The following is a 57,671-nucleotide window of genomic DNA, read 5'->3' on the forward strand; positions in this document are numbered from 1 at the left end:
CAATCCCGCACCATTCGTTTACCCATTCACATGGCTGATAAGCTGAACAAAATTAAGCGTGTTCAACGAGAGTTATCTCAAAAGCTTGGTTACACTGCCGACGTGACTGAAATCGCCCAAGCACTCAATCTGGAACCCAGTCAGATTCGAGAATGTTTGCAGTTTGCTCGTCAACCTGTTTCCTTAGATATGCGAATTGGGCCTGAGCAGGATACTCAATTGCAAGATATGCTGGAGGATGATGGAATATCTCCCGAACGCTACGCGGAGCGGGAATTACTCTATCAAGACATTCACAACCTATTAGCAAAGCTGACTCCCCAGCAAAAGGAAGTATTAATCTTGCGCTTTGGTTTAGCAGGTGAACACGAACTTACTCTGGTACAGATTAGTCAACGTATGGGCATTTGTCGGGAACGAGTGCGACAAGTGCAACAACAAGCTCTCACACTTCTACGAAGATATGGGGTTAACTCACACAGCTATCTGGCTGATGCTCCTTAATTTTGAACGCTTGTAGCAGTTATTTGACTTTCACCCTTTGCTTCATCCACCAAAAGGTTCCCAAACCTGCAATAATGACACTGATCGCCATAGCTCCAGTAAACCATTGATTCCCAGACTTGGCTGACTGAGTTGATGGTAATTCTTGCTCAGTTTTTTGAGAACTTGTAACTGGTGCTGGTGTCGATGCTGCTACACCACTAGCTACTATTACCTCATACTGCATCTGGAAGGGTTTAAAATTACTTTCGACTTTGGGAGTGCAAGCTAACTCTAACTGATAAGCTCCTGTTTTAGGAAAAACAACATCTGCACCAGGAATACCCTGATATCTCTCAACTGAAATCGCTTGCACCGTAGGCTGTAATACAGGCGAATCTTTCTGTTTACGGGGTTGAGAGTAGACAGCCATTTGGCAATTCGCCTCCGACACTGGCAAGATTTTCCCTCCCTTGCGGGTGAGTGCAACCCAGACTCTCGCTGTTTCTCCTGCTTGGGGACTGTGATTTGGTTCAACGTGCCAAGTACCAGCCACATCCCCCGATAGTTGAATTTTATGTGCTAACACTGGGGTGACAAGCAGTGAGAGAAATACCGCTTCCATCAAGCTTATATTAATCTTTGATTGGTGTGACATTGTGGTGCATGGCAGCTGGTGTCGAATTCTTAACTACAGCGATCGCTTCTGTCAAGAGACAAGGTGTCAAACTGAAGCGAACGTCATAGCTTGCAAGTAAGTTGAAACTGCCTCAGACTATCTCGAATTAGAGAAATAGCACTGATGCTCAAAAACAAGGCAACCAGTAAACTAGCTACTGCATCTGCCCATAGCCAATTAAAAAAATAAACACAACCAGCAGCCAGAATTACACCAATAGAACTGCCAGCATCAGCAATCCCATGTAAGAAAACTCCCCGCAGATTTAAATTATGATGACTATGTTTGTGCAATGGTTGGATAGTTAAGCCGTTAATTACTATGCTCAAGGTAGCTACAGCCAGCATGGGTAAGCCTGATACAGGTTGAGGATTTTGAAGACGTTCCACAGCTTCTAAAGCAATGAAACCAGCTAAAGTTACTAAACTCACCCCATTTAGTAACCCTACCCAAGCTTCTATTTGCTGGTACTTAAAATTCGTTTCACCCGAAGATTGACGCTCTGTTAACCAGACTACTAACACTGTCAATCCCAAAGTCACTACATCAGAGAATAGGTGTCCCGAACCTGCTAAAAGTGACAGGCTACTGTCCCAAAGTCCAACTCCTAATTCTATTAAAAATAAGCTACTTCGCAGCCCTAAAATAACCCAAAGTAACTCTAAGTTTTGTGTACTCTCTACAGCTTTAGTGTAGGGATAGTGGTAATGTACCAACTTTTGGTTAGTGAAATTCATAATTATTTTTTTGCATTCAACGCCTCTAATGCGAAGCTTGAGGAAATTTGAAGTAATGGAACATATTTTAAGAGTAAAAAATGGAATATCTAAGACAATTTAAAGCTACTAAAAGTTTTACTGTCTGTGCATGTTGGGTATGTTACCTAATCTGACTTAGCAATAGATATACAGCAGTTTGCAAGTAAGTGAAGTATAAATGCAGGACTCAAAATCAAATATACAAACTTTCTGCCTCCTGCCTCACAACCTGTAAATTTGTACTTCATGCACACGAAAACTGCTGTATCTTTAATTATGGCGTTCGCGTAGCGGTTGCTTTGCAGCATCGTCCGCTAATATTAATCCTTGACAGCCTTGGTTCTAAATAGCCGCATTCCATTTGCAGTAACTAATAAGGAAGTCCCTGTATCTGCTAAAACAGCTACAGCTAACCCAACAAACCCAAAGGTTCCTAATAGCAGAAACAAACCTTTTGTTACTAAAGAAAAGACAACATTCTGTTGAATTACAGATACAGTGCGACGGCTTAGTTCTACTGCATAAGCAAGTCGTCTTAGGTCACTTCCTACGATCACGACATCTGCTGTCTCCAGAGCAATATCTATTCCACCAACTGCAAAACTAATATCCGCAGCAGCAAGCGCAGGAGCATCGTTAATACCATCTCCAACCATACCTACTACTCCTGTTTGACGCAGAAGTTGAATTTCTTCAAGTTTATCTTCGGGTAGTAATTCTGCCCGGTACTCTGTAATTCCAACTTGCTGGGCAATCTGTTTAGCAACGGCAGTACGATCGCCCGTTAGCATTACTAATCGCTTTAATCCAACCCGCTTCAACTGTCGCAGGGCTTCCGTCGCTTCCAAGCGAATACCATCAGAAAGTGCGATCGCTCCTAATAACCCTTCATTTGTTCCTACCAGCACCGGAATTTGACCGAGTTGTTCAATAGAAGCTAACAAATATTCAGCTTCACCAGATAAGCGAATACCTTGGTCTAAAAACAACCGTTGATTGCCTATGAAGTATAACTGCTCCTTAAAGTTCGCCTGAATCCCTTTCCCAGGTAGTGCAGTAAAGTTAATAGGTGTTTCTAACTCCATCCCTTGATCGTGAGCCTTGGCTACAATTGCCTTGGAGAGGGGATGCTCAGACTGTTGCTCAACTGAAGCTGCAATCAGTAATACCATGTTTGCGCTTACCTTGCCAAGGTCATAAACCTTCTGTACAACGGGTAGTCCTTGCGTAATCGTACCAGTTTTATCAAAAGCAAAAGTAGTCAAACGTCCAGCCGTTTCCAGCGCATTACCCCCTTTGAACAAAACGCCCTTACGAGTTGCTGCACCAATGGCGCTAACAATCGAGACAGGAGTAGAAATTACTAAAGCACAGGGGCAGGCTATTACTAACATCACCAATGCCCGGTAAAGCCAGACGTTGAACGATTGAGCAAATGCCAACGGTGGTATTAAAGCAATGGCGATCGCTGCTAAAATGACTATCGGTGTGTAAACCTCTGCAAACTTATCCACCCACTGCTGCGAGGGTGCGCGGCTTTCTTGAGCTTGTTCCACAAGATTAATAATTTTGGCAACAGTTGTATCGCTAGCAGTGTGAGTAACTTTGACTTCTAAAAAGCCTGTCTGATTCAGTGTCCCAGCAAAGACATTATCACCTGGAGCTTTATCTTCTGGAATTGATTCTCCTGTAATTGGAGACTGATCGATGGCGCTTGCGCCAGAAACAACTACACCATCCAACGCCACACGCCCTCCTGGTCGAATTGTCAAAGTTTCACCTAGCTGAATACTTTCGACGGAAACTGTCACCTCCTGACCATTCCGCTTGACGGTAGCAGTGGGCGGAGTCAAATCCATCAGGGAGCGAATGGCATTGCGAGTGCGACCAAAGGTGAAAACTTGCAGTGTTGTACCAAAAGTGAACAAAAAGACGACTAGCGCCCCTTCAAACCAGTCCCCTAAAATTACAGCCCCGATTACTGAAATCGTCATCAGCAGATTCATATCGGCGCGGCGCAAGCGCAATTCAAACAAACCAGCCCGTGCGATCGGATAGCCAGTAATTACTATGCCGATGCCATAGAAAGCCCGTGCTATCCAAATAGGTAGCGCTAGATTTTGAGAAATTAAGCCCAAAACTAAGCCTATACCTGCAAGTATGACACTCTGCCCCCGGCGATTTTCAATCCAGAATCTCCAGCTTGCCAGGTCTGACTTTTGTTTTTGCTTGTTTATTGGCTTTTCGTGTTGGTGTTCGTAGTCACGATCGCCTACGGCGGGCGTTTCGCCATCGCAAGAATCAGTATAATGATGGGAACTTGCCTCAACACCCTCCTCAACTGTATAACCCAAACTTTTAATCTGATCATAAATTGCCGTCTCATTTATCAGCTGCGGGTCATAGGATACTTGCAATCGTTCGCTGGCAAAGCTGACCGATGCTTCTTTTACGCCTATTATCTTCTGCACCCCAGCCTCAATTGTCTTGGCACAACTGCCACAATCCATCCCGCCGATTTGTAGTTGTAGCGTTTTCACAGGAGTTACATCGGCGTTATGGTCATGACTCTGTTCAACCGTATAACCCAAACTTCTAATTTGGTCATAGATCGTCTTTTCACTCAAGACTTCTGGGTTATAGGAAACCCTGGCTTTGCCTGTCGTAAAGTTTACTTTTACTTCTGTAACACCATTTAACTGCTGCAAACCGACTTCAATCGTCTTGGCGCAGCTTCCGCAGTCCATACCATCAATTTGCAAAGTTTGGGTTTTGAGGGAAGGAGTTTGAGTCATGGCATTACAACCAAAGCGAAAAAGTTAACTGCTAATATTCTAATACAACAATTGAATAGATGTTCAACTGTACAATACTTGAATTTTAGTTAAAATTGAAAGTGATAACCATTGCCTATACTTAATGCCATGAACAAGCGCCAAAGCGAAGAAGAGTTGGTATTGCTTCAGAATGCAGGCGTACCAAAGTGTGATACCCATTTGGTGCATCTGGATAATGTGCGGTCAATTCAAACACAAATCTTGTCTATAGACAAGGCAAAACAAATGGCAGAAGTCTTTGGAATACTTGGAGATCCGAATCGTCTGCGGCTGATATCAGCTTTGGCCTCCCAAGAATTATGTGTTTGTGATTTAGCTGCATTGATGAAAATGACGGAATCAGCTGTTTCTCATCAATTGCGATTATTAAAAGCGATGCGTTTAGTCAGTTATCGTCGAGAAGGTAAAAATGTTTATTACAGCTTGGCTGACAATCACATCATCAATTTATATTCCTCTTTGGCAGAACATTTAGATGAGTGAAATGAACCAACAATGGCGTATATAAAAATACTTACCAAGCATATAGCGCTGATGAGTGTAGAAAACCAGCCCTTTCAAGGTGATGAAATTTGGAACAAAGGTTAGTGATTTCAACCTTCAAAAAGCGCAAAATCTGAGCAGAGGATTCAAGATGGTAGCACTGAAACACATATCTTCGTTGGTCACTTTGAAAGGGCTAGTGTATAAAACTTGAATTTTGGCGTTTTTACTTAAAACATTTTAGTATAATTTATTACTATAACTGGTTTTAATGGCAACTAATTAGCAAAGTACGGTGACGTAGAGAATGTGACTTATCATGATCTGCGGGATGAGAGTAGCGATCGCTTCCAGCTGGCAAAGCAAAAAATATGGATATCTTTGCTACTTATGAAAAGCAGAGTATTCAATTCCATGCCCTAAGAACGCGAGTAGCAGGGGCGCGTAGATTTGTCTCATTCCACGTCTTAGTGCCAGGAGAGTGGTCATGGTCATCATGCACTGTGTGAGGAGATAGAGCTAACGATTATGCGATCGCTGCCAGAAACCTATGTCCTTACCCATCTTGAACCATTGGAAGACCCAGTATCGTGGTATGACCAGAACTTAGATAGGACAATTAATATTAGTAGGGATTGAGCCTGAGCAGAATCCGAAGGCTAGGGAACCTACTAGAGCTTAAATTGCAACTTCCCCGCAAGGAAGGAAAAATTTTGCCACTACAGATTGATGTTTAGTCCAGATTTTCTGACATTATGAAAAGAATATGAAAGAATTTCCCTAGAAAATAAATGACTCGCCCCGAAAAGCGCCCCAGTCTCCCTGAAGTTCACCGCAGTATTAAAATTCCCAACAGTAAGAGCTTTTGGCCCAAGATGTTGGCTTATGCAGGGCCAGGGTATCTGGTTTCAGTCGGATATATGGACCCTGGCAACTGGGCAACAGATATCGCTGGGGGGTCTAAGTTTGGCTATACCCTGTTGACAGTAATTCTGCTGTCGAACCTGATGGCAATATTACTGCAATCGCTATGTGTGCGTTTAGGTGTTGCCACAGGACGAGATTTGGCACAGGCTTGTCGAGACTATTTCAATCCAAGGGTGAGCTTTTGTTTGTGGGTACTGTGTGAGATTGCGATCGCAGCTTGTGACTTGGCAGAATTACTGGGAAGTGCGATCGCCCTGCAACTTTTATTCGGTATTCCCTTGCTATGGGGTGTGTGCATCACTGCGCTGGATGTCTTGGTATTGCTATTCCTGCAAAGTAAAGGCTTTCGCTATACAGAAGCTTTGGTAATAATGCTGGTAGCAACCGTAGGCATCTGTTTTACAGCGGAAATTCTCTTCTCCCGACCTGATATGGGCGGAATTTTGTTAGGATATCTGCCTAAAAAAGAAATTTTACAAAACCCAGAAATGCTCTACATTGCCATTGGCATTTTAGGCGCAACAGTAATGCCTCACAACTTATATTTACACTCCTCTATTGTGCAAACTCGTGATTGGCAACCTAATACTGAAAAAAAATGGGAAGCGATTAAGTTTGGTACAATTGATTCAACTTTTGCTCTATCGTTGGCACTATTTATCAACTCAGCCATTTTAATTGTGTCTGCCGCCACATTTCATTTTTCTGGGAATCAAAATGTAGCAGAAATTCAAGAAGCTTACAAACTGCTTTCACCATTATTAGGCGTTAGTGCTGCTAGCGCCATCTTTGGGATTGCCTTACTTGCTTCTGGGCAAAGTTCGACACTAACTGCAACCCTGGCTGGGCAGATTGTCATGGAAGGCTTTTTACAATTTCGCCTTCCATCCTGGTTACGGCGTTTAGTTACCCGTCTGCTTGCTATCATTCCAGCGTTGATTACAATTATTATCTTTGGGGAACATAGTACAAGTCGCCTTATAGTTTTAAGTCAAGTTATCCTCAGTTTGCAGTTACCGTTTGCAGTGATTCCTTTAGTGATGTTTACAAGTAACCGTCGCTTAATGGGAGAATTTGTAAATCCTTTGTGGCTCAAATCTCTAGCTTGGCTGGTTGCTATTATTATCGTCGGGTTAAATGTTTGGTTGCTATTACAAAGTATTTTGATTTGGCTGGGTTTCAATCTCTAAATCTCTCGAAACCGCTTAGGATGGATCTAGTTGAGAAAAATCTCGTGTATCTGTCTTGATATATCTATCAAGGAGAAAGTCAAGCCATGAACCATATTCGCAAAGCTGTTGCCATTCTGGGAATAACGAGTAGCGTACTGAGTGGAATACCTGTTGCTGTCCATGCTGCACAGGAAGCACCAACGCGCATCCAACAGATGAATTTTCAGGAATACCATAACCAGGGAGTGCAAAAGCTTGAACAAGGCAACTTCAACGGCGCAATAGAAGATTTTAGTCGGGTAGTACAGTTAAATCCCCGATACTACGAAGGTTTTTGCCTCAGAGGTTTAGCAAAGTCTCAATTAAGAGATTTTAAAGCAGCCGTTAGCGACTTCGATCAAGCACTGCGACTAAACCCCAACCATACAGATGCTTACAACGGTCGAGGAACTGCTCATGCGGAACTAGGAAGTATTGAAGCGGCCATTACCGACTTTAACCAAGTACTAAGAATTGATCCGAAGTCTGTAGATGGTTACTACAATAGGGGCTTTTTGAATTATAGACAGGGAAATCACAAGCTGGCGATCGCAGATTTTACCCAAGCACTACAAATCAACCCTAACTTAGCTGATGCCTACGGCAATCGAGGACTTTCTGAATATGCTTTAGGCGATCGCAAAAGTGCTATTACTGATTTACAGCTTGCTGCAAGTCTGTTTCAACGGCAAGGAGATACTCTTCGGTATAAGCAAACACAAGCTCTCCTTCAGCAGATTCAGCCCTAAGTAATTCAAAATAATTGTCAAACCCAACTTTTCAACAAACCTTACGGAATAGTTGGGTTATTCAATTAAGGATTTAATGTTTCGCCGTTCTACACCTATATCGACAGTTAACTCGGCACAGTCATGTAATAAGAAAATTGCAATGCTAGACTTTACCGAAGAAGAAAGCAATGCAGCTATTTGGTTGCGACTGCCCATATTGTATGAATTGTCTACGCGTCCTGCGCGGTCAAGCACCAATGGTTTACTAGTATTTTGATTGTAAGGAAAGTTAGGTGTATTCTATTTGTTATGTGTCTGCTGAGTTTGGCATCAAGATTTTAAGTAGTAATACTATAAAAAATTCACAACTTTTATAATCTATTGAGGTGGGTTAGCGTGATTCATAACCCACCAATCTGCAAAATTTTAATTAAAGCCTTTGCTCTTAACCAACGAGAGAAGTGGTCAAGAAAACAACTCCTATTGAACAAATAGCCAAACCAATAAATTGCAGTATCTTTAAGAATTGATTGGCAAATTTTTCGCTTACAACTTTACCAATTAGTAACGCACCGATAGCAATCCCATATTGTATTAAAGTGAAGCCTGCTAGGTAAGCTACTAGCGGTGTCATTTGTGCGCCGACAATGGACTCACCGTAAGCATAACCATGAAATAAACCAGCAACTGCTCCTAACAAAGCTAGCACAAACCAATTAGGTTTTTTCGATAGCAGTAACATTGCACCAAAAGCAATCACCGAACTAGCGATGACGATCTCACTTAAGGGTAAATCGAATTTCAGTATATGAATTCCAGTTCCAGCCATAGCTGTCAAAACGAAAGCTACTGGAATTAACAATCCATTTTGTTGTCTAGCACTAAGTAAACCAATAGCAACCACAAAGGCAAAATGGTCAAGACCAATAACGGGGTGGGCTAACCCAGACAAAAACCCTTCAAAGAAATTAGACGGTGTTTTACCACCAATGGCATGATGTGCTAAAGCTGGATGAGCAGCACTTAAAAGTCCTATGCAAGTTAAGAAGGCAATTCCTAAGTAAAACTTTGTTGAAGTTACCGTTGATGATTTTTGTTTGTAGTTAGCAACAAGCTGGATTTTTAACACTGTGTATCTCCCAATATTAGAGTTTAAATAGATCAATAAACATCGTGACTCAGCAACCAGAGCGTGATAGTCGTTTAACATTAAAGTCTCCCTGTTAACGCTGGTAACTAACTCCTCCAGAACCGATGTAGCATTCAGACAATATCGGATTGTGTACGGTTGCACTGAATATATTGGCAATAAATTCATATTTTTTAACTATTTTATTATGCAAGTTATCAATTCTCTTAACCGCCCTTCAAAAAGATCCTTTTTGGGAATATGATATGCGGCAAAGATAGAGAGAATAGGTTAAAAACTATGCCCAATATATATTGCAACGTTCTCCAGCAACGGCTAACGAGATAAGTTCACGATTTGGAGGGTTAAGTCCTCAAAACACCCCGAAAACCTGTTTCTCCGTAGAAACAAGCGTCAGGTATAGGCTCTAAAGCCCTTGTTCCATAAGGCTTCCAAAATTACCTTCCAAGTCGTGATTGCAACCTTCTGCCGGGTTCCCATTGGAATTACCAATTGCGAATTAGATTGACTGTTGATGGTTTAGTAACAATGCTCAAAAATTCATCCCACGCTTCCTGAAGGGACAGACGTGAGGCAACTTGAAGTTTAAGCTAAAAATTTCATCTCAATTTCATCTTCATTTGGGAGAGTAGGTAAAGTACTTGATCTTTAAACTTACTTAGCTGCACAGCAAGCAGACATCCCTTAAAACATTTAAAAATGCTTAATTCTATTGTTAAATGGTCGATCGCTCAACGCTGGCTAGTAGTTATTGCTTCCATCCTCATATCTGTTTGGGGCTTTCTCGGCCTTACGCAAATGCCACTGGATGTATTTCCCAACTTTGCTCCACCCCAAGTGGAAATTATGACCGAAGCCCCAGGACTTGCCCCAGAGGAGGTTGAATCCCTAGTTACTCGACCGATAGAAAGTTTGATTAATGGCACTCCCGGACTAGAAGCATTGCGTTCTTCCTCAGCTGTAGGTCTTTCGGCTGTGAGAGCGACTTTTAGCGTGGACACAGAAATTTATCGCGCTCGTCAATTGGTGACAGAACGGTTGCAACAAGCACGCAGTCAACTACCGCAAGGTGTAGACAACCCAGAGGTTCTGCCGGTTAGTTCCCCCTTGGGATGGACTGTCAAATATGCCTTTACTTCTGAAACCACTCCGATGATGGAGGTCTGGCGGATTGTCAACTGGCAAGTGAAAAACCGCCTGCTTGCTGTCCCTGGTGTAAGTAATGTCGTCATATTTGGTGGGGATGAGCGTCAGTATCAAGTACTGGTAAACCCCGATAAACTGAAGGCGTTTAATGTTTCTCTTGATGATGTCACCAAAGCAGCACAAGCAGCCAACGCTAATGCACCAGGGGGATTTTTAATTACTCCCGACCAAGAAACTTTGGTGCGAGGGGTAGGGCGGATTGAATCTATTGAACAGCTGAAGAAATCAGTAATTAAAGCCAAAAATGGCACGCCAGTATTGTTGGAACAAGTGGCGGATGTACAAATCGGTGCAGCACTCAAACGCGGCGATGGCAGTTTTGCGGGTAAAAAAGCGGTAATTTTGACAATCAACAAACAGCCAACAGCAGATACGCCAAAAGTGACGAAGGCGGCTGAGACAGCAATGGAGGAAATTCAAGCTGGTCTGCCTAAAGATGTCAAAATTACAACTACTTTCCGTCAGGAAGATTTTATCGAAGCCTCGCTCAAAAACGTTGAAGAAGCTCTGCGTGATGGCACAATCATCGTTTGTGTCATCTTGATTTTATTTCTGATGAATTGGCGCACGGTGATCATTACCTTGAGCGCGATTCCCGTGTCTTTATTGTTGGGAATGTTGATCCTGAATTGGACGGGACAAGGCATCAATACGATGACTTTGGGTGGGCTGGTTGTTGCGATTGGTTCGGTGGTGGATGATGCAATTGTCGATATGGAGAACGTCTACCGCCGTTTGCGAGAAAACCAGACAGCAGGCAATCCTGTGCCACCACTGCAAGTTGTTTTTAATGGCTCAGTGGAGGTGCGGGTGAGCGTGTTATTTTCGACAATTATTATTGCAGTCGTCTTTGCACCAATCTTTGCGCTTTCTGGGGTGGAAGGTCGGATTTTTACACCAATGGGTATAGCTTATTTGCTGTCAATTGGCGCTTCTACCTTAGTAGCACTGACATTGACTCCAGCACTGTGTGCCCTTTTGCTAGTAAATCGGCGTTTACCAAGTACAGAAACTTGGGTTGAACGATTTTCTCACCGTCTGTATCGCCCGTTTTTGAAATTTTCTCTACGTCGCCCCAAGATTATTTTGACAGGTGCAATCGCTAGTTTTGTGGCTTCAGTCATGATATTACTCTCCTTAGGGCAAGTTTTTTTACCAGAATTCCAAGACCGCTCTTTGGTGATCGCCGCAGTTTTAATGCCTGGTCAATCTCTGAATGCCACTAATCAAGTAGGGTTAGCGATCGAAGAAGCCCTGAAAAACAATCCTGCGGTTGAAACAGCTCAACTGCGCTCTGGACGGGCTGTGGGGGATACTGAGGTAGCTGGTGTAAACGGGGCGGAAATAGATGTTCAACTCAGCGAGGAGGGGGCAAAAGATCGAGAAAAAACAATTGAAATGATTCGTCAAGAATTTGATAAAATTCCCGGAGTCGTTCCCAATATCGGCGGGTTTATTTCGCATCGGATGGATGAGGTACTCTCAGGTGTACGGAGTGCGATCGCTGTGAAAATTTTTGGCCCCGATTTGGAACAACTCCGCACCCTTGGTCAACAAGTACAATCAGCTATGGGCCAGGTTTCGGGTCTAGTAGATTTGCAACTTGAACCGCAAGTACCAATTAAACAGGTACAAATTCAATTCGACCGCGATGCAGCAGCCCGCTATGGTTTAACTATTGGCGAATTGTCAGAGGTAGTAGAAACTGCACTGAATGGGCGAGTCGTTTCCCAAGTATTGGAGGAACAACAGACCTTTGATATGGTGGTTTGGTTGGAAGAAAAATACCGTAACAATATTGAAATTATCGGTAATTTGCTAGTTGATACACCCAACGGACAAAAAATTCCCTTAGCTCAAGTCGCAAAAATCAATTATGGTACAGGCCCCAATACCATCAACCGCGAAAATGTCTCCCGCTATATTGTCGTATCCAGCAATGTGGCTGGACGAGATTTAGGTTCTGTAATTAAGGATATTCGGGAGAGAGTTAAGCAACAGGTGCAATTACCCTCTGGATATTTTATTGAATACGGTGGTCAATTTGAAGCACAAGAAGGAGCGACAAAAACTTTACTTTCGGCTGGTGGATTAGCTTTTGTTGCGATCGCAGTCCTGATTTACTTTGCTGTCAAGTCGATTCCTGCCACCATCATGATCTTGCTAAACTTGCCTTTAGCATTAGTGGGTGGAGTCATTTCCATCGCCTTAGCTGGCGGTATTCTCTCTGTAGCTTCGATGGTAGGATTTATTACCTTATTCGGCGTTGCTACACGGAATGGGCTATTACTGGTTGAGAACTACAATTCTAGGATGGCAGAAGGACAGCCTCTGCGGCAGGCTTTGATGGAAGGGTCGGTAGAAAGGTTGGCTGCTATCTTAATGACGGCGCTAACATCTGCTCTGGGTATGGGGCCCTTGGTAATTGGTAGTGGAGCTGGAAAAGAAATCCTCCAGCCACTAGCCGTTGTAGTGTTAGGTGGATTGTTTACCTCAACCGCTTTAACCCTGTTAGTGCTTCCGGCTTTGTATGTACAGTTTGGTAGATTTTTGGTGCCAAGAAAGGCTGAACCAATTATTCAGCCAGAAATTGCAGGAGAAGCCAGAGCCTAGCACAACAAGGCAAAAGTCAAAAGAAATAATAGTCATACCACAAGCTTTTTACAAATCCCAGATGGTAGGTTTATTTCCGCGCCGATGCACTAGTTTTTAATTTACAAAACATCAAGGAGTTTGAATTAATGAAATTTCTGAAGACCAGTTTAGTAATTGTTAGCAGTGTCGGATTAATCTTTTTGGGTGCTTGTAATGCTGGGAATCAAGCTGCTAACTCGGAAAGTGCTACCAAGACTGCAACTACAGAAACAGCTGCCAAAACTGAACCCGTTGCTAAAACTGGGGAAGCGCATAATGAAAACGACGGTCATGGCCATGATGAAAAAGGTGGTCACTCCAATAGTGGAGAGAAGCGTAGCAGTCAAGTTGTAAATTCGGGCAAATATCATTTAGAGTTCACACCAGATATAGAACAAGATTCTACTCATTTAGATATAAGCGTACACGGAGAGCAGGATCAAGCAATTACTGATGCCAAGCTCACGGCTCAAGTTCAGCTACCAGATGGCAGTAACAAAACCCTACAAGTTCCTTATAATACCGAGGAAAAGCAATACACAGCAAAGCTGCCTGCAACTGCAACGGGAGAGTATAAAGTTGTTATTCAAACGGATGTAAAAGGTGAAAAATTTAATGGCCGCTTTACCTTTAAACGATAATCCGAGCAATTGAAGAAGAATGCAGAATTCAGAATGGGCTACGCCCCGCTGCGCTAACAGAATTCAGCAATCTTGACGCTCTGGTGCGATCACTGCCCGTAGCTTGCTTCTCGGCAGAAGTACGCAGACTCGCTCTAAGCGTTCGCGCAGCGTCTCGTAGAGAAGCTATCAGTGGGGGATTCAAACCCGCCACTGATTGTTCGTGCTTGCGTCACGTAGTGTTCGCAAAGCGTCTCACCAGTATAGGAAAAGCTATATGACAACATGGAAACAATTAACAATTTATGTTAGCGAGTTGGATTGTTGGGAACATCAACCCCTTCATCAAGTTCTGCTCGGAATGGCTCGCAGACAAGGATTAACAGGGGTAACGGTAGTGCGGGCAATTTCTGGATATGGCAAACATGGCGTTTTTCGTACTCAAAATGAGCTAGACCCTTCTACTGAGTCCTCTGCACTACCGCTTCTCGTTACGGTTATTGATAGTGAAACTGCAATAACCGAATTTTTTTCCTTAGTCAAACATCTGCTTAAAGACAAGTTTGTTACTTGTCAAACCATAGAAGTTTTCTCTACTGGAGCGTGAAAGGTAGTCATGTCCCATAATCATAGTCATGGACACGACCACGGTGGCAGTAATTACAACCGTGCCTTTGTTATCAGTGTTGCCCTCAACACAGGATTTGTCGTCATTGAGGCAACCTATGGCATTGTTGCTAACTCCCTTGCCTTGCTTGCTGATGCGGGTCACAATTTGAGTGATGTTCTGGGTTTACTACTTGCTTGGGGCGCAAGCATCCTCGTCCGTCGTCGCCCGACATCACGTCGCACCTACGGGCTGCGTCGTTCTTCAATTTTGGCTGCGCTTTTAAACGCTGCTTTTCTCCTAGTTGTTTCTGGCGGTATTGGCTGGGAAGCAATTCAACGGTTTCGTGAACCTGCTCCGGTAGCAGGAGGAATAGTAATTACAGTAGCAGCTATAGGAGTTTTCATTAATACAGTAAGTGCTTTAATGTTCTTGTCGGGGCGTAAAAGTGACTTGAACATCAGAGGCGCATTTTTGCATCTAGTTGCAGATGCTGCGGTATCTGTAGGGGTTGTACTAGCTGGTATTGCAATTATTGCTACAGGTTGGCTGTGGTTTGATCCAGCGGTGAGTTTGATTGTTACTGTGGTGATTGTAGCTGGCACTTGGGGACTTTTACAGGAATCCTTGAATTTGATTACAGATGCTGTACCAGCAGGAATAGAACCTTTGGCTGTCCGTACTTATCTAACCGAACTCCCTGGCGTGGCTCAAGTTCACGACTTGCATATTTGGGCAATGAGTACCACAGAAACAGCACTCACTGTTCACCTTGTCATCCCAGCAGGTTATCCCGGTGATACTTTTTTAGCACGGGTAGTCCGTGAGCTTCACGACAATTTCAGCATTGAACACCCAACCATTCAGGTGGAAATAGGCGATCCGAGTTACCAATGTCCTTTTGCTCCTGATAACCTAGTTTAATTCAATTGTTGGGTATTTAGTAACGGGTACACTCTTCTACACTCTTAGCTACATCTACTAGTTATGGTGAACTGCAACTGTTCTAATCTCGATGAATGTGTTGCAACTGTTGGTGCAAGGAACTGCAAACTATAACGTCATGGACGCTAATTCCTCTTTTTATGCAACACTCTAACTGTCAATCTTTTACGAACGATGTGGGCTGAACAAAATCATAACTGGGTCAGGTAGGGAGATTATAACGCCAATTTAGCTATCTCTCCATCTGAGAATACTGCCCTTTACGACGCAGAAAGAGCAACAACTGGGAGACTAGCACCATGACAGGCAGTTCGATAAGTGGTTCAATAGCCAAAACAAGGATAATCAAAGGACGCTCAGGAAAAACAGATGTAGCGATCGCCAATGCAAGGGGTGAATTACGTGCAAGTGTTGTGCAACTGAAGCAAGCAAAGTCCTCATAACTAAAGTTGCCGAGCCGTGCAATCACTTGAGTCAGCAAAAAGGTAATTCCATAGAAAATAAGGATAGGTGGTAACATTTTTAGCAGCACATCTGGACGCTGAATTAGGGTTTGCCCCTGCGAGGCAAATACCGCTGTAATTGCCAAACACAGAAATAGCGTTTGCCCTGCTGCTATTTTCAGTGGAATTTCACGCCAAAACCCGTTTACCTTTGGTATTAGCCACTTAGCGATAAACGCTAAAAGCATAGGAACAGCTAAAACCAGCACAATGCTTTCGAGAAAAATTGCTGTATCAATCTGTACCATTTTTCCAACAAAAACTAACAGATAGAGGGGCAGGAGAACCACTTGCAAAATCATGTTCCAAGGAAGTAAGGTTGTAGCTAAAGCAACATTTCCTTTGGCAATCCCTGTAAAAATGAGATACCAGTCAGTACAAGGTGTGACCATCAGCATAATTAGCCCAACCCAAAGATCGGGAGAGTCCCGTAGGAAAATAGCTCCCAATCCCCAAACAAAAACAGGTGTCCAAAGGAAGTTCATCCCCAAAATAAGTCCGGTCATTTTGTAGTTTTGAAATGCCTGACCTAAACGATTAAGTGGAATATTTAGAAACACCCCATAAAGCATGGTCATCAAGGATGGAACAATCAAAGATACAGCATTTTCCTCAACCCATTTGATTTGTCCCAGTATCAGCCCAATTAAGATAGCAATGATGACAAATACAGATTGGAGTTTTTCAGTCAAACTCATGTTGAGATGTCTTGATTAAGTCTTTGAAGAAAACAATAAATACGCTTTAGATATCGAACAGCAATATTGAACAATCTATTCCTAACCGCATTTTCTAGATTATACTATGTCCCAATCTTAACCATGCTTGGAATCTGATGCTGTCTAGCACCACTCTCCGGAATAAGCAGACAGCGAAGATTTCTACGTCGCTCTTTGCGATCGCCCAATGACAAACGGTTGGCGGTAGCGCTCCACCAAACCATCCCACTGCACAACGAGGGTGCTTCCCGTCTGCTTCTGTTGCTTCTCCCACATTGAGAACAAGTCGAGGCAAGAGTGGTCAATGTAAGATAGCTTTTCTAGGTGCAGATGCAGTGCAGTTCTTGGTGGAACCTGTTCTAGGGCTTTTGCAAGCATTGGCAACCGAATAAATGTTGCCGCCCCTTCTAAGTACATATCAATCCGTTGATTTTTTTCATCTTTTTCAAAGTGAATTTTCAGATGAGATACTTTGTAGATCAGCTTGACCGCTGACAGTACAATGCCGATTAGCACGCCAGTAAGCAAATCGGTAACGACAATACCGATTAAGGTGGCAAAGTAAATCGCCAGAGGAAAGCGCCCGTACTGCTTTAGCTTGCGGATTTTCTCTACTTCCACCAGCTTGTAGCCCGTGTAAACTAGAATCGCTGCCAGACTGGAAGTAGGAATTAGCTTTAGAACATCCGGTGCAGCAATCACCAGAGCCAGTAGCCACACGCCGTGAAACATCGTGGCAAGTCTCGTTTTACCCCCTGCTTCCACGTTAACGGAACTGCGGACAATCACCCCTGTCATTGGTAGCGCCCCCAGCACTCCACAAATCATGTTACCAAAACCTTGCGCGGCCAGTTCGCGATCAAAATCCGTTTTTTGTCCCTGGTGCAGTCGGTCTACTGCGGCGGCTGAGAGTAGGCTTTCTGCACTGGCGATTAAGGCGATCGCTATTGCTTCCATAAGCAGTGGTGCCTGAAGCAGGCGCATTAAGGAACCAGGCGTTGGCAATTGAATTGCAGAAGCAAGATTAGCAGGCACATCGATGTATTTAATTGGCAGCTTCATGATGGCGGCGATCGCAGTTGCTACCACCACAGCAATCAGAACACCAGGTAGCAAGTTCAATCTTCGAGGCTTAAACTTATCCCAAACTACGAGGGTGAAGATGCTAACCAGACCTATAAGCGCAGCAATTTGATGGCTGGTTCCAGCAATTTGATGATTGTTGGCGTCGCTGAAAAAGATACCCTTGTAGATGGCGTTGGGAATAGAAATTAGGTTCTCAATTCCGCTCGCGCGTGGCAAGTCATCGACCATTACGTGGAATTGAGAAGCGAAGATCAGTACGCCTATACCTGCAAGCATTGCATAGATCACTGCCGGAGATATGGCGCGGAACACCTGACCCAGCTTGAATACTCCCGCCAGCAATTGGATTAATCCTGCCAGCAGAAGAATAGGCCCGAGCATTTCAATGCCGTAATCGCGGATCAGTTCTGCGACAATGACAGCCAGTCCAGCAGCTGGGCCGCTGACTTGTAGTGGGGAACCTGCGATCGCGCCAACAATAATTCCGCCTACCATTCCTGTCACTAAGCCACGAGCTGGAGGCACTCCCGAAGCGATCGCAATCCCCATGCACAGAGGCAGTGCGACAAGAAATACAACTATAGATGCCAATAGGTCGTCGGTGATGAATCGTTTGTCAAAGATGTCTCTGATTGCCATTTTTTTAGTTGTAGGTACGTGGACATAAAAAAACAGCCAACCAACTGAAATGCCTTTAAAGGGCTGTGCCACCCACACAGACGAGTTACAATCGTTTGGAAAATTGCCAACCTTTTTGGATGGATGTCTAACTCCATCATTTACGCGTAGGAATCCAACCTCAAGGGTTGAATACCAAAGCTAGCAATTTCTTTAAACGTTTACGCCTTGATAATCTTTGCGGCACACAGATAACTTATTAAAATTGACTGTTTTTTTCGGATAATCTACTTATCTGGCAAACTTGGTAATACATTTCTCAAATTCAGCATAGAGTCCTGTTCCTCGCCATAACTGACCCCAACCCTCTGAGTATATTGGGGTGGTTTAAAGCAGATAAAGTGCCCTATTATCAATAATTGAACCTTTAGTTTATATCAAAGTTTTAACTTTGAGTCAAGCAAATTTAGTAGTTATATCTCCTCATGGAAAATGATAATTATTCCTGAATTTGGAAAAAAATAATAATGCATATTTATCAATAAAAAAGTTTCACTAATTATTAAAACTCCCAAATATTTTGACTCTATCCAGGTTTTTATGGAAAATTCAATCTTATAGCTTAACCTGACTTGCTCTCCCGTTATAAGATTTAAATTTAGGAATTTATCCCAGCATTAACTTCTGTCTACAGGAGTAAGTTTTTTATCTCAAATCCTCTAAAAATTTCATGTCAATTTCATAATTTTGTAGTAAAACTTAAGCCAAGCAATCTACTTAATAGAAGAAAATTTGAATCTATTGCATATCAATGTAATTAAATTGTCTATACTAGATTTTAGTTTCATGCTCCTTATTTTTAAAGCTTAATCAGACTTTTGGTCATACAGTAACTAGTTATGACCAAAAGTTTGATTTTTTATTATTGAATATTTAGTTTTCGATGATTTATTTCATCCTAATTTCATCTTGATTATATATAGTAAATTTTAGGAGCTTATTCCTTGGCTTTGCTCCACACTATTTTCAGGCTTTTTAGTTCAGCCACAACGGTAATACTACTAGCCTGACTTTATCGAACAAATGAGAATGAAACCTAATCCAAAATATCAAAAAGCTAGCTTTGTTCCTCGGTCGATAATACAAACTCTGGAAAAGCTAAAACAAGCACTAGAGCCAAATGCAGAGCATAAGGTTGTTGAAGAGTTTCGCGCTTCTCGTCAGAGAACAATTAGTTCTCTCCGTTATTTGTTAATTCTATTTATTGTTCCATTATTAGTGAATAATCTGTTTAAAACATTTGTAATTCAACCTTTGATTTATAAATACTGGAGCCAAGAAGCATCAGAAATTTTCTTAAATTCTTCTCAGGAAGAAAGAGCCTTAAGTGAATTGAAAAGATTTGAGCGAAAAATTCAATTTGAAGCACTGCTAGGAAAAGCTCCAGAACTTTCTTCAAATATTGTAGAACAGAAGGTCAAAGATCAGGCTATTGCGTTATCCCAAAAATATAAAACTGAAAGTATTGATGCAGTTGCTAATATCTTTGCTGATATACTTTCATTATTGTCATTTATTATATTATGTGTCTTTGGTAAGCAGCAGCTTACCACTATTCAATTTTTTAGTGCCGACTTAATTTATGGCTTAAGCGATTCCGCGAAAGCTTTTTTCATTATTCTCGCTACTGATATTTTTGTCGGTTATCACTCTACCTATGGTTGGGAAATAATTTTAGAAAACACCTCAAAGCATTTTGGTCTTCCAGAAAACAAAAGTCTGATTTCACTATTCATTGCTATTGTCCCAGTTGTCATGGATACAATTTTCAAATATTGGATTTTTCGCTACGTCAACCGCAGTTTTCCTTCAGCCGTGGCTACCTACCATAGCATGAATGAATAATTTTCCCAAACCAGCCAAAATTTCATCTTGATTTCATCGTGACCTGTCAAACTCATAATGTAAAGGTTCGTTCAATAAGCAAAACTATGTAGCTTATTTTACATAAGAATTACTTATAAATTCCAGATGAAGAAAACATTGATTTACACAAGTACAGTGTTTGCTCTTGCCACTACAGCTTTCATTTCCCTTAGTCATGCAAGTGCTAAGGAGACTAATATTGATAATAATTTGCAATATCCTGCTAATAGTTGGCGGCTTGTCAAACATACTTTTCGGTTAAACATCCCTCAAAATAACAACCCTCTTTCCCAACTTATTATAGAAACTCCATCTACTGTAGCAGTGAGTAATAACATTGATGTCTTCGATGCGAATGGTCAGAAAATTAATACTAATATTTCCGTCAATGGCAAACAGATTATTATAGATTTCCCTGAAAAGGTTATTTCTAACACTAAACTCTTAGTTAATTTTAATCAAGTTCAACAACCAGTGACAGGCCCAGCTTCTGTATACCGCTTTTCAGCTAAGGTTGTTGGTAGTGAGGTAGAGATTCCCGTTGGTGTAGCTCAATTCCCTACATTTTAATCCTTAAGTTTTGAAATTCATCAAAAATTTCATCTTGATTTCATTCCGACCTGTCAAACTGATCAATAAAGGTAGTATACCTTTTGAACTTCAAACGGTAAACAAGTCAACGGTAATATTTCTAACTTCCTTTAATTAACGTGTAAGCGTAGACTGACTTTTCATGGAAATTTTTGAAAATGTTGGTATTCCGAGGTGTAAAAGTGTAAAAACTTAAAACCTTTACACCTAATCTTTTTTTCACATTGTGAAAAGTAAGAAACGTAGAAGGTAGTTAAATTTAGTTTTACCAGATTGTTACGTATTGATTTATCACAGGTTCATTTTGATTTACTGACATTAATGATTAAGTGAGGAGTAAACATGAAGAAAGTGTTAGTTTATGTTGCTATATCTACTTTAGCTGCTGCACTTTTAATTCCTGCCAACTATGCAAGTGCTAATGAAGAAGATGGTAATGTTCCTCATATTGATGGTAACTCTCAATTTCCTCAGACTCGCTGGATGCCTGTTAGACATACTTTGCGAGTACACGTTCCTAAAAATAGCAAGAGTGTTTCGCAGTTAAAAATTGAAGTTCCAAATACTATCAGGTGGAGTGATAATACTAATGATGTTGTTATAAACGAAGATAATGGCAGAAAAATTAACACTAATGTTTCTGTAAATGGCAAAACTATATTACTAGCTTTTGCTGAACCAATTGTTCCTAATACTAAGCTAAAGATTGATATCAAGAATGTCAAACAACCATTTCTTGGTAATGGCCCCGTCTACCATCTATCTGCTAATCTTGTTGGCACTAATGCAGAAATACCTATAGGTGTAGCTAGATTTCGTATAAATCCTTAAACTTAGCGCTATTCAATCAATAAAGCTCCTGAAATTTAACTTATAGATAAGTTAAATTTCAGGAGCTTTTGTGATTTCTTAACCCCATTTTTTAAATATTATTAATCATTAATAATTTTAATTGTTGCATCTATTAACTATATTTTAAATTTTACTTAACATAAAAATATTTCATCTCTATTTCATCAATACCTTTCACAATTATAGATATAGAGGTAATTAACCGATTAACAAAACAAGGAGAATATTGATGAAAAAGCTGATTTACACATTTGCTTTTACCTTAGTTATTGCATCTTCAGTTCCTACTGCTTGGGCGAAAAATCCAAACGATGCTAAATTTTCCCATCTCGGAAATAGTGCTGCTGTTCCTAATGATGCCCGTACCATAGATGCTACTCATAAGTTTGATGTTCATGTCCAAGGTAAAGCTCTTTCAGAATTGGCGATTGATTTACCAGAGGGGGTAAGTATTGATAAAGGAATTGAAGTCAAAAATAAATTAGGTCAAAAAATTCCGACAACGGTTTCCATTAACAACAGAAAAGCTACAGTAGCTTTTTCGGAACCAGTAGCCCCTGGTACAAGCATATCAATTCGTATGAAAGGAGTTAATACTCCAGGTTATGAGGAAACTTGGCATTATCCAGTATCTGTCAAAAAGGTTGATATGAAAGAAGAAATTCCACTTGGTTTAGCCCGGATTCAGACTTACGGTGGCTAGGCTGAGTAACTGCTGTTAATTTTAGCTGTGGCTGTTAACTAAATTAATCGGTAGCTATAGGGTGGGATGGTGGATCTTCCTTACCCTACATAATCTTGTCGGAGTTAGTTATGAAAAAGTCAATTTATGCGGGTGCAGCATTTTTTCTAATAGTAACTTCTTCATTTCCATCTGCTTGGGGAAGCGAAAACAAGGACAATTTCAAAGCCTCCTATATTGGTAATGGCGTAGCATTTCCTAGCACTGTTGGCTTTCCAGGTGCTACCCATGAGTTTCAGGTTCATGTTCAGGGACAATCTCTATCAGAACTGGCTATTGATTTACCCGATGGTGTAAGCATTAACAAGGGAATTGAGATTCAAAATCAATCTGGTAAGAAAATTGATGCTCAAGTTTCTGTAAATAACCAAACAGCTACAGTGATTTTCTCCCAATCTGTGGAACCGCAGACAACGCTCTTAGTTAAGCTGCAAGGTGTTAATACATCATTTCGTAACCACGTTTGGTTGTACCGAGTGTACGGCAAAATGCCTAATCTAACAGCACAAATTCCTCTTGGTACAGCTCGAATTCAAACTTACGGTCGTTAAGTACTCAAACTTGGCTTCCTAAGATTATTTCATCCATTAGTAGCATAAATTGCTTATTGTTTGAGGATTTTAGCTATGAAGATACCTGTCATCCGAACTGCATCTATTTTGGCAATTCCCTTGGGAATAGCTTTACTTCACGTATCGTTTGGTTCTGCTGCTTATGGAAATGCAGATACCTCAAAAACAGGAGTTTGTGAAAACATTCCCCCAGCAAGACCCACTGGTGGAGCTAGTTTAGCAAGACTACAAGCTTTACAAAAATGCTATAAAGGGCTTCCGCAAGGCACAGTACAACAATCCAGTAAAACAGGAGCCTGTGCAAATATCCTACCAGCAGAACCTACTGGCGGAGCAACTTCAGCAAGACTCCAAGCCTTGCAACGATGCTATGAGGAAATTTCGCCGCAAACCACCATTCTATCTAAATAGATAGTATGTGAGCCTGTAAATTTATTCTCTCGGCATGTCTTGCTAGAGGAGATAACTATGAGCAGGCTCCTAGTTTGGGTCTGTTTTTCTTTAATAGCGGTAAATGAACAACAGCCCTAGCGATCGCCGCCGTTCATGCGCTGGCATTCGCTTCAATACACAATTAGCTTTACAGTTCAATCCTTTATCTAATTCCCATGTACTTGCTGTTACCTCTCCAACCACATTTTTAAAGCTAATGCCGATCTACGTTGCTCCAATACGCGATTTTTTTAATCCCCAGTGGCTGAGTCCACTAGAGTTAGCCACTGGGTATAATTTAGTGTTTTGATGTTTGTTTAGATTGAACTGGGAAACTTGTTTCTCAAGTGGTTTTTACTCGTTAAATTTATTTGATTAAGTAAGTTGTAATTTCATCCTAATTTCATCATACTATGCTTTGATTTTTCTGAAAAATTGACTTGACAACTATCTAATACAATGCTCAATCTACTTGCTAAATTTGTTTTATTCAAAATTTGAAATTTCATCTTAATTTCATCTTCCTCTGAGAATCTAGTTATAGGGGTATACCCTATCATTACTTATTACTTTGGTGTGAAGAGCAAACAGCCATGTCTAAGTTATTTTGGAAATGCCTGCTAATTAGTCCTGGAGTTTTATTAGCCAACTTAGCTTTTTCAGGAGCAACAATAGCTGCTGAAATTCCTGTTCCAACTGAAGTTAAACAAGAAGCAAACTCTCTTCCAAAAGATTCTTCTTTAAGCCAAATTCAACAGTACATTGGTGAGACTGGCCAAGTCACATCCGTTTCGCAGTTTTCTGACGTACAACCAACAGATTGGGCATTCCAAGCTTTACAATCACTAGTTGAACGTTACGGTTGTATTGCTGGTTATCCCAATGCCACTTACCGAGGTAATCGTGCTTTAACTCGTTATGAATTTGCTGCTGGTTTGAATGCTTGTTTAGATAGAGTTAATGAACTGATTGCTACAGCAACTGCTGACTTAGTAACAAAAGAGGATTTGGCTACCCTACAGCGTCTGCAAGAAGAATTTTCTGCGGAACTAGCTACCCTGCGTGGTCGCGTAGATGCTTTAGAAGTACGCACTGCTGAGTTGGAAGCCAATCAGTTCTCGACTACCACCAAGTTAATTGGGGAAGCAATTTTTAACGTATCTAATGTTTTTGGTAGCAATCAGAGGGCAGTTCCTTCTGGTGTAGATCCAAGTACTGCTCCCGACCTAGATTCTAATACTATTCTAACTGACCGGGTTCGTCTGAGATTGGAATCAAGTTTTGTTGGTACAGACCTGTTGCAAATCCGCTTGCAATCCCGGAACATCACTCCCTATGACACAAATGTGACGGGTACTAACATGACCCGCCTCGGTTTTGACGGAAATCAGAACAATGAGACTGTCATCGATAAAATTAACTATGCTTTCAACCTGAGTAATGCAGTGCGGGTAAAAATTGATGCGGCAGGCGGTAACATATACGACAACATCAACAACTTCAACCCTGATCTTGCCAGTGATGGTAGGGGCGCTTTGTCTCGCTATGGTCGATTTAGCCCCATCTATCGCACTGGTTTCGGTGGTGCAGGTGCAACCATAACTTTGAATCCTACAGGAGCTTTCACTGCATCTGCGGCTTACATAGCTCGCACAGCTAGCAATCCTGGTTCAAATGGAGGTCTGACAAATGGTGCCTATACAGCCCTTGGTCAGGTAGCTTTCAGGCCTAGTGATGCATTTAATATTGGTCTTACCTACGCTCACAGCTATCAAAATAGTTTATCCAGTGTAAACATGTTTGAGGGTACAGGTAGTGTATACGCAGGTAATCCCTTCAATGGAGTTGCTACTACTGCCAACCATTACGGTATAGAAGCTACCTTCAAACCCAGTTCCAAGTTGACTATTGGTGGTTGGTACGGTTACAGCAACGCTGAAGCCAAGGGAAGTGGTACGGGTGTAAATCAAGGTGATGAAGCATCAATGAACTACTGGGCTGCAACCCTAGCCTTCAAAGACTTTGGTAAAGAAGGCAACTTGCTTGGCCTGATCTTTGGTCAACCACCTAAAGTAAGTGATAATGATGCATTCACTTCCGCCGCAAGAACTACTAGGCGTGAAGATAACGACACCTCTTACCACCTAGAGGCTCTGTACCGCCTACAGATCAACGATAATATTTCCGTCACTCCTGGTTTATTGGTTATCTTTAATCCAGAGCATAATAATAACAATGACACCATCTATGTTGGTACACTGCGTACCACTTTTGCTTTCTAAAACGGCTAACAGATAATGGTTAATATTTATTAGCTATTAGCTATTAGGTATTCTCATTTGGAAAAATCTTAGCTCGCCTGCGGGCGGGCTTTTATATGGAAAAATGAGCAATTTATTGAGATTTATAATTTGATATAAATAAGGGTTGTTTTGTCTAGGGTGGTATATCAAAACTAATACTTATTTGTTAGTACATGAACGAAGTCAAAACCCTAGCTTTTTATTTGTGTATTGTGGTTGGGGTTAAGTGCAATTAGAGATTTTCTAATCTGACTTAATATTTCATCTTGATTTCATCTTTACCTGTCAGAATAAAAAATAACTCGGTATATCTCTTGCAATTAGTTAGATTTGTTAACTTCTCTAACTGAGTATCACTCACACCAATTGAGCAATGGGATGTACTGAGTTTTTCTTATAGATTATCTACTGCCAAGGCGTAGCATCTGTTTATGATCTTAGATAACTTGCTTGTATACATGATTGAATAACTCAGAATTTCATCAACTTCTGTCAATCTATTTCTAAGGGATTACCCTGTTATTAACTATGCTGATTTTACAAAATTGCCACGAACCTCTAACTTTTCAATTTGATATGCGGGTACTGCTAGTCGAAGATGAGTCAGATTTGGGCGCTGCTATTAAGCGAACGCTGAAGCAGCAAAAGTATTTAGTTGACTGGGTAATGGATGGTAATGAAGCATGGGCATATTTAGAAAATAGTTCGGCACAATATACAGTGGCGATTTTAGATTGGATGCTCCCAGGATTTACTGGTTTGGAATTGTGTAAAAAGCTGCGTTTAAAAGGAAATTCTTTACCTGTCTTGATGCTCACAGCTAGAGATAGCATGGAAGATAAAGTTGCTGGCTTAGATGCGGGTGCTGATGATTACTTGGTGAAGCCTTTTGGAATGGCAGAATTACTGGCAAGGTTGCGGGCATTGCAGCGGCGTTATCCCCACTTACAACCTCAACAACTAACCGTTGGTAACTTTACTTTAGATTACAGCAATAGTACAGTTGTCGGTCAAAATACGACGGGGGAAAAACAGGAAATTTCCTTAACTAATAAAGAATTCCAACTGGTGGAATATTTGATGAAGCACCCCAATCAAATTGTTACCACGGAACAGATTCGCAATCAGCTTTGGGAAGTGAGTGCAGAACCTGCTAGCAATGTGGTAGCAGCGCAAGTACGTTTGTTGCGTCGCAAACTAGCCTGCTTTGACTGCACCAACCCGATTGAAACTTTGCACGGTATGGGATATCGTCTGAATGTGACTAATGAATCAAAATAAACTGTTTCGAGGAACTCGTGTTCGGTTAGCTCTGTGGTATGCCCTCGTCATGGGTTCAATTTTAAGCGTTTGTGCTTTCGGTGTCTACAGAGCTGTTTTCCGTGCCCATGTGGTAGCTTTAGACAGTGAAATTGAGTCTGTAGCCGGAACACTGCATGACAGTATTGAATTTAAGCTCAGGCAACCTGGGAGTTTAGAACCCGTTATACAGGAGCTATTCCCAAATATAAATCTATGTAAAATTGGAGCCAGCTGCACTCAACAGCAGTCAGATACTAAACGTCATTTTCTTGGTGTAGTTAATAAAGATCACTACTATGTACGTTTTTTTGATACTTCAGGACGCTTAATTGCTACTGCTGGTAATTATCCAGAAGGACTGTCTAATGTCTTCAGCAATGAAAAATGGTTATTTCTCAAAGACAGCAAAGGCAATGATTACCACCAAAATTCCTTAGTGCTACACACCCCAGATAATGGGGATTGGGGCTATATGCAAGTGGGGCGAAGTCTTGAAGAATTTAATCGTTATCTGGATAGTGTGAAATTAAGTTTAGGTTTGGGATTGCCGATCGCAATGGGTATGGTTGCAGTTGCTAGTTGGTGGCTATCAGGATTAGCTATGCAGCCAATTTATCAATCTTATCGACAAATTCAACAGTTTACAGCAGATGTTGCACACGAATTGCGAACGCCTTTGGCTGCAACAGGCGCAACGGTGGAATCAGCGCTTTTAATGTCGGAACTGGACGAAGAAGAAACGCGGGACATTCTGCGAACTATCCACCGTCAGAATCAGCGACTTATTACTTTGGTTGTAGATTTATTATTATTGGCTCGTTTAGATAGGCAACACTTGCCAGTACAACTAGAACAATGTTGTCTAAATGATATTGTCAGCGATTTAGTCGAGGAATTTGAAGCAATGGCAGCCGCGGCAGGCGTAATGCTGCAATCTAGCATCAAGGTAAATAAGCCAGTAAATATTGTCGGTGATAACGACCAGCTTTATCGTTTGGTTTCTAATTTAATTGTCAATGCAATTCAGTATACACCCAAAGGAGGGGAAGTTACGGTTTGCCTGGGTTGTAGCGACCATCATGCTGTGGTTCGGGTTCATGATACGGGTATTGGTATCCCAGAGAAGGAACTGACGCGAATTTACGATCGCTTTTATCGCGTGAATAGCGATCGCTCTCGTACCACTGGCGGTTCTGGTTTAGGATTGGCGATCGCCTCTGCAATTGTTCTGGTACACCACGGTAGTTTGAATGTGCAAAGCGAATTAGGTAAAGGTAGTACTTTTACCATCGAACTACCGTTTAATGTTATCCACCTAAATAGCGATCGCTCTTTTTCGCCATTTAAATGGCTGTTTCGCCGCTTACGCCAATCTAAATAAAAGATTTCGTATTTAACCTATAGGTTTTCTATCTTTTGTTACTACCCCTGCTTTTAGAGTGTAGTCATTTTTTGCTGTGTGATGTGAGTTATAGGAGTTTAAATAATATATGTCAAAGTATCGTTATCTAGTAGTTGCAGGTATCGGTTGTGTATTTACCTTAAGTAATTTTGCTGCTAGTTCAGCTCAACCTGTACGTGCTTTGACTCAGCCTCAGAGTAGTCAAACAGAAAAAGTTCCTTCTCAAGCTGACTCATCACCAACTACTCAGTCTGCATCTCCCACTCCGACTTTACTCGATAACCTCAACCCTAATCCAAATTCTCTCCAGTTTCCTACCAAACCAGAAGATGTCAAAATTCAGATAACTCAGCCAATCACTCTGCAACAAGCTTTGGAACTGGCACGGCGGAATAATCGGGAGCTACAAGTATCAATACTGACTTCAGAACGAAGTCGTGCATCTCTACGTGAAGCACAAGCTGCTTTGTATCCCAATGTTAGTTTAAACACTGACATTTCTCGTCAACAATCTGCTAGCAGTCAGCTTTCTGCTGAACTGCGTTCTAGAAGTGGGATACCTTCTACAGAACAAACTCCAAGTACAAACTTTTCTGGAGCGGCACAACTGAGTTATAACATTTACACCTCTGGCTCTAGATCGGCTCGCATCAGAGCAGCTGAGGAACAATTACGTTTTGATGAGTTGGATGTAGAGCGTTTGTCACAGGAAATTCGGCTGAATGTTGCCACTGAATATTACAATTTACAACAAACAGATGAACAAGTACGGATTAATCGTGCTGCTGTAGAAAATGCCCAACGAAGTTTAAAGGATGCTCAAGCATTAGAAAGGGCTGGAGTTGGTACTAAATTTGATGTTCTTCGTTCTCAGGTAAACTTAGCAAATGCTCAACAAGAGCTAACTAATGCTATTAGTCAACAGCAAATTGCTGCAAGGCGGTTGGCGACGCGGTTGAATTTACCACAATCTGTAAACATCAGTGCAGCAGACTCCGTGAAATTGGCGGGTTTGTGGAATCAGACACAAGAAGAAAGTATTGTGCTTGCTTTTCAAAATCGTGCAGAACTTCAACAACAGTTAGTACAACGCAATATTAGTGAACAACAGCGACGTTTGGCGCTTTCTGAGGTTCGTCCCCAAGTTAGTTTGGTTGCTAGTTACAACTTGTTGGACGCTTTTAATGATAGTGTTGGCATTACAGATGGCTATTCACTGGGAGTTAGAGCCAACTGGAATTTATTTGATGGTGGAGCAGCTCAGTCCAGGGCTGCTCAACAGAAAGCCAACATTGCTATTGCCGAAACTCGTTTTGCAGAGCAACGCAATCAGATTCGCTTTCAGGTGGAACAGGCTTATACTAGTTTGCAATCTAATTTAAGTAATGTTCAGACTGCTACCGTTGCTCTAGAACAGGCTCAAGAGGCTTTACGTTTAGCAAGGCTGAGGTTTCAAGCTGGTGTAGGTACTCAAACAGATGTTATTGTTTCTGAAACTGAGCTTACAAGGGCTGAGGGTAATCGGGTTACGGCTATTTTGGATTACAATCGTGCTTTAGCTAATTTGCAACGTGCTGTTAGTGCTAGTTTTTCTACAGCCATATCACAACCGTAAGGTCTTACGTAGCCAACAGACAATTAATTTAACTCTTTCCAGCTATTGCCTTCATTCTGCGATTGAAAGACAGTATTGTTCTCATTCACTGCATATAATATGTGGGGAGTGTTGGGAGCGATCGCTAGTTTTACAACTACACCATTAGTTTCCGTCCAAAGTTTCTCCCACGTTTTACCACCATCACTGCTGCGATAAACACCCGGCGCTGACTTGAGAAAGCGATAGCCATACATTACAGTGCTGTTACCCTCTTTTTGCAGAACTAGACTGGCAATAGGAGCTTCCTGTGTATTAGCTACTAACGTCCAGTCATTGCCGCTGTTAGTGCTTTCATACATTCCCGAACGGGTAGTTGCAAACAAATGCTCAGGGTTACGGGGTTCAACCGCAAGGTCAAAAGGAGTATCGCCTAATCCAGTCATGCGGACTTTGACCCAAGTTTTGCTACCATCAGTAGAAGTATGCAGCCCTTGCGTTCCAGAAGCAGGCCATCCATAAAAAACGTTGGAATTACTGGGTGCGATCGCTATTGCATGAAAATCTACCCCAGGCATGGAAATCTGTTTCCAATCTTGCCCTTGATTCTCACTTATCTGGAATCCTAGATTACCTCCTGTGTGTGGATGTCCGCTGGAATAAAAGCGAGCGCTGTTAATTGGATCGGCAGTAAAGCCCATATAATCAGCTCGCTCTTTTCCCATCCAAAACCATTCCCCAGTTTCAGAACGTTGCAACAGTCCGTTATGACTTGCAACATAAATAATGTTGGGATTATCTCGATTCACAGTCAAACCATGAACGTGATTATTTGCTTGCCAATTGCCCGCTTTCTCTAGGGAAACATTTACAGCCTTTAGTTGAGATTGATTGGTTGATTGGTTGGCAGAGAGTGGCTGGTTGGTTGACTGATTGCTAGTAGGTGGCTTGATAGAACGACCGAACCACACCCCCAAGCCTCCGCCCAAAAAGAAGGAAACTCCTATGGGCAAAGCACAGCAAGCCACCATAGCAATTCCCATCCATTTCATCATGTTGTGGTCTTTTGAGTCAGGCTGACTCATAATTGTGTTTCTCCTGAGTAAGTTTTCTGCTGTAGTAAAGCTGTTGACTTATGATGAAACGCAAAAGCAAGTGCGATTTGAGCTTCTGGATAAAAGGAACGAGTCCGATAGCCATCCTGGTTTAGCTTAAGTTCCTTAGCCAAACCATAAAATGGCTTCCTTAGCAATGAGTTCATTAGCCTTTTTCGGCCAGACTTCTCTAAATATTTCTAGTTTTTTCTGACATTTCAAATTCAAATGTGTTTCTCGCTAAGGGATTTATCAAGCCCTATTTTGACGGACTGTTTTGGTTATTCATCATTCCCGGCATATTGTTCATCATTCCTGGCATCTTATTCATCATTGCTTGGCAACACTTACATCCCGTTTGGTTTGGCTGCTGTGGCGTTTGATTCGTTGGGGCTGTTCTTTGACTGGTCAGCACTTGAATTAGTTTTGCTTCGTTTATAGCCCTGGCGGATTGATTCGGTGTCACAGTTCCCTTGGGAGTGTTGGCAAAGGAAGCAGTAGTGGTTAACGTAAGCAATGCAAAACTAGCTACGGCTCCGCTCAATACTGTCTTAACGCCTGTACTAATGTTCATTTTGTACTCTCCATTATTCTGTTAATTTAGTAGTTTTTGAGAAACTAAGGCCATTCTAAAGTCTCTATTCGGGTATAGAGTCAAGTCATAAATTTACTAGTCTCGGAAATTGTGAACAGGTATATCAGAGCAAGCAACTTCCTCGATCAAGCTACAAAGCTCTTTATTACAGGGATTATCCAAAGGTCGGTTTTCCCAACGCTGTTGATATGCCTCTAGCTCATCCTTCAGTTCTTTCATGCGATAAATCTGCTCCTCAAGATGAGCAATTTTCTGTTTGAGTAAGTCCCGAACTAGGGGACAAGCAGGGTCGCCTTGGGAACGAATGCCTAGCACTTGTTGAATTTCAGACAGGGAAAACTGTAAAGATTGGGCTTTTTTGATAAATTGCAGCCTGTTGATTGCCTCGCAGTCGTAATAACGGTAGCCACTTTCACTTCTTTCAACTGGTTTTATCAAGCCTAAGCCTTCGTAATACCGAATTGTTCCCACTGCCACATCAGTTTGCTTCGCCAGCTCACCAATTTTCAGCAGCTTTTTTGGGGATGATACTTCACAGCAAACTTGTTTCACGACAGCAATCATAGTTATTTACTACTATGTGTTGTTATAACTTTAAAGTCTATAGTCGGCTAGAGAGTCAAGTGATAATTGTCAATTTTTGTGTAAAGTTTAATTACAATACTTGTGGGCAAAAATATTAGCTTAAAACTTGATGAGCCAGGGTTACAAATTTGAGGAGATGATATGTCCAAATGATTTGAATTGAGGTTATTTGGAAAATAATATTTACCTATGGGGTTGACTCTATAGCCGGCTAGAGGATTCAGAATGAATGAGTCAAAAGAATTTTGGTGGACACCATGACAAAACGTCAAATTGAGATTTTTACGGCTGACTGTCCTCTTTGTGATGAGACAGTGCAAATGGTGCAAGAACTGACTTGTCCTGACTGTGAAGTATCGGTCTATAACCTGCGACATGAGCAGGAGAAAGCCCAGCAGTATGGAGTAAATGCAGTGCCAGCGATCGCAATCAATGGAAAACTTGTCTTAACTGGTAAACCGAATCTAGAACAGTTGCGAGCAGTTGGTGTAGGTCAACCCCTAAATTAGAAGTAGTAAGAAGGAGGAATTTACCACCCAAATGGGTGGTAAATTCGCATAGCATACTGTGCATATACAAAGTTAGAAGCACGGGAGTTCGGCACTTCTCGTTTTACTAATAAAACATCAGCTAAATTAAACAGCATTTATCCAAAAATCAGCTGTGACGATTTTGCCATTGCGATTAAACTGACCCCAGAGCTTATACTTTCCTGGTTGAGGAAAGCTAGTCATAAAATGAACCTGTCCAGCAGGAGCATCTTTTAGTGCGTGAGCATGAATGTAATCTGCTGCTGTTAATGAGGTTGACTGTCGCAGGATAACTAAATGTCCTCTTTCTCCTAAGTATGGCTGCAAGTCTGTAAGCGGTTGATTGTTAGAAGCATCTTGTAATTCAAACATTAAACTGACTTCTTTACCCGCTTTCACAGTAGGTTCAGAAACAGCAAGATTGACTTTAATATCATTGAACGTTTTACTGCGATTTAGGTCAATTTCTGGAGCAGCAATACTGTTTCCAGAAACTTGTGTTTTCAATACTGAGACTTGTTCTGTTTGACCAGCAGGTTTATAGTCACTAAAAAATGTGTAATTGCCTGCTTGCGGAAAACGGGCTGCAACTTCAAACTGCCCATTTTCTTTATATGTGGGATGAAGATGACTAAAAAACTGAAGATCATCGCTGACAAGAATGAGGTGCATTAGCTTTTCTTGGAAAGTGTCAAAGTTAGCGATCGCTTTCCCATCGGAATCTTGAACGCCAATCACTATTGGAATATTTTTATTAGAGGTAATGTTACTGGTAACTTTGAGTTTTGCCTGAGCAAATGCTTTCTTCTTATCACCCGCGCCACTTGTTGAATGTTCTCTGTGATGGCTCCCACTCATTGAACGCTCCTCATGCTGATGTGTGGTAGCAGATATTGGTTTCCCTTCGTCTCTAGGTAATAAGGAGCAACTTTGAGCCAGTATCAAAGTAGTAGTTATAGCAATTGCATTCATAAATCGATTCATTGATTTTGCTCTATTTTTTAATAATTGAAGTTATTCAAAAGTCTCAATTCATCTGGTGAGTCAAGATGGCAAACATTAAAACCACAATCTTTATTTGCCAAGGTGCTAAGATTAAACTGACAATTAGGCAACCAACTGTAAATAAACTTGTTAGTTCCGCCATATCGTCAGTAGAATTTTTCAAGAGATAACTAACTCCTAGACCAATCGTTAGTGGGAACAGAAAAAGCAAGCCCATATAAGTCACATCTCTTGCTCAAAGCAGAAGGACTTTTCTGAAATGAATATTTGACTATCAGCAATTAGCATTTGACTAATTGCTGATAGTATAAAAAACTCAAAAGCCTAAACAGATGGATAGCCGATAGCAGCTATTAGTTCTTTAATTTTTGTTTTAGATGTTTGAGTTTCTATACTGACAAGTTTTGTGTTTGGATCTGCTTGCACTATGGCTGTAGAATCAATTGATTGAATTGCTTTGGTAATAGTATTCGCGCAAGCAGAACAAGCCAGTTTGGGAACCGTTAGTTGCAGTGTCATAGTGTTAAATTCCTTATTAGGAATAACTAATTTTCTGAAAACCATTGAGTAAATATACGATTAATCTACTCAACTAAAATTAGTTTAAGTTCTCCAGCTTACGGGAGAGTCAATAGGTAAAATCAAAAAATAACTAATTTATTTATAAATGACTAATTTAATTAGTAAAAATCAGCACATTAAGTTCATCCGTTGATGTGCTGATAAAAAATTAAATAAACAGCTTGATTGTTTAATTTTTTTCAATAATAGGACAAATTGTTTGTTCAGGATTTTCAGGTATTGTTTCCCAACCAGAAACTAGTCCTGATAATTCTTGCCTCAGAATGAGTAATTGCTGAATTTGTTCATCAATAGCTGTTATCTTATCTTGCAGTTTAGCTTTTATATGTACGCAGGGTAATTCACCTCCGTCGTGAACATTCAAAAAATCCTTAATTTCTGATAAGGTCAATCCCAGACTTTGGGCACGTTTGATAAAGTGCAAGCGAGCCAAAACATCAGAGTTAAATAATCTAAATCCACCCTCGGTTCTCCCTAATGATCTGAGTAGGCCTAGCTCCTCATAATAGCGAATAGTTTTAATTGGTACACCGCTAGACTTGGCAACATTACCAATGAGTTTTGGCGCTTCTTGGACTAACATACTTAGCTGCTTTCATGCTAGATAAATTTATTTACCTTATCTTAAACTCTCCAGTTGACTGGAGAGTCAAGTGGGAACAGAATCATCTTGCTAATTATTTGCTACTGGATTATGTGGCAGGCTTTACTTCCATAACACCACGATACATATTCATACCACAGGTGAAGGTATAAATACCTGGTTTGTCTGGCGTGAACCCAATTGATGTAACCTCGTTGAGTGGTAGGTTTTTGGCGATATGGAAATCAGGTAGCCGTATTTCTTCAAGACAACTACTAGGGTCACGGCGTAGGAAGTTAAGGCGAACTCTTTGACCTGCATTGACTAGAATTCGACTAGGTTCGTAGCCTCCATCTACAGTAATATCAATTTCTTGAATACCATCATGGGCTTCAGCTTTTTGGGACTTTGATTTACTTAGGAGAAACCACCAAATTTCTAATCCGATTAACCCCAAGCCGACTGTTGTAACTGCACCTTTTACCGAGAATGGTTGCTCAATACGGCGGAACTGAGTTGTCTTTGATCGCTCGGTAGTTGGCATTTCATGATTCATCTGTGCAACTACTTGATCTGAAGCAACACTGAATGCCAATCCCAAGCTTGCTATACTGCCAATAATTACTTTACTCAACATTTGCTACCTCCTTATACTACTGCTTTAGCTTGAAATTTCCGCAGACGTAGGGCATTTGTCACAACTGAAACCGAACTAAATGCCATTGCTGCACCGGCAATGATGGGGTTAAGCAACCAACCGAAGATAGGGAAGAGAATACCAGCGGCGATTGGAATGCCAGCAACGTTGTAAATGAAAGCAAAAAATAAGTTTTGCTGGATGTTACGAATCGTAGCGCGGCTGAGTTGAATGGCAGTGACAATGCTTCGCAAGTCACCGGAGATGAGTGTGATGTCACTAGCTGCGATCGCTACATCTGTACCAGTGCCAATTGCCATTCCTACATCGGCTTGGGCTAGGGCTGGTGCATCATTAATACCATCACCAACCATAGCCACAATCTTTCCTTCTGATTGTAGTTTCTGCACTGTAGCGGCTTTTTGGTCAGGGCGAACTTCTGCCAAAACACGCTTGATACCAACTTCACGGGCAATGGTTTCTGCGGTGCGACGATTATCACCTGTGAGCATCACCACCTCTAAACCTAGTTTTTGCAAAGCGCGAACTGCCTGTATGGAGGTAGGTTTGATGGCATCAGAAATCCCCATTAATCCCTGAATTTGCCCGTCAACTGCAATCCAAATCGCAGTTTTGCCTAGATATTCCAAACGCTCTTTATCTTGTTGTAAGGCTTGGGTGTCGATGCCTAATTCTTCCATCCAGCGTTGCGTACCAATTTGCACAAGATGACCAGAAACTATACCTTGTACACCACTGCCTGCTACAGCTTCAAACTCTCTGATATCTGCTAACGCCACTTCTTGAGATTGGGCGTATCTCACAACCGCTTCTGCCAATGGATGTTCGGAATTGCGTTCCACAGATGCCGTAAGTTGCACCAACCTGATTTCGTTACTATTAGCAGTACCATTGACGGTGACAAAATCGGTGACTGTTGGTTTACCCTGAGTGATTGTTCCAGTTTTATCTAGCACGATTGTTTGGATTTTATGTGCTAGTTCCAAGCTTTCGGCACCTTTAATCAAAATGCCATTTTCTGCACCTTTACCCGTTCCTACCATTACAGATGTTGGTGTAGCTAAACCCAGCGCACAAGGACAGGCGATAATTAGTACCCCAACAGTGGTAATCAGCGCTAAAGTAACGTTGCCTGTAAAATTAAACCAAATAATGAAAGTGAGTAGAGCGATCGCAATCACCGCAGGTACAAACCATCCAGTTACTTGGTCTGCTAATCTCTGAATTGGGGCTTTGGAACCCTGTGCTTGCTGCACTAATTGGACAATCTGCGCCAGCACAGTATCACTTCCGACTCGTGTCGCCCGAAACTTGAAACTCCCAGTTTTGTTAATGGTAGCTCCAATCACTTCATCGCCTGGTTGCTTTTTGACAGCCACACTTTCTCCTGTCACCATCCCTTCATCAATTGTGGATGCTCCCTCAATCACTTCCCCGTCAACAGGAATTTTCTCGCCAGGGCGAACCAGTATCACATCTCCAATAATTACTTCTTCTATTGGGACATCTACTTCTCGTCCATTGCGAATCAAACGCGCTGTTTTAGCTTGTAACCCAATTAGCTTACGGATAGCTTCTGAAGTTTGTCCTTTAGCGCGATTTTCAAATAGTCTTCCTAGCAAAATCAGGGTAATGACGACAGCAGCAGTTTCATAATATACATCTGGCATTAACCCCTGATTAATGAAAAAGCTGGGGAATAAGGTGGGAAATAGCGAATAAAAATACGCTGCACTTGTACCCAAAGCAATTAGGGTATCCATTGTGGCAGCATGGCGTTTTAAAGCTTTCCAACCATTGATGTAGAAGGAGTAACCACACCAAAACTGTACTGGGGTAGTTAGAATTAGCTGTACCCAAGGATTGTGCAACCATATAGGGATAAAGGGTAAGTGCAACCCTGTCATCATGGGCAGTGAACCTATGACCAACACAGTGCTAATAATGCCTCCTACCGCCACCTTTCGCATTAAATCGCGGGATTCTCTTAAGCGATGTCTTTTTTCAGCATCATCTTCTCCCGCCATTAGGTTTTGTTCTTGGAGCGGGTAGGCGGAATAACCTGCTACATCTACCGCCTCTTGAATAGCTTCTAAATCAGTTCGTCTAGGGTCATATTTAACTGTTGCCTGTTCTGCTCCAAAATTCACTATACATTCATTGACACCGGGGACAGAATTAATCGCATCTTCAATGCTGTTGGCACAAGAGGCACAACTCATGCCGCGCAGTTTGAGTGTGGTATTCTCCATCTGACTACTCCAATGACTAAATGGCGCTAACTAATTTCATCTTGAATGCTCCACTACACTGGAGAGTCAAGAGTCGTGCTGAAATTTTTTTTTAAGCGCATATTGATGCAGCATTATCAATGCTTACACTTAGAGATGTAGATGGTGAATATGTGGCTCAAATTGCTATCAATACCAGCAGCGAAATAAAGGCAAATACTAATGGAACCAGCTGACTGCCGCATTTCCAAGCCACTTTGTGACAATAATATCTACACGGCAGCCAGATATTGCAATGACTTATGCAGTTGCCATTGCCATTTGCCGACAAGAATCCGCGCAGCGACGGCACATTTGAGCGCAGGCTTTCATTTGAGCATCATCACCCATGCCATCGCACTCATCTGCACACCGTTGACACAATTCAGCACAAACGCCGCAGGTACGAGAATGTAAGTCAGAAGCTCGAAGCATGAAATTAGCACTTGTGTTGCAAATTTCAGCGCAGTCTAGTAGTAGCCGAATATGAGCAGGCTCGGCGTGATGACCACCCTTTTGTAGGCAGTAGGTAACGGTATTTAAACAGATACTGTGGCAGTCTAAGCAATTTTGAATACACTGTTGCATCTGTTCGTTCACTTGACTCAAGGTGAGTTCTTGTATAGCCATTTCTTCACCCTCTTGAAATTTTTTGGATTTACTAAAGGCGTTATTGCCTTTGGACTCACCTTAAAGATTTGCGGGTGCGATTGCGTCATTCCAATGAGGTAATAAATATTTCTACCTACTGAGGTATAGGGATTTCATGCAGATTTCATATTGATATGCACTCTTACATTTCTACAACTAGCACTAACCCTTGATTTCATCCTGATTTCATATTTGGCTGTCAAACTATATAGTAAGTGCCGCAGTCGCTTTGTGAATAACTAGCTATCTGGACAACTTTATTACCCAAGCAAAAGATAGATCACCTAAATGATTAATTCTCCAGCTAGCTAGAGATTTTAGAATTGAATCAGGAAATTATCTTAGATCATCCCTATGCAACTCCTTACTCTGAAAAACAGCTTTTTGACATTTGCTTTAGTAGCGATCGCTTCTTTTTCCAGCAGCGTTTTGACAGCCTGTTCTACGCCCACTTCCCAAAACCAAAGCCAAGCACCAAACCCTACTAACACTGCTATCGATACTAGCGATAAGCAACCGATGAACCATGACGGCATGATGAATCAGGGTAGTGGCATGATGAACCACAGCATGGCAATGGATTTAGGCCCTGCCGATGCTAACTACGATTTGCGCTTTATTGATGCGATGATTCCGCATCATCAGGGAGCAACGGTAATGGCGAATGTTGCACAGCAGAAATCGCAACGCCCTGAGATCAAAAAGTTAGCAGACGAAATTATCAAATCACAAAACCAAGAAATTACGCAGATGAAACAGTGGCGTAAAGCTTGGTATCCAAAAGCGGGAGATAAACCAATGGCTTATGATACCAAAATGGGTCACATGATGGAGATGTCACCTGAGCAAATGCAGTCCATGATGATGAACATGGATTTGGGTGCAGCTGATGCAGAATTTGACCTGCGCTTTATTAACGCGATGATTCCTCACCATGAATCAGCTGTAGTTATGGCGAAAGATGCCTTGCAAAAGTCTCAACGTCCAGAAATTAAGAACTTGGCTCAAGCCATTATCAAAGCCCAAGAAACCGAGATTAACCAAATGAAACAGTGGCGCAAAGCTTGGTATAACAAGTAGTTTCAAGTTTCAATGTATATTGATAAACGGGTGCAAAGTTTGCCGACGCAATTGAGAATTCTGGATGTCAAAGAAAGCTAGTTTCTCAGTTTTAAATGGCAAAGTACCAAAAGCAGTTTTTGAGCAATGATGGTTGCTACAGGAACATCACAGCTATAACTAATAAACACTACACTCCTTCAAGAAAACAGCAGAGTGATGAAAATGGTCTTGGCAAGGCAATTTTCTAGCTTTGAGAAATATGCCCCCTCCCCCCATTTCTGTTAAAATCTTGATATAAAAGACTTGTGTAACTATGCCCCCTGATAAATGAATACCTTGACATTTTTCCGCAGCTTGAGAAATCCGGTATTTGCAAGGCTGTACACTGCTCAGACCACTAGTTTATTGGGCGATGCACTTACTTGGGTGGGTTTAGCCCTTCTGGCCTTTGAGTTAGCTGGAAAAAATGCTGCGGTTGTGCTTTCAGTAGCTTTGACTCTGCGTGTCACTGCTTTTGTATTGCTGTCTCCCCTTGCAGGTGCGATCGCAGACCGACTCGACCGCAAGAAAATCATGGTTGTTACCCACATATTCAGAATGTTAATTGTGGGTATGTTGCCTTTTGTGACGCAGATTTGGCAAGTTTACGTATTAATATTTGCACTCAACGTCTTTAATGCTTTCTTCACCCCAACTTACCAAGCCACGATTCCATTAGTCACGAGTGAGAATGACTATGCAGGCGCGATCGCTCTTTCGGCTGCTACTTTTCAATTACTTGGTGTACTTGGCCCTGGTATCGCTGGGAGTGTCGCCGCCTTCATTGGTGCGAGACAAGTTTTCTTTTTGGATGCTCTCAGCTTTGCGATCGCGGCAATCCTAATCTTCACCCTACCAGGTCAGCTCGTCGTTGCACAAAATCAACAGCCTTCCAGGACAACACGCCGAACATGGGGAGACATTAAAGACGGTACAACTCGCCTGCTTACAGATGCACCTATCCGTTACGCGCTAGCGATGCAGTTAGTCGCATCAATTGCCGGAGCGCAAATCTTAGTAAATACTGTTGGATATGTTCAAGGTACACTCAAATTGGGAGAAGTGCAGTATGGATGGGTGATGGCGGCTTTTGGGATTGGTGCAACCCTGTGTGCAGTTGCGGTTGGTACGTTCAATAGAAGTTTGCCACGTACAACGTTTGTTTTGATTGGTGCAATTTTGATCACATTGGCTTTGTTGCCCGCTAACTACGCAAATTTAGCACCACTGATGCTGTTATGGTTTGTGGCGGGTGCAGGGCAAAGTTTAGTGAACTTACCCACCCAGACATTAATTGCAGACCGCATCCCAGCTGGTGTACAAGGACGAGTTTATGGCGCACACTTTGCCTGGAGTCATCTTTGGTGGGCAATCTCCTACCCTCTTGCCGGTTGGTTGGGAAGTAACTTTGCTGAACGTGAGTTTCTTTACGGTAGTTTAATTGGCTTCATGCTGCTAGTAGTACAAATTACCCTCTCACCTCAGGAGCATGAACACGAACATCTCCACTATCCTAGTGTGCATGAACATAAACACATCCACGATGAATACCATCAGCATAACCACGATGAGGGGATAGCTATAGGCGAACCTCACAACCATCTTCACGAACACACGATGATTATCTATCACAACCATCCTCACAAGAGAGATATTCACCATCGCCATAGTCACTAAATTGCTGTTACTACAACTGCACGAATTCGTATTAAAAGAAATGAGTACATATCAAAGAATGTCAAAAGGACTGGGAGAAACTACTCAGACTTAATAAATCAGTTGTAATAGAATTAAATGGCGGATATTTCTGTTTTCAAAATACTGTTAATACAGAATACATTCCATTGCGGCAAACTGTTTTCAATCCCATGTACCCGTATAGGCATCCAAATCACTCTCACCTGTGAAATTCAGCCATTACGTCTCACCTTCTTGAAACGCTAACTCCAACGAAAACGGTAGGCACCCAGGATTAGCAGCTGCCCACTCGTTGGCTTCTGCAATTAGGGTTTTGTTACCTGAATCGAGATAGAATTGCATTTTGGCACTCTGCTCCAGTCTTTCGCGTTCCCTGCCTCCTATCAAGCGTCGCGCAATTAGGCAATACTCTCTAGCTACACGTTTGGCGTGGGATGCTGCTTGGAGTCGCAACTTAGTCAGTTTCTTCAGTTCTGCCAAAGCGAGAGCGGCTGCTGAGTCGCCTGAAGGTGTACTTTGCTCGCTAACTTCGGCTTTTTGTGAGATTTCAGACGGCACAATTGCAGCTGTAGATGCAGTAAACAGAATACTGGCAGAATTGAGCAATAAGTTTTTGTTATTGTAATTTTCAGCCGCGCTGGGGTTAGAAAGGTATTTAAAATCCTTATCTGAAGTACTTTGATTAACGTTTTCAGCTAATTGTATAATATTTGAAGAAACTAATGAATTATCAGAATTATTGACACCTGAAGTTAAAGACAGATCCTCTGGTTGCAATGAATTCAATTCTTCGGAATTAATCTTAATTTCCTCAGATTCATCTTGTACCTGTAGTACAAATAATTCTCGTTCAGACTTAGCAACTTCTTCAAAATCTCCGGCTGCCAACTGCCCTGTAGGGGCATCGGCAGCCGGAGGTAAGCATTTACAAAAACCCTTCATATAGTAAAAATGACCGTCATTTTGCTTTTGGTAAGGATTTTCAGCACTCTGTTTTACAAATGAGTTTTCAAAACTATCAAATTGCCCGTCATTACTTGATTGATAAGGGTTTGAGCTATTTTCTGCCCACGGATCTAAGATGTAGCGCGTGGGATGCCACAAATGCAAGTGCTTTTGTAGTGTCTCTTGTGAGATGGTTTTGTGAAAGCGGCTCTTGTACTCAGCACGTATCACTTTCCCCCGTTCAGTAGCCCCTGCTGGTAAGCCTCTATCCCACTCTATTGCCCTTACCACTAACTGGATGCGTTTTTGGGCTTGTTGGCTGCGTTCCCAGTTCTGTTGCTTACGACGGTCAAATGGGATTACGTTGTCTTTGGGTTTATGGATGCTGCTAATGCCTGCTATGGCTTCTGCAAATGTGTTGGCGAATGTACCTAACAACCTTTCGGGATAACTAATATAGGCGCTATACCATTTGTTGCGAATTGTGGATTCTACCCAATGTCGCACCCTGGCTTCGATTTCGTGTTGGTGTTGGCAATATTGGCTGTAGCCTGGGGCGTTAATTGCGGTAGTAAGGCAAAATTCGACTAACTTATCACTCTCTAAGTCTAAAAAGACGATTCCGTACCCTACGAAGATTTGTAGGAGGGTGTTTGTTTGTCCTTTTCCTGTCCAGCCTGTGGTGATTATTTCTTCCCAGTTGGCACGCCACTGTACAACGTCAGCAGATTCTTGCTTGCGATATCTCTCCCGTGAAATTTGTTTTTTGGCTTTGTTTGCTACTCGTTTGAGTTTGGCTAAGTCTTGCCGACTGGCCGCGCGATCGCAATAGTCGAGGAAGATAGAAACTGAGTCGCTAATTGGTTGTAGGTCATCATTAAGTAAAAATGACCCGCTACCCGGTTGCATGGGGCAACGGATGGCTTTGTAGTTAGTTATTTGTTTGGCACTATATGGTTTGGTGTTGGGGAAAATTTCTAGGTGTCCTTGACGCAGGATAAAGCCTGCACTTCTCAAGGTAATCTCTAGGGCGCAGGCTAGGGCAAAAGTGGGCAGGGAGGAAGCAAAGGTTAGGAGCAGGTGATATCCGCCACTAAAGCTGGACTGGAGGATAATGATATCGACTATGCCGATGTCCTCTAGCGCCGCTTTGATGCGATTTATGGATTCAATATTATGGTAGTCGCCTTCTAGGTCTAAATCGATTGTGGCGTAACGTGTTGTGTCGTTAAAGCGCAGACCTACTAGTTTCGACTTGTCTTGGTGCAGGTTCCACAGTTGGGAAGGTTGGAGGTAATAATCGATAGTGCGCCATGCTGGTTTTACACCTTGTGCTTGATTTGGGGCAACTATCGCCCCAAATGGATGCCAAAAGCGCTCTACGTAGCGTTTGCCCACGGATTCTGCGGGCAGGTGGGGTTTGATTTTCTTTTTTGAAGGCTGTGAAAGGCTTAATTGGGGCTTGTTCTCAAAATCTCCCCCGAAATTTTCTTGGTACATGAGTGACTGTCCTGATGATTTTTGTGCATCAGGTAGTCTCGCTGTTGGTCAAAATGTGTTAGCCTAAATTTGAAATTTTTATGTTTAAGCGGTTGGTTATCCGCTTGTTGGAGGCGACTGGTAATCGTCTCGTGGTTGAAAGCAAACAAAGGTTTATACTTGTTTAGGCTTAGACATACGTAGGCTTAGGCTAAGATTTAGTCCAACACGCTTCACCAACAACAATGCGACTACCCAACTTTTTTTTGGTAATTATTTAAATGAGGCAGTTCGAGCGAAGTTGTCACTAAATCGACAAAAGAGTTTTGGGATAACAATGCAAAGCTAGTAACACCCACAAGCGTCACCCCACATTGGCTCTTATTAGTACAACTGGTGAAGATGAAATTACTCATACTCCACCACCGAGTTAAAAAACAAAAAACAGTCAAATATCTTGATACGAGTTCAGCACTCAAAACAGTGAACTCGTACTGTAATCAGTATTGAGATGCTAATCTAGTAAGTAATGTTAAATTGTGGGATAAATTCTCTGCTAGATTAACTGCTGACAGCTACCTATGCAGCACAAATCTTATCCTTTTTTCTATTTGTAGATACTTCCATTGCTTTCATTTGGGTCTTATAATCCTCCCAAGTTTTTTCAAATACGTCAGACTCATACATCCGCAACAAAACCTCCTCTTTTTCAGTTAAATTTGGGAGTTTTAACAACTCCGCTAAAGATACCTGAACTGGGAAAACATCACTAAACTTTTGCATTAAGTGAAATATTCTCTTCCTCTGTGATGCAGATGGTTCATCCTGCAATTCTGCATCAATTTGTCGCGGACGGAGATTCACAATTTCTAGGCTCATATTCACTAAATTCCTCAATCCAAACACAACAAACTCATTAGTTATACCAATAACCCGTCCCACAATTTCCAACTCGGGCCGCAGTCTCTTTTTGAATTGATATACTTGGTCAAGCTGGAAACGCCGAAACGGATTGCGCTCGCCATTCAGCATCCAAGCAATACCATCGCCTATACTACCTATCTCCGTAGCCTCCAGAAGGTCTATTACCTGGTTACAAATATCTTGATTGCAAACAAACTTGTATGCTGCATCAATACTCCGGTTAAATTCCATCTCCAGTGCAACAACTGCCTTAAATTTTTCCAGTTCTCGTAATTGAGAAATTAATTCAAAAACTTTCTTACCCTTGTGATAACTACCAACACTTATATTTAGATTCTCCGAGACCTCCTGAATCACTCGCTTGCCCTTCCCTAATTGAGACTTATTTTCAGTTATCGAATGATTCAAATTTGAATCATTCGATTGATTCAAACGACGAGCGCTTTCCCGCTGTCTTTCTTTCGCTTGGGGACGAAGTACGCTCTCCCAGTACTGCCCCTCGTGAAATTTCTGGTAATGAGTCTTCCCACCTTCCCGGTGGAGATTAAAGTCAAGCACTAGTTTCAAATCTTCTTCAGGCGAACCAGACTCGACAAATTCCACTTTTACAGTGGAAATTCCTAACTGGCGAGCTATCTGCAAGCGACACTTACCTGCCAAGACGATATTTACACCAGTACGTGCAGATACCTTTAAAGATTCAAGAATCCCTTTTTCAGAGATACTTTTTTCTAAAGCCGGACGTTCCTCATTCTCACCATATATTTCTATCAGCTTCGGATGAACAACCAACTCCGCAGGTGAAATATATACAATTGCCGGATTCTTCACCTCAGACATATTTATACTCCGGGTCACAAATTATCACTCAAAAGATAGGTTCCATCTTGAAAAACCTAAGCAGAAAGCAGAAAAATCTTAACCAGCAAGACTTATAGCACTTTCATCCCTTGGAAAAAGTGACAAGTTGAAAAAATAATTAAATCTTGTAAATGGCAAAGGATTAACTACCAGAAAAACTCTCGAAGAGAATTTTCTCGCGCAGTAAACTATTATTCCCAACCCATTGAAAACCAATACGACTGAAGAGAGATTTAAAGTACTGGCATTTAAAAAAAAGCATCTATCTAAAGATAGATTTGTAAAACTGGGTAAATTCATGATATGATGGCTCTAGATAACTAAATTGACAAAACAAAGTTCCGTCCTGTTTTAGTAACAGGTGGGGTTGTTTTTTCCTCAAAGCCCTGTTTGCAGCAGGGCTTTGAGTGAATCTTTAGGAAAAATGAACTCTACAAAAAAAGTATATCAGGCTTCATTCGATTTGGCAAAATTGTAGGTCTAAGCGGGGTAAATACTGAAATGCCTCATATTCAAGTATTGAATCCTATTGAAAAGCAAGTATTAGAGGATATAGCAGCCACCGGCAGCGATGAAATGATCAAGAGAGCAAACATCCTGCTAGAACTTAATCGTGGGGAAAATCATAAAAATATAGTAAAAAAACTTGGTATAGCGAAGCAAACAGTAACAAACTGGAAGAAAAAGTGGACATCAAGTACCATAACATCGGAAACCTTGGAAGATGCGATCGCAAAGATAAATAATGTATTAGGTGTGAACGCAGGCAGACCTAAGAAGTGCAAGAGCGCAGAGGCGAGCAAAATTGTCGAAATCAGCGAATGGAGCAAGAACCGAAAACCCAGTCGTTCAAAGCACCATTACCATATGCAAGTTGCTGAAGAAGCTACTCGCAGGGGGTTGCCAGCACTATCGCCAAGAAGTATAGGTCGGATCTTGGAAGCGCAACCCTAATAGCATCAAGCTCAAATCAAGCTAACGGGCAATCCTATCTTTTCATTACGCCAAAATAACAACCAAGTCGCCGAAACTGTCAAGTTAAAAGGAATGCCTGAATTGTCGCCAACAACAATTGGTTGCCTCCTATAAGCAAAAGGAGCAGTAAGAAAAATTGATAATTCCCTTAAACCATTCCAAGCACTGGGATGGTTTAATTTTTGCATCTATAATAATTCAGTCAAAATACATAACGTAGTACAGTCAAGCGTTGGGTAACAAGCGAATAGCACTAATACCATAGCAGTATATTTAGCAACATTCAGATTGTGTTGGTCTAATGGAAGATTTATCGCGCCAAAGTGAGTGTGGTTAGGCAAATCGAGAGAGAATAGGTTTGATATCGAAAAACACCATTTTCGCGCCCAATGCTATGTCTGATACTCCATATCCCCAAGAGCGGGCATCCCCAAAAGCAAACGATGATACCGGATTTGATGATGCGGTAGAGTCATTAAAAAAATCTCTTTCAGCCCCAATTGAGCGGTATTTTGCTGCAACGGAGGACGAACGGGATGTCATCGCTTTGATGCTCGCCAATATTCGCGCATCCAGCACCCGGCGCGAATACCAGAAAGATTTGCGGAAATTTTTTGTGGCGATGACTGGTATTGAGCCAAATGTTGACAGCGTGTTGGAATTTCTGCACCTGACCGAGAAACGGGCGGTGGCGGTGGTGTTGAAATATAAGGCCAAGCTACTGGCTATTGGGTTGAAGGAAGCAACGGTTAACCGTCGCCTCAGCAGCATTAAATCGTTGGTGAAGTTTGCCCGCAAGTTAGGTGTGTGCAGCTACACGCTAGAAGATGTAGAGTTGGAAAAGGTAAAAGCGTATCGAGATACTACCGGGGTGGATGCCCAAACCATCGCCAGTGTAGTCGAGCTAATTGAGCGCTCAACTGTTCACGGCCAAAGAGATTATGCGCTATTGCGGCTGTTGTGGGAAAATTTACTGCGACGCAATGAGGTGAGTCAATTAAATATAAAAGACTTCGACCCACACGAAAGCAGATTGCGGATTTTGGGAAAAGGGCAAGGTACGAATGATGAATGGGTAAAACTATCAGTAGCAACAGTTAATGCTATCTGTGATTGGTTGCAAGTTCGGGGCAATATCACCGCCTCCTCACCCTTATTTATCGCCCTTGATAACCGCAGTAAAGGGCATCGCCTCACTGGGGACGGCATCCGCAAAATTGTTGTCAATTATTTTGATGCAGCTGGTGTAAAAAAGTTAATGTCACCCCACCGCATCCGCCACAGTGGGATTACAACTCTTTTAGAAGCAACATGCGGGGATGTGCGAAAGACGCAAAAAGTCAGCCGTCATGTCAAGCTGGATGTATTAATCCAGTATGACGATAACCGCAAACAAGGTCAGTCAGAGATGACAAATTTGTTGGCAGATATGATTGACTAAATGGATGCGTTAGCCAGGGAGTCACCTCCTGATTTGGCTGGCTACAAAAGCGATAACAGGCTTTGCTCAAATTGTGCGTGCGCCAACGACTCCTGAACAACTCCAACAGTGGCTAACTAACTGTTGCAGACAGTAGTAATCTGACTGCTTTTTGGTAGAGGCGATGACCTCCGGTCGGTCGGAGACCATCGTCTCCGGCGGGCGCACTCATGCGCTCGAAAATGATAGTGTCAAGGTAGTTATCTTTTCGGGATGACACGCTCACTCAGTCGTGTCCAGTCCAGATTTACCTAGACATTACCTAGACATGAGCCAAACAGGGAAAAACAAGAAACTGGCATCTTTTAACTGCGACCAAAAGATGTGGGAGCAGTTTATTGCCCGTTGTAAGTCGAAAGGGACGACGGCAACAGCCACGCTGACCCAATTTATCGAATTCTACCTAGATGATATAGATAACCTTGATGCAATTGGTGGCAATGATTTAGATAAACGCCTCGACTCTAAGATTAAGGCAAGTGTTGAGGAGTACTTAGTTGCTGGTAACAATAGTAACCCCAGTCTGACGAATGAAACGATATTAGCTATTTGCTCACGACTTGATAAGCTGGAGTCACAGTTGTCAGGCGAATCTAATAGTAACGAAACCGGAGCAATCCATAATCTCGCCGATTTAGAAGAAAAAGTGGAGGGGATAACAGCCCGAATGACACAGTTTACTGAGGCGATTATTAAAATTCAAAATCATCTCAACAACCAACCGAGGCGGGGCAATAAATCGTACAACAACAATTCATCCTTCAAAGTGCATACTCCCCGAATGCAACCATTAACCGAAGAAGGTTTAGCTTCAAGACTTGGTGTAAATGTAGAAACTATACGCGAGCAACGAAATAAGCTGCACCCACCGCTTTTTGTGGCATGGTGCAAGGGCAAGGATAAATCGGGTATGGGGTGGGAATTTAACGAAAATACGGGATTATATCATCCGGCAAGTTAGTATTTTTATGATTTTCAAATCTTCTCAAAATGAACCGTTAAAAGCTTCATTATCCCGTGGAATATTGATATTTTGAGCCTTACTTAAAAAGGATTTTAAAAGCAATATCTCTGCCTGACTGCTTCAACACTTGCAGATAAGCAACAGCATCATCACGTCGGCGGAATCTTTTCACAACAATATTTTCTTGATTGGGAACATTCCGGACAATACACCACGGTTTTAATTGCTCAGAATAAGTCATATTTTCCTTCTTACAAATGCTGTAAAATAACCATGCTATGTGCTTTTAAATCGCCAAATTTTACCTTAAACGAGGAGGTATACTCAAAGACAGGTCAAATTGATATTGACAATTAGAATTATGTGTGTATTAGATTGATTTGACAGATATATAGCGTTCCGACTGGAATGAAATATTGTGTACTGAGTCTGAAAACCTTGCAGGGCAAAGCTTTTGTTTTAAAAACCTTTCATGAATCAAACCGGATTGCTATATGTAGAATAGAAATGTTATTGAGATCAAGGCGAATGAGTCAGACATAGCAATTGCCAAAGTTGTTCGGGAACTTCTTCAAAATGTTCCAGTAAAAAGTCCATGAATGCCAAATGTCGTAAATCATTAGGCTGAGGATAGCGTCTAAATTTACCTTGCTTAAACCAACCTCTGACCGTAGAATCAGAACGACAGCATATTAAGGCAATTTGTTCATAACTCACATCCCATTTGGCATAAAATTGTTCTGGTTTCATACCAAATTCCCAGTGACTGTAGAGTGAAATTAGATGAATTTCTCTTGCCCCTAAAATCCGGGGGTTGGACATGAATACACCTCAAATAGGTAAATTTTGTAACTCATTTCTTACATCAGGTATTTGTCAGTCACAGAGTTTATAGACACACCAATAAAACCCAATTAAACGGGTTTTAAACTCTGGATTCACTCTCAATCTGCGTAAGCAGATATAGTTAAAATAGTTCCGTTATTTATAATGGCTAGAATACCGATTCAGGAACAGCCATAAATAGTGGATAGGGTGCAATACGCTTGGGTTAAGCCTTTTTTCTCCCCCTGCTTCCCCTGCTCAAAAACAGCCCGCCCCAACAGATAAATGTCCTTAACTGAACGGTATTGGGATAGGGCGGGGATAGTGCTTCGGATCAAAAACGAAACGCCCTCTAACCACATTTTGCACGAGCTATAGTGTGAGGAGGGCAATTGAGTTTTTGACTAATCTTCTCAGAATAGCTTGACTGCAAATCCAACTTCAGTCGTACTGGGCAAGTTGGGGGAGTTCACCAGCTATTTGATATTTTAATATCTATAACAACTGGAATAGGGCTAAGAAACTTTTGGGCAGCAGCAACCATACAATTGTGTAATATGTGGCTAACTTGGTCAACTTCAGTCTCTGGACATTCCAGTACAATTTCATCATGTCTTACACAGATGAGTTTTGTTCTGAATTTAGCTAATGGATTTGAAAGTTTTACCATAGCTAATTTGTTGATGTCGGCATTTAAACCTTGTACTGGATGATTAAATAGCTCTGATAATCGGGGCTTGTTTACCCATCTCCGTCGTCTATTTGCTAGTGTACGACTTTCCTTAATGCCTTGGATGTATTTACGTTTGATGTTTTCATGCCACCTAGCTATTCCAGGATAAGCTTCAAAGAATCGTTGACTGAAAGCTTTTGCTTGTTCTAATGTCATTGCTACTCCATATTTTACTTGGGCGTAAATTTGGAGTTTGGCAGCGCCCATACCGAAAATCAATCCAAAGTTTATTGCTTTTGCTAGTCTGCGGTCTTCTTCAGTTACTTCATTGATATATTTTCCAGTTACTAGAGATGCTGTTAATCGATGTAAGTCAGCCCCCTGGCGATAGACTTGGCACATCTTTGTATCACCACTAAGCCGAGCCATAATTCGTAGTTCTATTTGGGAGTAATCGGCTTTGATAATTTTATAGCCAGGGGCAGCAATAAAGCAGCTACGAGCAGCTTCATCACGGGGAATATTTTGTAGAGGTGGTTTGCGGCAAGAAAATCTACCGGATTTTGCCCCTAATTGATAATAGTTAGGATGAATTCTCCCAGTTTTGGGGTGGATATGCTGGGGTAGTTTCTCGGTAAAAGTGCCGATAATTTTGGATAGACGGCGGTAATCTAGCAATGCTTGAATTATGGGATACTGTGCAGCTAAAGAAACTAATTTACTTTGATTAGTTGAGTTGATTTTAATACCAATAGCTTGTAGAGCAGCCAAAACTTGCTGAGGTGAATTCGGGTTTACTGCATCTGTCAGTTCTGGCAGCAATGACATCTGAGAACTAGCAATACGGAGTTGCTTGAGTTGGCTTAAAGCATCTGTTTTTTCAGCTTCTAGTTTTGCACCCAGTATCTGCCATCGGGACAAGTCAAATAGCATTCCGTTAAGTTCCATTTGAGCTACAACAGGCATACACTGAAATTCCAGTCGGGCAATATTGAGTAACTTTGCCTGCTTTAACTTGTTGAGGAGAATTGGGTAAAGGTCAAGCAATATGGCAGCATCTACGGCAGCATAGTGCAATTGAACCTTGGTAAGAGGTTTACACCAATCGCTGATTTGTTGAGTTTTATCTAGTTGAAGGTGTAGTAGCTTTTTAACTATATTTTGTAAGGATGAGCTTGTTTTTAATCCTGCGGTTAGAACTTTATAAGCAAGTTGGGTATCAAAGAATTGACCAGAGGGTTGAAGTCCTGCGAGTGTCAGAAATTGCCAGTCGAATTTGGCATTATGAGCAATTTTGACAGCAGAGTTACAAAGCAGTTTTTTGAGCAGTTGGCGATCGCTTTTGGGAATAGCTGGTAAATCTATCAGCACTACTGGATGGTTTGGTGCAGCTATTTGAATCAGTCTAATAGAATCAGTTAGAGGGTCAAGTCCTGTTGTTTCACAATCTATGGCTAAAACTTCTGCCTGAAACAGACCTTGGAGAGCATAATTAAGAGTTGAAACATTGGAAACAAGAGTATATTGTGGGGTAAAAATACTGGAATTATTTGTATTTATTAAGCCTGTATTCATAATGAATTAAATTTGAATTTATCACCTAGAAGCGATAGCTTGTATATCTAGCAACTTCAAAATATTTAGTTTTTTACAAAGATTTGAAAACCTATTAAAGAGAGGTAATACTATAGCGGTGTGCAGTTAAGGGAGATACAAAAACTTTGCTGGAAAGATTATACAGCAAGTACTTTTGTCTTCTCATCCGAGCGATAACCGCCATATCAATATTCCTCTCTTTATATGATTAACTGACTTGACACTTACCTGTTTTTGCAATGCTAGAATGCTGAATATTTTCTCGAACAGATGTAAAAGCAGTAGGAGCCAATTCTCTGATAATGGGTGCGACAATTTCTGGTGCCAGTTCTAAACGATGCTTAATCTGTGCTTGCAACCAGGCTAAAGGAACACTTTTACTGTTGACTTTTTGTTTGATAATTAAGTCAGGATTGGATTTTGAAGCTTTTTTTATGGCAGTAGCAATTTTTCTGGCTGTCCGTAAATCAATTTTGTCTACATCAATGCTAACAAAGTTATTTGGTTGAGGTTCGGGTTTTGATGTAATACGGTTAGTTGATTTATTTTGATTTTCCCAGTTGAGAGATTTCTTAATATCACTAGATTCAATGTGTGATTGTTCAGATGTTGTGTTGTTGGTATAGGATTCAACATTGAGTGTAAATTTATGCCATAAATGGACTATTCCCACAACGAAATCAACGAGCATCACAATGGCATATAAGGCTGTAATTCCAATGATGAGATGATTTAAAATCTCTTGAATTTCTTGAGTATTCATGATGACTAACTTGAAAATTTATGTTCATAATTAAAGAAGCGATCGCTTCCATTTAACAGAAAAATCCTCAGATGAAAATTTGAATAGACTGAGGATTTATGGAAAATTCAGAACAAGCTAATTTGCACAGTTGAATTTGATGAAGGTTTAGGAGTTGGAATGCTCTGGGTCGAATCTAAGTTAGGCAAGGCATTGACATTACGCTTACCCCATCCCTCTTGTGCTGCGTGTTTAACTATGCTGCGTCGAATTGACCTGCTAAGATAGTTGAATTCATTTTTTACCTGATTAAAATGAATGATGCGATTATTGCTGGCATTGCTCGTATCACCATCACCTATAAATTCATAAAAACTCTTGCAACCCTTTGGCAATTTATCGTATTTGGTTAAAACTTCATTACCTACCCAAAGATAAAGATCAGCGTAATCCCTATGCAGAGGTGCTTCGTAAGTTGCTGGCATCATGTAGGTAAGAACTTCTGTGGCTGTGCTGGAAACACCAACCTGATCCTGTTCGTATTCAGTGAAGATAAGTTCCAATCGCTCCTGAATACAAGCAAACTTCAGCCATTGGGGAATCGTATCACTCCAAGGACTGCGATGAATTACCAATGGCCCTGCAAGGTAGCGAACATGGTGTAGGGAAAATTCAGCTATTTCTAAAAGGCTTGCTAATAATTCTTTTGGTGTATTTAAACTTGCCAGAATTTGCAGCATTTTTCGGGTGTTGTCTGGCAGTTTGGTACTATTACCATCACTGATTTCTGCCATTACTTCTGGTGGAATCAAATTCATTTGCTCCATTTTTCATCTCGATATGAGCGCATCACCAAAAATAGCCAATCGGCTAAAAAATTAATGTCCAATAGGTGAAGGCTGATATTAGATAAATCTTTTTATGCTGGCATTGATACAGTTTTTTTAGGTAATGTCAATGAATAACGAACCCACAATTAACCAAAATCTTGATACTGACGACAGTAGTAATTATCAGTCTGGCAGTGGCTATCAATCTTTATGTTACGGTGTTGAGCAATCAAGTTCTGGAGATAGTAGTAATCCCTTGCAAACAGACCAATTTAGGGATGGTTATCAAGAGAATATTTTTGAAATCAATCTTGGGGATACACCTTACACTGAATCGGCTGCTAATCCCAATCCTCAATTATCAGGATATGGCTCTGGCTCAGGTTACAAGTCTAAGAAAAGTCAACAGTCAGCATTCCCGGAGCTAGAGTTATAAGTCATATTTTCACTCTCTTCCTATACCCCATAAGCAACAATTAATTGGGTTCTCATTCAATAAATTACTTTGCTTGTCGGGGTGTAGTTGCTGTCATTTTTAAACCTGAAATTATGAAGATACCAAAAGTATGGATATCTCTTCTGGTTGTCATTGCTTGTATTATTTATAGTATCGCCGCACAAGCTACAATCAACACATTTGGTGATGGCAATTTACCGACTCGAATTGTAGAAGTTGCAAATCCTCAGTCTCGACTACCTGCTACTAAAGTTTTGCTGCCAGACTGGAGCCGTATTTCTCTGGGCCAGCTACCAGGTATCAGTCAATCTGGTGCAATTGATGGCAGTCCCTACAGCCAGACACTAGGTTATGACCTGAGTCGTACTTGGAATGTGGGTATGACTCCTGACCAATATTTGAAGTTAGGAGATATCAGTGAAGCATTACAGGCAGAGGAGTTTTCTTTGCAGGCGATCCAGGCGATCGCTCTGGGCACAGTACCAGAGGCGAACACAGACATTAACAGTATAGATTTAAACAAAATTGCCTTGAGTGAATTTCCCCTGATTGGTGAGCAGACATTGAGCCATTTAGCTCAGGTTGTTCCAGAATTGGCTAAGACGCAAGTAAACAATATTATACCTGTTGCAACCTTACTAAAATCAAAGGGAATTGCTGCATCTAATTTAACACTAGCTCAGGTACTAACACAGTATGAAGTTGGGCAAATGAAGCTGGGACAAATCAACTTGTCAGAGTTTTCTATTTCTTCAATTCCTAACTTAGATGCAGTACAGCTACAACAATTTACAGGTTGGATGAATAGCAATGTTTCGGATATTCCTGGTTTGGGACAAGTACCTTTAGGATTAATGCCTAATCCCATCACTGAAATTGGTAGCTTGGTAATGCGGATTGATGTAGTTTATGGCCCAGCAGAAAACCGCCGTAACAATACGATTTCTGGTTCAGACGTGCAAGGGTTTTCTGTGCCTTGTACTGAAAAAGACTGCGCTTATTTAGAACTGGATGATTTGGAGAATACAGGTCGTAGCGATCACCTACGGTGGGCGTTCCGCCATCGCGGTAAGTTAGAAGGTAAGCAGTGGATTTCCGGTAAATACCAAGAAGTCGAGGGCGGACAGGGTATCCTGAAAGCAGTGAATAACGGTCGGGAACCAACAGGACGGCTACCGTTTGGTAAAGCTTTTAAGGTGGTGGTAATGGAGCCAGATGAAACCACTGATACGGTAGATACGGCTTTGTTCTTTCGGTTCTGTGCTTGGCGAATGGGTTGTACACCTTACTTTATTGGGCCTGTTCCTTTTTTCAGCTACAAGGTTAACTCTCTGATATTTGTAGGTAATTTGAGTGAACAGAGGACAAATACCGCATCTTTACCAACTGGAGCGACAAGAGAGCCTAAAGCTAGCATTACCAACCGTACTGGAGTAATAGAGAAGATTAATCCATGCACCTTTAGTAGTGCTAGTCAATCGATAACAGATCAATCATTCTCCGGTATTGATTTGCGATCGCTCTCAAATGCGATCGCGGAGATTGAGAGTGCTGGTAGCGGGGATTACAAAGCAGTTGGCATACATACCTGTGCGGATGGGGGTTTAAATTGTGGTCGCGCTCTCGGTCGCTACCAGTTTATGAGTTATAACCCCTATGCAGTGCAGTTAATTGCTGCCAAGCCTGGAGGTCAAGAGTTCCTGAGTCAAGTGGAGCAAGGGCATCAACCAACAGAGGCTGAACTATTTGAGTTTTTTCCTCCAGCCGACCAAGATAGGGCGTTTATGGCTGATATGGCTAACAAAATTCAAGTAACACAAGAGCAAATCGATCCGGCTACAGGACAGCCATTTACGGGCGAACGCCTAATTGAACGAGTGGCTCAAAAGCATTTTGGTGGTGATTATAGCAAAGTTGATGGAAATGGCTCAGATGCCCTCGGTCGTCTCAGTCTCAAAGATTACGGCAAAACCGCTTTAGCTAGTTATCGCAACAACGGTAATACCGATAATGGAACGCTGACCTGTTCTCCCAATGTAAATTCTAGCTACATCAGCACTGCTAAAAATACTGAAAATGGGAGGTAGAGTATGACAGATTTATCTAAAACCTCTATTACCTCACCCCATGAGATAAAAGAAATACTTGATACTGATACCAATTCAAAAATACACTTTGGGCAAACAGGGGAAGGAAAGGGAGTTTATTCTGACTCCGCCTCCCCTACTCAGTCTCAACCACTGAAGACAACTGCATATCAATTACCAGCACCGACTATGAGGGTACGCTACTGGATTCATTGGTTTCGCATTGGTTTGGGCATCTTTTTGTTGCTGTCGATTCTCATGAGCTTAGGGGGCTGTAGCTTAAATGCGGCAACCGTTACTTGGAACAAAGCTGCTAATGTTGTGCCTGATCATGTAATTGAACAGGTGATTGTAGAAAATACAGAGTTGAATGCCAAAGTATCTGCTAAAAATATACTGGCTTGGAGTGTGGAAGGAAAAGACGGTAGGTTCGCAGTTTTCAATTTGAATACGCCTGATGTCTGTGGTGCTTTGGGATGTCTGTATACTGGTTACTGGCTCAGAAAGGACAAACCAATTACTCAGGTATTCTTGAGTTACTTGAATCCCAATCTGCCACCAGGTAAGCATTTGTTGTCAGTGGGAGAGAATCGAGGTCAGGCATTACCGTGCATTAAGGTACTGCAAACCGAGCAGGAGCAGCTACGCCAATTGAATTTTTGTTTCAATGGCACTGGCTATCAACTTGCTGATAGTCAGCTTTTCACTAATAGTAAAAATTCCCAAAGTTGATAACTTGAAAGCTGGAAGAAAACTCTGCCATAGTCATCTTAGCTACGGCAGGGTATTTTCATCTAAAACCTCTACGAAATTTCCATTAAATTGGCATCTAGGTCAGTGGTGGATGAAGAGTGCTGTACGTGGGTAGCGGGGCGTTTAGCCCGTGCTGAGTTAAAACTTGGCCGCCCACAAGTGGAGTAACTGCCGTGCGGGGCATATACCAAGTACATAAGTACTGAGTGACTTTTAATCTACTCAGGACTCAGGACTCATGACTCATGACTCAGCACTGAGTAGTGGGTAGTTTACCAGCACAGACGCTATAGTTGCATTGGACTATTCCTCATCATCTAGTTCATCGTCTTCCTCCTCAAAATCATCATCGTCTAACTCAGCTTCCAAATCGTCGGTTTCATCGAGGAAGTCGTCATCGTCAATAAGTTGAATTTTGCGAGGTGGCTTGGTCGCTGGTTTGGATTTACGAACGCTTTGAGTTTTGTTCCTATTCTTATTTGGTGGCAATACTTCCACGTCTACAGATACCGATTCTCCTGGCAAAGCAGGTAGGGATTGAGGTTCATTAAAACCAGCGATCGCATCATGTTGTTGCCAAATTAGGGCTTTAGCTGCGGGTTGACCCAAATAAAATTGAGACAGATTTTCAACGGTGGGTTTGGTATAGTCTACAGTCTTACAACAGTCGTGTTTATTCTTACCTTCACCTTCTTTGACAGCTTTGAACTCGACTGACAGCACACCTAAGCTACGCCACCTATCGCTTTTGCCGCTAAATGGCACTTGGAAATAGTCAGCAAAGGTTTTCTCCAAAGAACGGTAAAATTCCTCAC

The 57,671-nt window shown here is 41.6% G+C and carries 56 protein-coding genes and 1 pseudogene (2 of these 57 only partly in view); 30 read left to right on the forward strand and 27 right to left on the reverse strand.

What is annotated here, in order from left to right; all coding sequences use genetic code 11:
- A protein-coding gene (gene sigB / locus ACM0OY_RS06095; RefSeq protein ID WP_069068044.1) for a sigma-70 family RNA polymerase sigma factor SigB crosses the window boundary here: on the forward strand, window positions 1-504 show its 3' portion. 501 nt of this gene lie to the left of the window's left edge; the window shows 504 of its 1,005 coding nt (coding positions 502-1,005); its start codon lies beyond the left edge, outside the window; its stop codon occupies window positions 502-504.
- A 19-nt stretch (window positions 505-523) separates the two neighbouring features.
- On the opposite strand, the gene ACM0OY_RS06100 is transcribed toward sigB, so the two are convergent.
- The 3 genes from ACM0OY_RS06100 to ACM0OY_RS06110 form a co-directional block, all read right to left on the reverse strand.
- Window positions 524-1,141 (reverse strand): hypothetical protein, encoded by a 618-nt coding sequence (locus ACM0OY_RS06100; RefSeq protein ID WP_414567984.1) that lies wholly within the window; start codon window positions 1,139-1,141, stop codon window positions 524-526.
- A gap of 83 nt (window positions 1,142-1,224) precedes the next feature.
- Entirely contained in the window at window positions 1,225-1,899 is a 675-nt protein-coding gene (locus tag ACM0OY_RS06105; RefSeq protein WP_414567985.1) for a cation diffusion facilitator family transporter, read from the reverse strand.
- Window positions 1,900-2,240: 341 nt separating this feature from the next.
- The gene (locus ACM0OY_RS06110) at window positions 2,241-4,715 is read right to left on the reverse strand and encodes a heavy metal translocating P-type ATPase (protein ID WP_414567986.1); all 2,475 of its coding nucleotides are present in this window, start codon (window positions 4,713-4,715) and stop codon (window positions 2,241-2,243) included.
- A gap of 129 nt (window positions 4,716-4,844) precedes the next feature.
- On the opposite strand from ACM0OY_RS06110, the gene ACM0OY_RS06115 reads away from it, so the two are divergent.
- The 5 genes from ACM0OY_RS06115 (at window position 4,845) to ACM0OY_RS06135 (ending at window position 8,386) form a co-directional block, all read left to right on the forward strand.
- Window positions 4,845-5,240 (forward strand): ArsR/SmtB family transcription factor, encoded by a 396-nt coding sequence (locus ACM0OY_RS06115; RefSeq protein ID WP_289794636.1) that lies wholly within the window; start codon window positions 4,845-4,847, stop codon window positions 5,238-5,240.
- A gap of 371 nt (window positions 5,241-5,611) precedes the next feature.
- Window positions 5,612-5,749: a cation transporter dimerization domain-containing protein gene (locus ACM0OY_RS06120; RefSeq protein WP_414567987.1), complete on the forward strand. Its 138-nt coding sequence runs from the start codon at window positions 5,612-5,614 to the stop codon at window positions 5,747-5,749.
- Between the two features lie 282 nt (window positions 5,750-6,031).
- Window positions 6,032-7,357, forward strand: coding sequence for an Nramp family divalent metal transporter (locus ACM0OY_RS06125; protein WP_414567988.1), 1,326 nt, complete (start codon window positions 6,032-6,034; stop codon window positions 7,355-7,357).
- Window positions 7,358-7,443: 86 nt separating this feature from the next.
- On the forward strand, window positions 7,444-8,127 hold the full coding sequence (locus ACM0OY_RS06130) for a tetratricopeptide repeat protein (protein WP_289794634.1): 684 nt from the start codon (window positions 7,444-7,446) through the stop codon (window positions 8,125-8,127).
- 76 nt (window positions 8,128-8,203) lie between these two features.
- Entirely contained in the window at window positions 8,204-8,386 is a 183-nt protein-coding gene (locus tag ACM0OY_RS06135) for a hypothetical protein (protein ID WP_414567989.1), read from the forward strand.
- 168 nt (window positions 8,387-8,554) lie between these two features.
- On the opposite strand, the gene ACM0OY_RS06140 is transcribed toward ACM0OY_RS06135, so the two are convergent.
- On the reverse strand, window positions 8,555-9,238 hold the full coding sequence (locus tag ACM0OY_RS06140; protein ID WP_289794633.1) for a HupE/UreJ family protein: 684 nt from the start codon (window positions 9,236-9,238) through the stop codon (window positions 8,555-8,557).
- A gap of 720 nt (window positions 9,239-9,958) precedes the next feature.
- Here ACM0OY_RS06140 and ACM0OY_RS06145 point away from each other — a divergent pair.
- The 4 genes from ACM0OY_RS06145 (at window position 9,959) to ACM0OY_RS06160 (ending at window position 15,250) form a co-directional block, all read left to right on the forward strand.
- Window positions 9,959-13,078, forward strand: a complete 3,120-nt coding sequence (locus ACM0OY_RS06145) for an efflux RND transporter permease subunit (protein WP_414567990.1) — start codon at window positions 9,959-9,961, stop codon at window positions 13,076-13,078.
- Between the two features lie 128 nt (window positions 13,079-13,206).
- Window positions 13,207-13,740 carry a hypothetical protein gene (locus tag ACM0OY_RS06150; protein WP_414567991.1) on the forward strand — a complete coding sequence of 178 codons (534 nt, stop codon included), beginning with the start codon at window positions 13,207-13,209 and terminating at the stop codon, window positions 13,738-13,740.
- A 256-nt stretch (window positions 13,741-13,996) separates the two neighbouring features.
- On the forward strand, window positions 13,997-14,326 hold the full coding sequence (locus ACM0OY_RS06155) for a DUF190 domain-containing protein (protein WP_289794631.1): 330 nt from the start codon (window positions 13,997-13,999) through the stop codon (window positions 14,324-14,326).
- Between the two features lie 9 nt (window positions 14,327-14,335).
- A complete protein-coding gene (locus ACM0OY_RS06160) occupies window positions 14,336-15,250 on the forward strand; it encodes a cation diffusion facilitator family transporter (RefSeq protein WP_289794630.1) in 915 nt (304 codons plus the stop codon).
- Window positions 15,251-15,503: 253 nt separating this feature from the next.
- On the opposite strand, the gene ACM0OY_RS06165 is transcribed toward ACM0OY_RS06160, so the two are convergent.
- Window positions 15,504-16,472, reverse strand: a complete 969-nt coding sequence (locus ACM0OY_RS06165) for an arsenic resistance protein (protein WP_414567992.1) — start codon at window positions 16,470-16,472, stop codon at window positions 15,504-15,506.
- 183 nt (window positions 16,473-16,655) lie between these two features.
- A complete protein-coding gene (locus tag ACM0OY_RS06170) occupies window positions 16,656-18,218 on the reverse strand; it encodes a SulP family inorganic anion transporter (RefSeq protein ID WP_414567993.1) in 1,563 nt (520 codons plus the stop codon).
- A gap of 1,068 nt (window positions 18,219-19,286) precedes the next feature.
- On the opposite strand from ACM0OY_RS06170, the gene ACM0OY_RS06175 reads away from it, so the two are divergent.
- From ACM0OY_RS06175 to ACM0OY_RS06225, 11 genes and pseudogenes are all read left to right on the forward strand, one after another.
- Entirely contained in the window at window positions 19,287-20,102 is an 816-nt protein-coding gene (locus tag ACM0OY_RS06175; RefSeq protein ID WP_414567994.1) for a CemA family protein, read from the forward strand.
- A 126-nt stretch (window positions 20,103-20,228) separates the two neighbouring features.
- On the forward strand, window positions 20,229-20,693 hold the full coding sequence (locus tag ACM0OY_RS06180; RefSeq protein ID WP_193915447.1) for a DUF2808 domain-containing protein: 465 nt from the start codon (window positions 20,229-20,231) through the stop codon (window positions 20,691-20,693).
- A 363-nt stretch (window positions 20,694-21,056) separates the two neighbouring features.
- Window positions 21,057-21,545, forward strand: coding sequence for a DUF2808 domain-containing protein (locus ACM0OY_RS06185; RefSeq protein ID WP_414567995.1), 489 nt, complete (start codon window positions 21,057-21,059; stop codon window positions 21,543-21,545).
- A 250-nt stretch (window positions 21,546-21,795) separates the two neighbouring features.
- Window positions 21,796-22,269, forward strand: coding sequence for a DUF2808 domain-containing protein (locus ACM0OY_RS06190; RefSeq protein WP_414567996.1), 474 nt, complete (start codon window positions 21,796-21,798; stop codon window positions 22,267-22,269).
- A 110-nt stretch (window positions 22,270-22,379) separates the two neighbouring features.
- On the forward strand, window positions 22,380-22,859 hold the full coding sequence (locus ACM0OY_RS06195) for a hypothetical protein (RefSeq protein ID WP_414567997.1): 480 nt from the start codon (window positions 22,380-22,382) through the stop codon (window positions 22,857-22,859).
- A gap of 75 nt (window positions 22,860-22,934) precedes the next feature.
- Entirely contained in the window at window positions 22,935-23,291 is a 357-nt protein-coding gene (locus ACM0OY_RS06200) for a hypothetical protein (RefSeq protein ID WP_414567998.1), read from the forward strand.
- Between the two features lie 103 nt (window positions 23,292-23,394).
- Complete coding sequence (locus tag ACM0OY_RS06205) at window positions 23,395-23,622, forward strand: hypothetical protein (protein WP_414567999.1); 228 nt, start codon at window positions 23,395-23,397, stop codon at window positions 23,620-23,622.
- A gap of 283 nt (window positions 23,623-23,905) precedes the next feature.
- Window positions 23,906-25,594 (forward strand): iron uptake porin, encoded by a 1,689-nt coding sequence (locus ACM0OY_RS06210; RefSeq protein WP_414568000.1) that lies wholly within the window; start codon window positions 23,906-23,908, stop codon window positions 25,592-25,594.
- Window positions 25,595-26,143: 549 nt separating this feature from the next.
- On the forward strand, window positions 26,144-26,896 hold the full coding sequence (gene rppA, locus ACM0OY_RS06215; RefSeq protein ID WP_228042962.1) for a two-component system response regulator RppA: 753 nt from the start codon (window positions 26,144-26,146) through the stop codon (window positions 26,894-26,896).
- Window positions 26,883-28,298 carry a two-component system sensor histidine kinase RppB gene (rppB, locus tag ACM0OY_RS06220; protein ID WP_414568001.1) on the forward strand — a complete coding sequence of 472 codons (1,416 nt, stop codon included), beginning with the start codon at window positions 26,883-26,885 and terminating at the stop codon, window positions 28,296-28,298. Before rppA ends, rppB begins: the two co-directional genes overlap by 14 nt.
- Before the next feature lie 160 nt (window positions 28,299-28,458).
- A pseudogene (locus tag ACM0OY_RS06225) lies at window positions 28,459-29,934 on the forward strand (TolC family protein); the annotation flags it as partial.
- Window positions 29,935-29,957: 23 nt separating this feature from the next.
- Here ACM0OY_RS06225 and ACM0OY_RS06230 read toward each other — a convergent pair.
- The 4 genes from ACM0OY_RS06230 to ACM0OY_RS06245 form a co-directional block, all read right to left on the reverse strand.
- The gene (locus tag ACM0OY_RS06230) at window positions 29,958-30,998 is read right to left on the reverse strand and encodes a F510_1955 family glycosylhydrolase (protein ID WP_414568002.1); all 1,041 of its coding nucleotides are present in this window, start codon (window positions 30,996-30,998) and stop codon (window positions 29,958-29,960) included.
- On the reverse strand, window positions 30,995-31,174 hold the full coding sequence (locus ACM0OY_RS06235) for a hypothetical protein (RefSeq protein WP_414568003.1): 180 nt from the start codon (window positions 31,172-31,174) through the stop codon (window positions 30,995-30,997). Before ACM0OY_RS06235 ends, ACM0OY_RS06230 begins: the two co-directional genes overlap by 4 nt.
- Window positions 31,175-31,266: 92 nt before the next feature.
- Window positions 31,267-31,581: a hypothetical protein gene (locus ACM0OY_RS06240; RefSeq protein WP_289794617.1), complete on the reverse strand. Its 315-nt coding sequence runs from the start codon at window positions 31,579-31,581 to the stop codon at window positions 31,267-31,269.
- 96 nt (window positions 31,582-31,677) lie between these two features.
- Window positions 31,678-32,166 (reverse strand): heavy metal-responsive transcriptional regulator, encoded by a 489-nt coding sequence (locus ACM0OY_RS06245; protein ID WP_289794616.1) that lies wholly within the window; start codon window positions 32,164-32,166, stop codon window positions 31,678-31,680.
- 278 nt (window positions 32,167-32,444) lie between these two features.
- On the opposite strand from ACM0OY_RS06245, the gene ACM0OY_RS06250 reads away from it, so the two are divergent.
- Window positions 32,445-32,696 carry a thioredoxin family protein gene (locus ACM0OY_RS06250; protein WP_289794615.1) on the forward strand — a complete coding sequence of 84 codons (252 nt, stop codon included), beginning with the start codon at window positions 32,445-32,447 and terminating at the stop codon, window positions 32,694-32,696.
- Window positions 32,697-32,822: 126 nt separating this feature from the next.
- Here ACM0OY_RS06250 and ACM0OY_RS06255 read toward each other — a convergent pair whose 3' ends face one another.
- From ACM0OY_RS06255 to ACM0OY_RS06285, 7 genes are all read right to left on the reverse strand, one after another.
- Complete coding sequence (locus tag ACM0OY_RS06255; RefSeq protein WP_289794614.1) at window positions 32,823-33,701, reverse strand: hypothetical protein; 879 nt, start codon at window positions 33,699-33,701, stop codon at window positions 32,823-32,825.
- A 43-nt stretch (window positions 33,702-33,744) separates the two neighbouring features.
- Window positions 33,745-33,885 carry a hypothetical protein gene (locus tag ACM0OY_RS06260; RefSeq protein ID WP_414568004.1) on the reverse strand — a complete coding sequence of 47 codons (141 nt, stop codon included), beginning with the start codon at window positions 33,883-33,885 and terminating at the stop codon, window positions 33,745-33,747.
- Window positions 33,886-34,046: 161 nt separating this feature from the next.
- The gene (locus tag ACM0OY_RS06265) at window positions 34,047-34,241 is read right to left on the reverse strand and encodes a heavy-metal-associated domain-containing protein (protein WP_289794613.1); all 195 of its coding nucleotides are present in this window, start codon (window positions 34,239-34,241) and stop codon (window positions 34,047-34,049) included.
- Between the two features lie 232 nt (window positions 34,242-34,473).
- Entirely contained in the window at window positions 34,474-34,887 is a 414-nt protein-coding gene (locus tag ACM0OY_RS06270; RefSeq protein WP_289794612.1) for a heavy metal-responsive transcriptional regulator, read from the reverse strand.
- A gap of 109 nt (window positions 34,888-34,996) precedes the next feature.
- Window positions 34,997-35,521, reverse strand: a complete 525-nt coding sequence (locus ACM0OY_RS06275) for a cupredoxin domain-containing protein (RefSeq protein WP_414568020.1) — start codon at window positions 35,519-35,521, stop codon at window positions 34,997-34,999.
- Between the two features lie 14 nt (window positions 35,522-35,535).
- The gene (locus tag ACM0OY_RS06280; protein ID WP_414568005.1) at window positions 35,536-37,797 is read right to left on the reverse strand and encodes a heavy metal translocating P-type ATPase; all 2,262 of its coding nucleotides are present in this window, start codon (window positions 37,795-37,797) and stop codon (window positions 35,536-35,538) included.
- Between the two features lie 279 nt (window positions 37,798-38,076).
- Window positions 38,077-38,445 carry a four-helix bundle copper-binding protein gene (locus ACM0OY_RS06285; protein WP_289794609.1) on the reverse strand — a complete coding sequence of 123 codons (369 nt, stop codon included), beginning with the start codon at window positions 38,443-38,445 and terminating at the stop codon, window positions 38,077-38,079.
- 375 nt (window positions 38,446-38,820) lie between these two features.
- Here ACM0OY_RS06285 and ACM0OY_RS06290 point away from each other — a divergent pair, with 375 nt between their 5' ends.
- Both ACM0OY_RS06290 and ACM0OY_RS06295 read left to right on the forward strand, forming a co-directional pair.
- On the forward strand, window positions 38,821-39,546 hold the full coding sequence (locus tag ACM0OY_RS06290; protein WP_414568006.1) for a DUF305 domain-containing protein: 726 nt from the start codon (window positions 38,821-38,823) through the stop codon (window positions 39,544-39,546).
- Window positions 39,547-39,855: 309 nt separating this feature from the next.
- A complete protein-coding gene (locus tag ACM0OY_RS06295) occupies window positions 39,856-41,244 on the forward strand; it encodes an MFS transporter (RefSeq protein WP_414568007.1) in 1,389 nt (462 codons plus the stop codon).
- Window positions 41,245-41,484: 240 nt separating this feature from the next.
- On the opposite strand, the gene ACM0OY_RS06300 is transcribed toward ACM0OY_RS06295, so the two are convergent.
- Window positions 41,485-43,710 carry a hypothetical protein gene (locus ACM0OY_RS06300; RefSeq protein ID WP_414568008.1) on the reverse strand — a complete coding sequence of 742 codons (2,226 nt, stop codon included), beginning with the start codon at window positions 43,708-43,710 and terminating at the stop codon, window positions 41,485-41,487.
- 558 nt (window positions 43,711-44,268) lie between these two features.
- Window positions 44,269-45,453, reverse strand: coding sequence for a hypothetical protein (locus ACM0OY_RS06305; RefSeq protein WP_414568021.1), 1,185 nt, complete (start codon window positions 45,451-45,453; stop codon window positions 44,269-44,271).
- Window positions 45,454-45,975: 522 nt separating this feature from the next.
- On the opposite strand from ACM0OY_RS06305, the gene ACM0OY_RS06310 reads away from it, so the two are divergent.
- Window positions 45,976-46,428 (forward strand): helix-turn-helix domain-containing protein, encoded by a 453-nt coding sequence (locus ACM0OY_RS06310; RefSeq protein WP_414568009.1) that lies wholly within the window; start codon window positions 45,976-45,978, stop codon window positions 46,426-46,428.
- Window positions 46,429-46,439: 11 nt separating this feature from the next.
- Here the strand turns inward: ACM0OY_RS06310 and ACM0OY_RS06315 are convergent, their stop codons facing one another.
- Window positions 46,440-46,637, reverse strand: a complete 198-nt coding sequence (locus ACM0OY_RS06315; RefSeq protein WP_414568010.1) for a hypothetical protein — start codon at window positions 46,635-46,637, stop codon at window positions 46,440-46,442.
- A gap of 206 nt (window positions 46,638-46,843) precedes the next feature.
- Here ACM0OY_RS06315 and ACM0OY_RS06320 point away from each other — a divergent pair, with 206 nt between their 5' ends.
- A complete protein-coding gene (locus ACM0OY_RS06320; RefSeq protein WP_414568011.1) occupies window positions 46,844-47,890 on the forward strand; it encodes a tyrosine-type recombinase/integrase in 1,047 nt (348 codons plus the stop codon).
- Window positions 47,891-48,002: 112 nt separating this feature from the next.
- Here ACM0OY_RS06320 and ACM0OY_RS06325 read toward each other — a convergent pair whose 3' ends face one another.
- Complete coding sequence (locus tag ACM0OY_RS06325) at window positions 48,003-48,149, reverse strand: hypothetical protein (protein WP_190241088.1); 147 nt, start codon at window positions 48,147-48,149, stop codon at window positions 48,003-48,005.
- A 12-nt stretch (window positions 48,150-48,161) separates the two neighbouring features.
- Between ACM0OY_RS06325 and ACM0OY_RS06330 the strand changes: the two genes are divergently transcribed.
- On the forward strand, window positions 48,162-48,890 hold the full coding sequence (locus ACM0OY_RS06330) for a hypothetical protein (protein ID WP_414568012.1): 729 nt from the start codon (window positions 48,162-48,164) through the stop codon (window positions 48,888-48,890).
- A gap of 79 nt (window positions 48,891-48,969) precedes the next feature.
- On the opposite strand, the gene ACM0OY_RS06335 is transcribed toward ACM0OY_RS06330, so the two are convergent.
- The 5 genes from ACM0OY_RS06335 to ACM0OY_RS06355 all read right to left on the reverse strand — a co-directional run bounded on the left by ACM0OY_RS06335 (window position 48,970) and on the right by ACM0OY_RS06355 (window position 53,556).
- A complete protein-coding gene (locus ACM0OY_RS06335; protein ID WP_176726953.1) occupies window positions 48,970-49,134 on the reverse strand; it encodes a hypothetical protein in 165 nt (54 codons plus the stop codon).
- Window positions 49,135-49,412: 278 nt separating this feature from the next.
- Window positions 49,413-49,715, reverse strand: coding sequence for a hypothetical protein (locus ACM0OY_RS06340; protein ID WP_335170776.1), 303 nt, complete (start codon window positions 49,713-49,715; stop codon window positions 49,413-49,415).
- Window positions 49,716-50,187: 472 nt separating this feature from the next.
- Entirely contained in the window at window positions 50,188-51,966 is a 1,779-nt protein-coding gene (locus ACM0OY_RS06345; protein ID WP_414568013.1) for a bifunctional 3'-5' exonuclease/DNA polymerase, read from the reverse strand.
- A gap of 229 nt (window positions 51,967-52,195) precedes the next feature.
- Window positions 52,196-52,750 carry a hypothetical protein gene (locus ACM0OY_RS06350; RefSeq protein ID WP_414568014.1) on the reverse strand — a complete coding sequence of 185 codons (555 nt, stop codon included), beginning with the start codon at window positions 52,748-52,750 and terminating at the stop codon, window positions 52,196-52,198.
- 107 nt (window positions 52,751-52,857) lie between these two features.
- Entirely contained in the window at window positions 52,858-53,556 is a 699-nt protein-coding gene (locus tag ACM0OY_RS06355) for a hypothetical protein (RefSeq protein WP_414568015.1), read from the reverse strand.
- A gap of 130 nt (window positions 53,557-53,686) precedes the next feature.
- Between ACM0OY_RS06355 and ACM0OY_RS06360 the strand changes: the two genes are divergently transcribed.
- The 3 genes from ACM0OY_RS06360 (at window position 53,687) to ACM0OY_RS06370 (ending at window position 56,835) form a co-directional block, all read left to right on the forward strand.
- Window positions 53,687-53,995, forward strand: coding sequence for a hypothetical protein (locus tag ACM0OY_RS06360; protein ID WP_414568016.1), 309 nt, complete (start codon window positions 53,687-53,689; stop codon window positions 53,993-53,995).
- Between the two features lie 113 nt (window positions 53,996-54,108).
- Complete coding sequence (locus tag ACM0OY_RS06365) at window positions 54,109-56,103, forward strand: M23 family peptidase (RefSeq protein WP_414568017.1); 1,995 nt, start codon at window positions 54,109-54,111, stop codon at window positions 56,101-56,103.
- A 3-nt stretch (window positions 56,104-56,106) separates the two neighbouring features.
- Window positions 56,107-56,835, forward strand: coding sequence for a hypothetical protein (locus ACM0OY_RS06370; protein ID WP_414568018.1), 729 nt, complete (start codon window positions 56,107-56,109; stop codon window positions 56,833-56,835).
- 324 nt (window positions 56,836-57,159) lie between these two features.
- Here the strand turns inward: ACM0OY_RS06370 and ACM0OY_RS06375 are convergent, their stop codons facing one another.
- On the reverse strand, window positions 57,160-57,671 hold the 3' portion of the coding sequence (locus ACM0OY_RS06375; protein WP_414568019.1) for a DUF5895 domain-containing protein. Its footprint extends 574 nt past the window's final position; 512 of the gene's 1,086 nt are visible here — the last part of the coding sequence; the start codon falls outside the window, past its right edge; its stop codon occupies window positions 57,160-57,162.

The sequence above is a fragment of the Nostoc sp. CCY 9925 genome (assembly GCF_963920935.1).
Lineage (GTDB): Bacteria > Cyanobacteriota > Cyanobacteriia > Cyanobacteriales > Nostocaceae > Nostoc.

What these genes read in the sequence shown, in the direction of transcription:
- ACM0OY_RS06155 (WP_289794631.1), top strand. Translation starts at nt 13,997, where the DNA reads ATGACAACATGGAAACAATTAACAATTTATGTTAGCGAGTTGGATTGT.
- ACM0OY_RS06295 (WP_414568007.1), top strand. Translation starts at nt 39,856, where the DNA reads ATGAATACCTTGACATTTTTCCGCAGCTTGAGAAATCCGGTATTTGCA.
- ACM0OY_RS06335 (WP_176726953.1), bottom strand. Translation starts at nt 49,134, where the DNA reads ATGACTTATTCTGAGCAATTAAAACCGTGGTGTATTGTCCGGAATGTT.
- ACM0OY_RS06345 (WP_414568013.1), bottom strand. Translation starts at nt 51,966, where the DNA reads ATGAATACAGGCTTAATAAATACAAATAATTCCAGTATTTTTACCCCA.
- ACM0OY_RS06125 (WP_414567988.1), top strand. Translation starts at nt 6,032, where the DNA reads ATGACTCGCCCCGAAAAGCGCCCCAGTCTCCCTGAAGTTCACCGCAGT.
- ACM0OY_RS06270 (WP_289794612.1), bottom strand. Translation starts at nt 34,887, where the DNA reads ATGTTAGTCCAAGAAGCGCCAAAACTCATTGGTAATGTTGCCAAGTCT.
- ACM0OY_RS06245 (WP_289794616.1), bottom strand. Translation starts at nt 32,166, where the DNA reads ATGATTGCTGTCGTGAAACAAGTTTGCTGTGAAGTATCATCCCCAAAA.
- rppA (WP_228042962.1), top strand. Translation starts at nt 26,144, where the DNA reads ATGCTGATTTTACAAAATTGCCACGAACCTCTAACTTTTCAATTTGAT.
- ACM0OY_RS06255 (WP_289794614.1), bottom strand. Translation starts at nt 33,701, where the DNA reads ATGAATCGATTTATGAATGCAATTGCTATAACTACTACTTTGATACTG.
- ACM0OY_RS06300 (WP_414568008.1), bottom strand. Translation starts at nt 43,710, where the DNA reads ATGTACCAAGAAAATTTCGGGGGAGATTTTGAGAACAAGCCCCAATTA.
- ACM0OY_RS06230 (WP_414568002.1), bottom strand. Translation starts at nt 30,998, where the DNA reads ATGAGTCAGCCTGACTCAAAAGACCACAACATGATGAAATGGATGGGA.
- ACM0OY_RS06320 (WP_414568011.1), top strand. Translation starts at nt 46,844, where the DNA reads ATGTCTGATACTCCATATCCCCAAGAGCGGGCATCCCCAAAAGCAAAC.
- ACM0OY_RS06130 (WP_289794634.1), top strand. Translation starts at nt 7,444, where the DNA reads ATGAACCATATTCGCAAAGCTGTTGCCATTCTGGGAATAACGAGTAGC.
- ACM0OY_RS06355 (WP_414568015.1), bottom strand. Translation starts at nt 53,556, where the DNA reads ATGGAGCAAATGAATTTGATTCCACCAGAAGTAATGGCAGAAATCAGT.
- ACM0OY_RS06280 (WP_414568005.1), bottom strand. Translation starts at nt 37,797, where the DNA reads ATGGAGAATACCACACTCAAACTGCGCGGCATGAGTTGTGCCTCTTGT.
- ACM0OY_RS06195 (WP_414567997.1), top strand. Translation starts at nt 22,380, where the DNA reads ATGAAAAAGTCAATTTATGCGGGTGCAGCATTTTTTCTAATAGTAACT.
- ACM0OY_RS06310 (WP_414568009.1), top strand. Translation starts at nt 45,976, where the DNA reads ATGCCTCATATTCAAGTATTGAATCCTATTGAAAAGCAAGTATTAGAG.
- ACM0OY_RS06365 (WP_414568017.1), top strand. Translation starts at nt 54,109, where the DNA reads ATGAAGATACCAAAAGTATGGATATCTCTTCTGGTTGTCATTGCTTGT.
- ACM0OY_RS06175 (WP_414567994.1), top strand. Translation starts at nt 19,287, where the DNA reads ATGAAACCTAATCCAAAATATCAAAAAGCTAGCTTTGTTCCTCGGTCG.
- ACM0OY_RS06110 (WP_414567986.1), bottom strand. Translation starts at nt 4,715, where the DNA reads ATGACTCAAACTCCTTCCCTCAAAACCCAAACTTTGCAAATTGATGGT.
- ACM0OY_RS06185 (WP_414567995.1), top strand. Translation starts at nt 21,057, where the DNA reads ATGAAGAAAGTGTTAGTTTATGTTGCTATATCTACTTTAGCTGCTGCA.
- ACM0OY_RS06285 (WP_289794609.1), bottom strand. Translation starts at nt 38,445, where the DNA reads ATGGCTATACAAGAACTCACCTTGAGTCAAGTGAACGAACAGATGCAA.
- ACM0OY_RS06135 (WP_414567989.1), top strand. Translation starts at nt 8,204, where the DNA reads ATGTTTCGCCGTTCTACACCTATATCGACAGTTAACTCGGCACAGTCA.
- ACM0OY_RS06115 (WP_289794636.1), top strand. Translation starts at nt 4,845, where the DNA reads ATGAACAAGCGCCAAAGCGAAGAAGAGTTGGTATTGCTTCAGAATGCA.
- ACM0OY_RS06180 (WP_193915447.1), top strand. Translation starts at nt 20,229, where the DNA reads ATGAAGAAAACATTGATTTACACAAGTACAGTGTTTGCTCTTGCCACT.
- ACM0OY_RS06205 (WP_414567999.1), top strand. Translation starts at nt 23,395, where the DNA reads ATGAACAACAGCCCTAGCGATCGCCGCCGTTCATGCGCTGGCATTCGC.
- ACM0OY_RS06340 (WP_335170776.1), bottom strand. Translation starts at nt 49,715, where the DNA reads ATGTCCAACCCCCGGATTTTAGGGGCAAGAGAAATTCATCTAATTTCA.
- ACM0OY_RS06200 (WP_414567998.1), top strand. Translation starts at nt 22,935, where the DNA reads ATGAAGATACCTGTCATCCGAACTGCATCTATTTTGGCAATTCCCTTG.
- ACM0OY_RS06170 (WP_414567993.1), bottom strand. Translation starts at nt 18,218, where the DNA reads ATGGCAATCAGAGACATCTTTGACAAACGATTCATCACCGACGACCTA.
- ACM0OY_RS06145 (WP_414567990.1), top strand. Translation starts at nt 9,959, where the DNA reads ATGCTTAATTCTATTGTTAAATGGTCGATCGCTCAACGCTGGCTAGTA.
- ACM0OY_RS06240 (WP_289794617.1), bottom strand. Translation starts at nt 31,581, where the DNA reads ATGAACATTAGTACAGGCGTTAAGACAGTATTGAGCGGAGCCGTAGCT.
- ACM0OY_RS06360 (WP_414568016.1), top strand. Translation starts at nt 53,687, where the DNA reads ATGAATAACGAACCCACAATTAACCAAAATCTTGATACTGACGACAGT.
- ACM0OY_RS06100 (WP_414567984.1), bottom strand. Translation starts at nt 1,141, where the DNA reads ATGTCACACCAATCAAAGATTAATATAAGCTTGATGGAAGCGGTATTT.
- ACM0OY_RS06105 (WP_414567985.1), bottom strand. Translation starts at nt 1,899, where the DNA reads ATGAATTTCACTAACCAAAAGTTGGTACATTACCACTATCCCTACACT.
- ACM0OY_RS06190 (WP_414567996.1), top strand. Translation starts at nt 21,796, where the DNA reads ATGAAAAAGCTGATTTACACATTTGCTTTTACCTTAGTTATTGCATCT.
- ACM0OY_RS06265 (WP_289794613.1), bottom strand. Translation starts at nt 34,241, where the DNA reads ATGACACTGCAACTAACGGTTCCCAAACTGGCTTGTTCTGCTTGCGCG.
- ACM0OY_RS06210 (WP_414568000.1), top strand. Translation starts at nt 23,906, where the DNA reads ATGTCTAAGTTATTTTGGAAATGCCTGCTAATTAGTCCTGGAGTTTTA.
- ACM0OY_RS06305 (WP_414568021.1), bottom strand. Translation starts at nt 45,453, where the DNA reads ATGTCTGAGGTGAAGAATCCGGCAATTGTATATATTTCACCTGCGGAG.
- rppB (WP_414568001.1), top strand. Translation starts at nt 26,883, where the DNA reads ATGAATCAAAATAAACTGTTTCGAGGAACTCGTGTTCGGTTAGCTCTG.
- ACM0OY_RS06250 (WP_289794615.1), top strand. Translation starts at nt 32,445, where the DNA reads ATGACAAAACGTCAAATTGAGATTTTTACGGCTGACTGTCCTCTTTGT.
- ACM0OY_RS06370 (WP_414568018.1), top strand. Translation starts at nt 56,107, where the DNA reads ATGACAGATTTATCTAAAACCTCTATTACCTCACCCCATGAGATAAAA.
- ACM0OY_RS06160 (WP_289794630.1), top strand. Translation starts at nt 14,336, where the DNA reads ATGTCCCATAATCATAGTCATGGACACGACCACGGTGGCAGTAATTAC.
- ACM0OY_RS06315 (WP_414568010.1), bottom strand. Translation starts at nt 46,637, where the DNA reads ATGCAAAAATTAAACCATCCCAGTGCTTGGAATGGTTTAAGGGAATTA.
- ACM0OY_RS06150 (WP_414567991.1), top strand. Translation starts at nt 13,207, where the DNA reads ATGAAATTTCTGAAGACCAGTTTAGTAATTGTTAGCAGTGTCGGATTA.
- ACM0OY_RS06350 (WP_414568014.1), bottom strand. Translation starts at nt 52,750, where the DNA reads ATGAATACTCAAGAAATTCAAGAGATTTTAAATCATCTCATCATTGGA.
- ACM0OY_RS06235 (WP_414568003.1), bottom strand. Translation starts at nt 31,174, where the DNA reads ATGAACTCATTGCTAAGGAAGCCATTTTATGGTTTGGCTAAGGAACTT.
- ACM0OY_RS06120 (WP_414567987.1), top strand. Translation starts at nt 5,612, where the DNA reads ATGGATATCTTTGCTACTTATGAAAAGCAGAGTATTCAATTCCATGCC.
- ACM0OY_RS06290 (WP_414568006.1), top strand. Translation starts at nt 38,821, where the DNA reads ATGCAACTCCTTACTCTGAAAAACAGCTTTTTGACATTTGCTTTAGTA.
- ACM0OY_RS06165 (WP_414567992.1), bottom strand. Translation starts at nt 16,472, where the DNA reads ATGAGTTTGACTGAAAAACTCCAATCTGTATTTGTCATCATTGCTATC.